General features: G+C 71.2%; 51 protein-coding genes and 1 riboswitch (1 of these 52 cut by a window edge). Of the genes, 26 read left to right on the top strand and 25 right to left on the bottom strand.

Features of this window, described 5'->3' with window-relative positions:
• A protein-coding gene (locus J7I98_RS05475; protein WP_214919380.1) for an HAD-IC family P-type ATPase crosses the window boundary here: on the top strand, positions 1–1,439 show its 3' portion. 985 nt of this gene lie to the left of the window's left edge; the window shows 1,439 of its 2,424 coding nt (coding positions 986–2,424); the start codon falls outside the window, past its left edge; its stop codon occupies positions 1,437–1,439.
• Between the two features lie 21 nt (positions 1,440–1,460).
• Here the strand turns inward: J7I98_RS05475 and J7I98_RS05470 are convergent, their stop codons facing one another.
• From J7I98_RS05470 to J7I98_RS05455, 4 genes are all read right to left on the bottom strand, one after another.
• Entirely contained in the window at positions 1,461–2,204 is a 744-nt protein-coding gene (locus tag J7I98_RS05470) for a calcium-binding protein (RefSeq protein ID WP_214919378.1), read from the bottom strand.
• A gap of 163 nt (positions 2,205–2,367) precedes the next feature.
• Positions 2,368–3,201, bottom strand: coding sequence for a DUF5707 domain-containing protein (locus J7I98_RS05465; RefSeq protein ID WP_214919376.1), 834 nt, complete (start codon positions 3,199–3,201; stop codon positions 2,368–2,370).
• Between the two features lie 106 nt (positions 3,202–3,307).
• Positions 3,308–6,421: a sacsin N-terminal ATP-binding-like domain-containing protein gene (locus J7I98_RS05460; protein WP_214919368.1), complete on the bottom strand. Its 3,114-nt coding sequence runs from the start codon at positions 6,419–6,421 to the stop codon at positions 3,308–3,310.
• Between the two features lie 256 nt (positions 6,422–6,677).
• Positions 6,678–7,604 carry a DUF3027 domain-containing protein gene (locus J7I98_RS05455; RefSeq protein ID WP_214919366.1) on the bottom strand — a complete coding sequence of 309 codons (927 nt, stop codon included), beginning with the start codon at positions 7,602–7,604 and terminating at the stop codon, positions 6,678–6,680.
• Positions 7,605–8,079: 475 nt separating this feature from the next.
• Here J7I98_RS05455 and J7I98_RS05450 point away from each other — a divergent pair, with 475 nt between their 5' ends.
• From J7I98_RS05450 to J7I98_RS05435, 4 genes are read left to right on the top strand one after another with little or no spacing between them, the layout of a single operon-like run.
• Positions 8,080–9,447, top strand: coding sequence for an MFS transporter (locus tag J7I98_RS05450; protein ID WP_308377678.1), 1,368 nt, complete (start codon positions 8,080–8,082; stop codon positions 9,445–9,447).
• A gap of 27 nt (positions 9,448–9,474) precedes the next feature.
• Positions 9,475–9,972 carry a DUF2771 domain-containing protein gene (locus J7I98_RS05445; protein ID WP_214919365.1) on the top strand — a complete coding sequence of 166 codons (498 nt, stop codon included), beginning with the start codon at positions 9,475–9,477 and terminating at the stop codon, positions 9,970–9,972.
• A gap of 28 nt (positions 9,973–10,000) precedes the next feature.
• Positions 10,001–10,636 carry a futalosine hydrolase gene (locus J7I98_RS05440; protein WP_214919358.1) on the top strand — a complete coding sequence of 212 codons (636 nt, stop codon included), beginning with the start codon at positions 10,001–10,003 and terminating at the stop codon, positions 10,634–10,636.
• A gap of 1 nt (position 10,637) precedes the next feature.
• Positions 10,638–11,501, top strand: coding sequence for a 1,4-dihydroxy-6-naphthoate synthase (locus tag J7I98_RS05435; protein ID WP_214919356.1), 864 nt, complete (start codon positions 10,638–10,640; stop codon positions 11,499–11,501).
• A 44-nt stretch (positions 11,502–11,545) separates the two neighbouring features.
• Here J7I98_RS05435 and J7I98_RS42180 read toward each other — a convergent pair whose 3' ends face one another.
• Positions 11,546–11,929 carry a cold-shock protein gene (locus J7I98_RS42180; RefSeq protein WP_214919354.1) on the bottom strand — a complete coding sequence of 128 codons (384 nt, stop codon included), beginning with the start codon at positions 11,927–11,929 and terminating at the stop codon, positions 11,546–11,548.
• Positions 11,930–12,090: 161 nt separating this feature from the next.
• On the opposite strand from J7I98_RS42180, the gene J7I98_RS05425 reads away from it, so the two are divergent.
• Entirely contained in the window at positions 12,091–12,339 is a 249-nt protein-coding gene (locus J7I98_RS05425) for a hypothetical protein (RefSeq protein WP_214919341.1), read from the top strand.
• Here the strand turns inward: J7I98_RS05425 and J7I98_RS05420 are convergent.
• Positions 12,318–12,941 carry an HAD family hydrolase gene (locus tag J7I98_RS05420; RefSeq protein ID WP_214919339.1) on the bottom strand — a complete coding sequence of 208 codons (624 nt, stop codon included), beginning with the start codon at positions 12,939–12,941 and terminating at the stop codon, positions 12,318–12,320. The genes J7I98_RS05425 and J7I98_RS05420 overlap by 22 nt on opposite strands.
• Positions 12,942–13,053: 112 nt before the next feature.
• Between J7I98_RS05420 and J7I98_RS05415 the strand changes: the two genes are divergently transcribed.
• The 4 genes from J7I98_RS05415 to J7I98_RS05400 are packed head-to-tail and all read left to right on the top strand — an operon-like array spanning position 13,054 to position 17,037.
• The gene (locus J7I98_RS05415) at positions 13,054–14,079 is read left to right on the top strand and encodes an iron ABC transporter permease (protein ID WP_214919676.1); all 1,026 of its coding nucleotides are present in this window, start codon (positions 13,054–13,056) and stop codon (positions 14,077–14,079) included.
• Positions 14,076–15,164: an iron chelate uptake ABC transporter family permease subunit gene (locus J7I98_RS05410; protein WP_214919337.1), complete on the top strand. Its 1,089-nt coding sequence runs from the start codon at positions 14,076–14,078 to the stop codon at positions 15,162–15,164. The genes J7I98_RS05415 and J7I98_RS05410 overlap by 4 nt, the downstream gene beginning before the upstream one ends.
• Positions 15,161–16,066: an ABC transporter ATP-binding protein gene (locus tag J7I98_RS05405; protein WP_214919336.1), complete on the top strand. Its 906-nt coding sequence runs from the start codon at positions 15,161–15,163 to the stop codon at positions 16,064–16,066. The genes J7I98_RS05410 and J7I98_RS05405 overlap by 4 nt, the downstream gene beginning before the upstream one ends.
• Entirely contained in the window at positions 16,063–17,037 is a 975-nt protein-coding gene (locus J7I98_RS05400; RefSeq protein WP_214919334.1) for an ABC transporter substrate-binding protein, read from the top strand. Before J7I98_RS05405 ends, J7I98_RS05400 begins: the two co-directional genes overlap by 4 nt.
• 51 nt (positions 17,038–17,088) lie before the next feature.
• On the opposite strand, the gene J7I98_RS05395 is transcribed toward J7I98_RS05400, so the two are convergent.
• The gene (locus tag J7I98_RS05395) at positions 17,089–18,141 is read right to left on the bottom strand and encodes a hypothetical protein (RefSeq protein ID WP_214919322.1); all 1,053 of its coding nucleotides are present in this window, start codon (positions 18,139–18,141) and stop codon (positions 17,089–17,091) included.
• Positions 18,142–18,234: 93 nt separating this feature from the next.
• Between J7I98_RS05395 and J7I98_RS05390 the strand changes: the two genes are divergently transcribed.
• Positions 18,235–20,856: a helicase C-terminal domain-containing protein gene (locus tag J7I98_RS05390; RefSeq protein WP_214919320.1), complete on the top strand. Its 2,622-nt coding sequence runs from the start codon at positions 18,235–18,237 to the stop codon at positions 20,854–20,856.
• Between the two features lie 86 nt (positions 20,857–20,942).
• Positions 20,943–21,755, top strand: coding sequence for a transposase (locus J7I98_RS05385; protein WP_214919318.1), 813 nt, complete (start codon positions 20,943–20,945; stop codon positions 21,753–21,755).
• A gap of 75 nt (positions 21,756–21,830) precedes the next feature.
• Here the strand turns inward: J7I98_RS05385 and J7I98_RS05380 are convergent, their stop codons facing one another.
• Positions 21,831–22,277, bottom strand: a complete 447-nt coding sequence (locus J7I98_RS05380; protein ID WP_214919316.1) for a hypothetical protein — start codon at positions 22,275–22,277, stop codon at positions 21,831–21,833.
• A gap of 147 nt (positions 22,278–22,424) precedes the next feature.
• Here J7I98_RS05380 and J7I98_RS05375 point away from each other — a divergent pair, with 147 nt between their 5' ends.
• Positions 22,425–24,062, top strand: a complete 1,638-nt coding sequence (locus J7I98_RS05375; protein WP_214919314.1) for a DNA repair helicase XPB — start codon at positions 22,425–22,427, stop codon at positions 24,060–24,062.
• A gap of 34 nt (positions 24,063–24,096) precedes the next feature.
• Here the strand turns inward: J7I98_RS05375 and J7I98_RS05370 are convergent, their stop codons facing one another.
• From J7I98_RS05370 to J7I98_RS05360, 3 genes are all read right to left on the bottom strand, one after another.
• Positions 24,097–24,435, bottom strand: coding sequence for a hypothetical protein (locus J7I98_RS05370; RefSeq protein WP_214919312.1), 339 nt, complete (start codon positions 24,433–24,435; stop codon positions 24,097–24,099).
• A 71-nt stretch (positions 24,436–24,506) separates the two neighbouring features.
• The gene (locus tag J7I98_RS05365) at positions 24,507–25,667 is read right to left on the bottom strand and encodes a glycosyltransferase 87 family protein (RefSeq protein WP_374225081.1); all 1,161 of its coding nucleotides are present in this window, start codon (positions 25,665–25,667) and stop codon (positions 24,507–24,509) included.
• Positions 25,668–25,772: 105 nt separating this feature from the next.
• A complete protein-coding gene (locus tag J7I98_RS05360) occupies positions 25,773–25,976 on the bottom strand; it encodes a hypothetical protein (RefSeq protein ID WP_214919310.1) in 204 nt (67 codons plus the stop codon).
• A gap of 288 nt (positions 25,977–26,264) precedes the next feature.
• On the opposite strand from J7I98_RS05360, the gene J7I98_RS05355 reads away from it, so the two are divergent.
• Complete coding sequence (locus J7I98_RS05355; RefSeq protein WP_214919308.1) at positions 26,265–28,370, top strand: UvrD-helicase domain-containing protein; 2,106 nt, start codon at positions 26,265–26,267, stop codon at positions 28,368–28,370.
• Between the two features lie 57 nt (positions 28,371–28,427).
• On the opposite strand, the gene J7I98_RS05350 is transcribed toward J7I98_RS05355, so the two are convergent.
• Positions 28,428–29,138: a copper homeostasis protein CutC gene (locus tag J7I98_RS05350; RefSeq protein ID WP_214919306.1), complete on the bottom strand. Its 711-nt coding sequence runs from the start codon at positions 29,136–29,138 to the stop codon at positions 28,428–28,430.
• A 92-nt stretch (positions 29,139–29,230) separates the two neighbouring features.
• On the bottom strand, positions 29,231–30,127 hold the full coding sequence (locus J7I98_RS05345; RefSeq protein WP_214919294.1) for a hypothetical protein: 897 nt from the start codon (positions 30,125–30,127) through the stop codon (positions 29,231–29,233).
• A 190-nt stretch (positions 30,128–30,317) separates the two neighbouring features.
• Here J7I98_RS05345 and J7I98_RS05340 point away from each other — a divergent pair, with 190 nt between their 5' ends.
• The 3 genes from J7I98_RS05340 to J7I98_RS05330 all read left to right on the top strand — a co-directional run bounded on the left by J7I98_RS05340 (position 30,318) and on the right by J7I98_RS05330 (position 35,423).
• Positions 30,318–32,582: a cation-translocating P-type ATPase gene (locus J7I98_RS05340; protein ID WP_214919292.1), complete on the top strand. Its 2,265-nt coding sequence runs from the start codon at positions 30,318–30,320 to the stop codon at positions 32,580–32,582.
• A 177-nt stretch (positions 32,583–32,759) separates the two neighbouring features.
• A complete protein-coding gene (locus J7I98_RS05335; protein WP_214919289.1) occupies positions 32,760–34,712 on the top strand; it encodes a nitrate- and nitrite sensing domain-containing protein in 1,953 nt (650 codons plus the stop codon).
• Positions 34,713–34,766: 54 nt separating this feature from the next.
• Complete coding sequence (locus J7I98_RS05330) at positions 34,767–35,423, top strand: hypothetical protein (protein WP_214919287.1); 657 nt, start codon at positions 34,767–34,769, stop codon at positions 35,421–35,423.
• Here J7I98_RS05330 and J7I98_RS05325 read toward each other — a convergent pair.
• Both J7I98_RS05325 and J7I98_RS05320 read right to left on the bottom strand, forming a co-directional pair.
• Positions 35,412–35,708: a DUF4031 domain-containing protein gene (locus J7I98_RS05325; protein WP_214919285.1), complete on the bottom strand. Its 297-nt coding sequence runs from the start codon at positions 35,706–35,708 to the stop codon at positions 35,412–35,414. The two genes, J7I98_RS05330 and J7I98_RS05325, sit on opposite strands and share 12 nt — an antisense overlap.
• Positions 35,705–36,064, bottom strand: a complete 360-nt coding sequence (locus J7I98_RS05320; protein WP_214919283.1) for a hypothetical protein — start codon at positions 36,062–36,064, stop codon at positions 35,705–35,707. The genes J7I98_RS05325 and J7I98_RS05320 overlap by 4 nt, the downstream gene beginning before the upstream one ends.
• A gap of 76 nt (positions 36,065–36,140) precedes the next feature.
• On the opposite strand from J7I98_RS05320, the gene J7I98_RS05315 reads away from it, so the two are divergent.
• On the top strand, positions 36,141–37,100 hold the full coding sequence (locus J7I98_RS05315; RefSeq protein ID WP_374225074.1) for a MurR/RpiR family transcriptional regulator: 960 nt from the start codon (positions 36,141–36,143) through the stop codon (positions 37,098–37,100).
• A gap of 45 nt (positions 37,101–37,145) precedes the next feature.
• Positions 37,146–38,108 (top strand): N-acetylmuramic acid 6-phosphate etherase, encoded by a 963-nt coding sequence (murQ, locus tag J7I98_RS05310; RefSeq protein ID WP_214919281.1) that lies wholly within the window; start codon positions 37,146–37,148, stop codon positions 38,106–38,108.
• 78 nt (positions 38,109–38,186) lie between these two features.
• Here murQ and J7I98_RS05305 read toward each other — a convergent pair whose 3' ends face one another.
• Positions 38,187–39,368, bottom strand: a complete 1,182-nt coding sequence (locus J7I98_RS05305) for a S8 family peptidase (protein WP_251020187.1) — start codon at positions 39,366–39,368, stop codon at positions 38,187–38,189.
• A 180-nt stretch (positions 39,369–39,548) separates the two neighbouring features.
• On the opposite strand from J7I98_RS05305, the gene J7I98_RS05300 reads away from it, so the two are divergent.
• Positions 39,549–40,046: a peptidylprolyl isomerase gene (locus J7I98_RS05300; RefSeq protein WP_214919275.1), complete on the top strand. Its 498-nt coding sequence runs from the start codon at positions 39,549–39,551 to the stop codon at positions 40,044–40,046.
• 127 nt (positions 40,047–40,173) lie between these two features.
• On the opposite strand, the gene groL is transcribed toward J7I98_RS05300, so the two are convergent.
• The 4 genes from groL to thrC all read right to left on the bottom strand — a co-directional run bounded on the left by groL (position 40,174) and on the right by thrC (position 44,403).
• Entirely contained in the window at positions 40,174–41,796 is a 1,623-nt protein-coding gene (gene groL, locus J7I98_RS05295; protein ID WP_214919274.1) for a chaperonin GroEL, read from the bottom strand.
• 398 nt (positions 41,797–42,194) lie between these two features.
• A complete protein-coding gene (locus J7I98_RS05290) occupies positions 42,195–42,398 on the bottom strand; it encodes a cold-shock protein (RefSeq protein WP_005315736.1) in 204 nt (67 codons plus the stop codon).
• Positions 42,399–42,820: 422 nt separating this feature from the next.
• Positions 42,821–43,096 carry a MoaD/ThiS family protein gene (locus J7I98_RS05285; RefSeq protein ID WP_214919272.1) on the bottom strand — a complete coding sequence of 92 codons (276 nt, stop codon included), beginning with the start codon at positions 43,094–43,096 and terminating at the stop codon, positions 42,821–42,823.
• Positions 43,093–44,403, bottom strand: coding sequence for a threonine synthase (gene thrC / locus J7I98_RS05280; RefSeq protein WP_214919270.1), 1,311 nt, complete (start codon positions 44,401–44,403; stop codon positions 43,093–43,095). The genes J7I98_RS05285 and thrC overlap by 4 nt, the downstream gene beginning before the upstream one ends.
• Before the next feature lie 17 nt (positions 44,404–44,420).
• Positions 44,421–44,548, bottom strand: a riboswitch (SAM riboswitch).
• Between the two features lie 155 nt (positions 44,549–44,703).
• On the opposite strand from thrC, the gene J7I98_RS05275 reads away from it, so the two are divergent.
• Together J7I98_RS05275 and J7I98_RS05270 are read left to right on the top strand one after the other, a co-directional pair.
• The gene (locus tag J7I98_RS05275; RefSeq protein WP_214919268.1) at positions 44,704–45,648 is read left to right on the top strand and encodes a glucosyl-3-phosphoglycerate synthase; all 945 of its coding nucleotides are present in this window, start codon (positions 44,704–44,706) and stop codon (positions 45,646–45,648) included.
• A gap of 71 nt (positions 45,649–45,719) precedes the next feature.
• Positions 45,720–47,141, top strand: coding sequence for a trehalose-6-phosphate synthase (locus J7I98_RS05270; RefSeq protein WP_214919261.1), 1,422 nt, complete (start codon positions 45,720–45,722; stop codon positions 47,139–47,141).
• Positions 47,142–47,495: 354 nt separating this feature from the next.
• Here J7I98_RS05270 and otsB read toward each other — a convergent pair whose 3' ends face one another.
• From otsB to J7I98_RS05255, 3 genes are all read right to left on the bottom strand, one after another.
• Positions 47,496–48,341: a trehalose-phosphatase gene (gene otsB / locus J7I98_RS05265; protein ID WP_214919248.1), complete on the bottom strand. Its 846-nt coding sequence runs from the start codon at positions 48,339–48,341 to the stop codon at positions 47,496–47,498.
• 40 nt (positions 48,342–48,381) lie between these two features.
• The gene (locus tag J7I98_RS05260; RefSeq protein WP_214919246.1) at positions 48,382–48,630 is read right to left on the bottom strand and encodes a DUF3263 domain-containing protein; all 249 of its coding nucleotides are present in this window, start codon (positions 48,628–48,630) and stop codon (positions 48,382–48,384) included.
• A gap of 67 nt (positions 48,631–48,697) precedes the next feature.
• A complete protein-coding gene (locus tag J7I98_RS05255) occupies positions 48,698–49,951 on the bottom strand; it encodes an ABC transporter substrate-binding protein (protein ID WP_251020186.1) in 1,254 nt (417 codons plus the stop codon).
• A gap of 238 nt (positions 49,952–50,189) precedes the next feature.
• Between J7I98_RS05255 and J7I98_RS05250 the strand changes: the two genes are divergently transcribed.
• The 3 genes from J7I98_RS05250 to J7I98_RS05240 all read left to right on the top strand — a co-directional run bounded on the left by J7I98_RS05250 (position 50,190) and on the right by J7I98_RS05240 (position 53,352).
• Complete coding sequence (locus J7I98_RS05250) at positions 50,190–51,149, top strand: ROK family protein (protein WP_214919244.1); 960 nt, start codon at positions 50,190–50,192, stop codon at positions 51,147–51,149.
• Positions 51,149–52,303, top strand: a complete 1,155-nt coding sequence (nagA, locus tag J7I98_RS05245; protein WP_214919242.1) for an N-acetylglucosamine-6-phosphate deacetylase — start codon at positions 51,149–51,151, stop codon at positions 52,301–52,303. The genes J7I98_RS05250 and nagA overlap by 1 nt, the downstream gene beginning before the upstream one ends.
• Positions 52,304–52,425: 122 nt before the next feature.
• The gene (locus J7I98_RS05240; protein WP_214919229.1) at positions 52,426–53,352 is read left to right on the top strand and encodes a 1-phosphofructokinase family hexose kinase; all 927 of its coding nucleotides are present in this window, start codon (positions 52,426–52,428) and stop codon (positions 53,350–53,352) included.
• Between the two features lie 10 nt (positions 53,353–53,362).
• Here the strand turns inward: J7I98_RS05240 and J7I98_RS05235 are convergent, their stop codons facing one another.
• Both J7I98_RS05235 and cdgB read right to left on the bottom strand, forming a co-directional pair.
• Complete coding sequence (locus J7I98_RS05235; RefSeq protein WP_214919227.1) at positions 53,363–54,331, bottom strand: carbohydrate-binding protein; 969 nt, start codon at positions 54,329–54,331, stop codon at positions 53,363–53,365.
• Positions 54,332–54,615: 284 nt separating this feature from the next.
• Positions 54,616–56,277 (bottom strand): diguanylate cyclase CdgB, encoded by a 1,662-nt coding sequence (cdgB, locus tag J7I98_RS05230; protein ID WP_214919217.1) that lies wholly within the window; start codon positions 56,275–56,277, stop codon positions 54,616–54,618.
• Positions 56,278–56,629: 352 nt separating this feature from the next.
• Here cdgB and J7I98_RS05225 point away from each other — a divergent pair, with 352 nt between their 5' ends.
• A complete protein-coding gene (locus tag J7I98_RS05225) occupies positions 56,630–57,130 on the top strand; it encodes a flavin reductase family protein (protein WP_308377677.1) in 501 nt (166 codons plus the stop codon).
• Positions 57,131–57,184 lie beyond the last annotated feature (54 nt).

Below are 57,184 nucleotides of genomic sequence, written 5' to 3'. Positions count from 1 at the left end.
GCGGCATGGACGTCACCGAGGTGCGGCTGCTGAACGCCTCGGGAGCCGACGACGCGTACGTACGCACCGTGCTCGGCGCGCTGGGCGAGTCCGACCCGCGGCCCAACGCCAGCCTCCTGGCAATCAAGGAGGCCTACCCGGACGGCGCCTCCTGGCACTGCACCGAGGCGCTGCCCTTCTCCTCCGCCCGCAAGTACAGCGGCGCCAGCTTCAGCGAGGGCGGAGGCCGCAGCAGCAGCTGGCTGCTCGGGGCGCCCGATGTGCTGCTGCCGCACGGTGATCCGTACCTCGACGAGATCGACCTGTTCAACCGGCAGGGCCTGCGCGTCCTGCTGCTCACCCGTATCTGCAAGGACCTGGACGACCCGCAGATCACGGACGGCTCCAGCGCCACCGCCCTGGTCGTCCTCGAACAGCGGCTGCGTCCCGATGCCGCCGACACCCTCCAGTACTTCGCCGACCAGAACGTCGCCACGAAGGTCCTCTCCGGCGACAACGCGGTGTCGGTCGGCGCGGTGGCGGCCAAGCTCGACATGCCGGGCGCCACCGCCACCGTCGACGCCCGCACCCTGCCCTCCGACCGGGCCGAGATGGCGGACGCGATGGACGAGGGCGCGGTCTTCGGGCGGGTCACCCCGCATCAGAAGCGCGAAATGGTCGCGGCGCTCCAGTCGAAGGGCCATACGGTCGCGATGACGGGCGACGGCGTCAACGACGTACTCGCGCTCAAGGACGCGGACATCGGCGTCGCGATGGGCTCGGGGTCGGAGGCGACGCGGGCCGTGGCGCAGATCGTCCTGCTCAACAACAGCTTCGCGACGCTGCCGTCGGTGGTCGCCGAGGGCCGCCGGGTCATCGGCAACATCACCCGGGTCGCCACCCTCTTCCTCACGAAGACGGTGTACTCCGTGCTGCTGGCCATTCTGGTGGTCTGCTCGCAGGTCGAGTACCCGTTCCTGCCACGCCACTTGACGCTGCTGTCCACGCTGACGATCGGTGTCCCGGCGTTCTTCCTGGCGCTGGCGCCCAACAAGGAGCGTGCCCAGCCGCACTTCGTACGCAGGGTGATGCGGTACTCGATCCCGAGCGGCATCATCGCCGCATCCGCGACCTTCTGTACGTACCTGCTGGCCCGGTCGCACTACACGGGCCCGGACGCCCTGTCCTCCGAGACGAGCGTGGCGACGCTCACGCTCTTCCTGGTGTCCCTCTGGGTCCTGGCGATCATCGCCCGCCCGTACACCTGGTGGCGTGTCGGCCTGGTGGCCGTGATGAGCCTCTGCTTCGTGCTCGTGCTCGTCGTGCCGTGGCTGCAGGACTTCTTCGCGCTGAGGCTGATGGGCACGATGCTGCCGTGGACGGCGGTGGGGGTGGCGGCGGTGGCGGCGGCCGCCCTGGAGCTGGTGTGGCGCTGGGTCGGCCGCCGCTTCCCCGCGTAGCGGGAGTCCTGCTTCCGGTGCTCAGCGCACGTCGACGTAGTCACCGCTCGCGGTGATCGCGGGGGTGGTGGTCGTACCCGAGAACGCGTAGCGCCAGTAGCCGTCGGACGCGGCGGTGACGGTCGACTTCAGGTCGCCGGTGCCGTTCGACGTCACCGTCTTGAGGGTGGTGTACGTGGTGGTCCCGGCCTTGCGGAACTGGAGCTTCACCGGCTGGCCGGTGTAGCCCGCGTACTTGTACGTCTCCCAGTTGGCGCGGGCCAGCTTGCCCGTGACCGTGATGGTGTTGCCCCTCACGACCGGCTCCGGGGAGGCGTTGGCCGACAGCGTGGACTGGCGCTGGAGCTTGAAGGAAGCGGACTTCTGCTTCCAGACGTAGTCACCGTCGGCCGCATCGACCCAGGCGTCGACGTACCAAGTGCCGGCCTTCTCGTTGGAGTACGCCAGGTCGACGCGGGGGTCGACCGAGAAGGTGCCGGTGCAGGTGTTGTCCACGCAGTCGACATCGGTGGGCTCCAGCGAGCCGAAGCCCGGGCCGTTCAGGGTGAGGTCGGCCCCGATGATCCCGGAATCGTCCGCAGCGGTGACCGTGACGGTGAACGTCCTGACCTCGGTGGTGCCGACCACGACGTTCTTGCCGCCGTTGACGACGACCTCGGTAATGGCGGTGTCACCGTGGCCACCGTCCGCCTGGGCGGCCGGGACGGCGAGAGCGGACAGAGCCAGGGCGCCGGAAACGGCGGCCACAGTGGTGCGAATGCGCATGAATTTCCCCACGATTGATGCGATCGGTCCCACGCCGCGTCTCCCCCCGGCGGAAACCTTGGTGTGTTGAGCGAAATGCGACGGCGGCCGCCTTGAGCCGGTGTGGCTCCGGGCGGCCGCCGCGCTGCCCCCGCGGACGGGGGCTCAGTGCCTGTGTCAGTGCTTAGCGCACGTCGAGGTAGTCACCGGCCGCGGAGACCGCGGGGGTGGTGGACGTACCCGCGAAGCTCCAGCGCCAGTAGCCGTCCGAGACGGCGGTGGAGGTGGTCGACAGGTTGCCGGTGCTGTTCGTGTTCACCGTCTTGAGGGTGCTGTACGTGGTGGTGCCGGCCTTGCGGAACTGAAGCTTCACCGGCTGGGCGGTGTAGCCCGCGTAGGTGGACGTCTCCCAGTTGGCGCGGGACAGCTTGCCCGTGATCGTGACGGGCTTGCCCTTCACGACCGGCTCGGGGGACGCGTTGGCCGTCAGCTTCGAGGCGCGCTGGACGAGACCGGTGCCGGCCACTTCCTTGGACACGTAGTCACCGTCATTGGCGCGGGTGAGCGCCCACACCTTCCAGGTGCCGGCCAGGGCGTTCTTGTAGAGGTCGATCTGGGGGTCGACCGTCACGCTCACGGTGCAGGTGGAGGTCGTGGCGTTGACCTTGACGCAGTCCGCGTCTTCCTGCTCCGGGGTGAGCGCGCCGTCGATCCCGGTCTCGTTGAAGGAGGTGCCGTGCCAGAGGAACTGGTCACTGCCCGCGATGCCGGACGGGTCGGTGGCCGTGACGGCGATCGTGAACGTCTTCGCGGCGGTGGTGCCGACCACGATGCCCTTGCCGCCGTTGACGACGACCTTCGTGATCTGGGTGTCCCCGACAACCTCGTCCTGCTGCGCGGCTGCCACGAAGGGCGAGCTGCGGAAGTCCGGGCGCTCGTCGGCCTGAGCGGCCGGGACGGCGAGAGCGGACAGAGCCAGGGCGCCCGAAACGGCAGCCACAGTGGCACGAATGCGCATGTATGTACGTCCCCACATGAATGCGAGCCCGCCGCGTTTCCCCCGGCGGGATCTTTGAGTGTCGAACGAAGTGTAAGGAGACTGCAGAGATTTCGTAAACAAGAAATCAGTCGAACCAGCGGTCCCGTGCCAATTCTTCCGTCCGCGACGGGCCTTCGATCAGCGCCGCCACCTCGAAGCGGCGCGGCCACTGGCCCGCCGACCAGGCAAGACCCGCCGCCACACCCTCCAGGGTGGCCGCGTGGACCACGCCGTCGGGGGTGCGGCGCCAGTCGAGTTCGACGCCGCCCGCGAGGAGCTCTTCGTGTTCGATGTACGTGTCGGGGGTTTCGGCGCCGAGCAGGACGCGTACCGCTTCCGGAACCTCCCGCTCCACGCCCTCCGACGTCACCGCCGCCTCGGCCGACTCGCTCAGGCGGCGCACCTGGAAGAGCTCCGCAAGGAAGCCGGCCCTGGAGGGGGCCACCGGCAGCAGCGGCAGGCCCGCCGTGAGCGGCAGCAGGTCGGGGGCGTCGGCGATCACCGCGTCCGAGGCGTCGACGACCCGTACCTCGCCGTCCACGACCGCGCGCAGCTCGTCGGGGAGGGTCACCTGGTCGGGGTCGAGGAACGCCAAAGCGCCGTACAAGCCGTGCAGTTGACGTGCGCTGACCGTGCGGCCGGGGTCCGCGAGGCGGCCCAGGAGCTCGGCCGCGCCGCCCGGCTCGTCGAGGAGTGCGGCCACTGAGGTCCGTACGCCCAGGGCCCGCAGGACCTGCTCGTCCTCGAATCCGGTCGCGTCCACGGACGCGTACAGCCCGTCGAGCAGCGGATCGCCGCCCGCCGACCTGAGGCCCGCGGGGCGGCGCCCGTCGAGGACGGGGTGGTCGCGCAGCCACCATGCGGTGTACGGGCGTACGGACTGCGTCGTGCCGTCCGGCAGCAGCACGCGCACGGGCTGGGTCAGCGCGTCCCGCAGCGGCGGCTGGGCGAGCAGCGCGAGGGCCTGCGGCCAGGCGTCGTCGTCGACCAGGTCCAGGTCGCGTACGGCGACGATCTCGGTGGCGACCGGCGGCACGGGCGTTTCCGGCAGCTGGTCGAGGATGTCCTCGCACCACACGTCCACGGCGTCCAGCAGGCCGACGTCGTCGGGCTCGGCGAAGTCGCCCTCGCGCGGCTCCAGTTCGTCGGGGTCGAGTACGACGTCCGTCGTCCGTACGAGCGCGAAGTTGGCCAGGACACCGCAGGCGGTGAGCGGCTGCTCGCCCCAGCGGGCGGCCAGATCCGCGTCGCACAGCGCGAGCTCGTCCTGGCGCATGATGTGCGCGAACGGGCTGTGGGGCAGGACGAGTTCACCGGCGGGCGAGAGCTCGCCGTCCTCGTCGGGGAGGGCGAGCGCGCCCAGCCAGGGCTCGTCGCCCGGCGAGAGCTCGGCGTCCCGCACGAGCGCCAGAACCGTTTCCGCCAGCTCCTCGGCGTCCGGCGCGTCCTCGTCCCACATCCCGCCGTCGTCCATCGAGGCGGCGACCGCGAGCCGCACCTGCGGGGTGGTCAGCACGGCGCGCGGGGTGGCGGGCAGCGCGCCGAGCTTTTCGAGGAGGGGGTGGGCGGCGTCGGGGTGGGCCACCTTCAGGCCGAGGCGGGCGAGCTGGGCCGGGTCGCCGCCGTCCTCCGCGAGCGGCAGCAGCACCTGCCGGGGGCCGATTGCCGTACGGCCACTGGCGAGCGGCACGGGCAGCCCTGACAGGCGGTCCGGGTCCACGCCGGCCAGCGACTCGTAGAGCCGGTGCCACCAGGCGGGGTCGCGCTCGGCGCCCGCGAGGCGCTCGATGGCGTCGCCCAGCGGCAGCCGGCCCACGCCGAGGGTGCGCAGCTCGGCGCGGCGCTCCAGCCCTGCGGGCAGCAGCGTCGGCAGAACCTCGGCCATGACGCGCACCGTGTCGGCGCCCGCGCCCTCCACGACCTCCGCCTCGAACGGGCGCAGGGCGGTGAGCTCCTCGGACGGCGCGGCGGGGGCGAGGAACGCGACGCGCGGCAGCCGGTCGGTGATCGCGCGGCGCAGCGCCCCGTCCAGCTCGCTCTTGCCGAGCGGGCCGGGGACGAGGTCGACGGTGGCGGTGGAAACGGGCTCCCAGTCGCCGAGCAGTTCGGCGTACGCATCGGCCGCGCGCTGCACGAGGAAATCGGTCAGCGGGCCCGGCGCCGGGTGGCGGCGGGTGGTGTCCAGCGGCAGCGACGCGATCAACAGGGCGGGTACGCCGAGGGGTTCGTCGGTCGGCGTGGGCGCGTGCACGACGGGAGCCGTGCGGGGCTGCTGCGGTGCGCCTTCCGTGTCCACGGGGACGGCCCAGGTGACCGCCCAGTGGGGGCGCAGGCGCTCCTCGACGGGGCGGTCGGCGAGGAGTGCGGGCTTGAGGTTGCCCGTGTGGGTGACGGTGCGCCAGCGGGTGGTGCCGCGGGCGGTGTCGTCGATGTGCACGTAGTCCTCGTGCACGGTCCGGGTCAAGATCCGTGCGGCGTCGGGCGTTTCGACGACGACCTCGGTCAGGCCCGGCAGGGTCAGCAGCAGGGCGTCGTCGATGCCGTCGAGGAGGTGCTGGACGAGGTCGACGGCGCCGCCGTCGCGCAGCGGGAGGACGACGACGGTGTCGTACCCGTTGGGCGCGGTGCCCTCGGCGGGCAGCGGCAGCCGGAGCAGGGGTACGTGCCCGTCGCGGCGGCGCAGCTCGTCGGCGAGCCCGCCGCTCTGCGCGACCTGGGCGGCGTGCTCCGCCAGGCCCCGGGCTTCGGCCAGGGACCAGCGGACGCCGCCGTGCAGGCCGAGGACGGCGGGCTCGTCGCTGACCGCCAGCACGGCGGCGAACCCGACGCCGAAGCGGCCGACCGCGCTGTCCGTGTCCTCGCGCTTGGCGGAGGCGCGCAGGGTGCTGAGCGATTCGACGCCGGCGGCGTCGAGGGGGGCGCCGGTGTTGGCCGCGGCGAGGACGGCGGGGGCGTCGGCGGTGGCCGCGTGCAGGGTGAGCCGGAGCCGGCCGGTCACGCCGGCGCGGGCGGCGGCGTCGGCGGCGTTCTGCGCCAGCTCCACGACGAGGCGGTCGCGGTAGCCGCCGAGGGCGAGGTCCTCCTCGGCGTTGGCGTCCTCACGGAAGCGGGCGGAGCTCGCGGTCCACGCGTCGAGCACCCCACGCCGCAGCCGCGCTGTCCCGAACGGATCGGCCTCGTCGGTCGCCCTGACGCTCACGCTTGTCTCCGCTCTGCTCTGTCACGATGTGCGGCCCGAACGTACCGCGCGCCGATGGATGCTCGACGCCAGGCCGGACCGGACGTCCGCGACTCGCGACTTCCCTCTCCCAGCCCCTGCCCGATTTCAGCCACGCAAGCGCCCCACCCCGACAAAAAACGCCCTGATCGGGCAGCTCCGCTGGGCGACGGGCGGGGAGGGGAGAGCGCCGCAGGCAACCTGCACCGCACCGCCCAGAGGCCGTCAGGCCACCGTCTCAGGAGTGGCCGAGTTCCTCCGTCGGCTCGTCCGTCGTCGTCGGCACCGAGCCGCCTTCCGGATCCGGACGCAGCGGAAACGCGTCCGTCCCCATCGAATCCAGCACCGGCGGCGCCGGCCGCAGCGGCTTCGGCATGACCGCGGCCTCGGAGTGGCCCCCGCAGCCGTACGCCAGGGACACCACATGCCCGTCCGCGGGCGAGAATTCGTTGGCGCACACACCGAACGCCTGCCGCAGCGACCCCGCCAACGGCACCAGGAAGGCGCACGTGACGCATGTGGCGGGCGCAGCCTGCGCCATGGGGGTCTTCGCGCCGTACGACTCGTCCCAGCGGTCGGCCGCGATGTGCAGCCCGTACCGCGACAGGACCCGCGCACGCCGCATCCCCAGCTCTTCGGCGACCGCCGCGATCGAGCCGCGCGATGGCACCAGCGGCAGCGCGGCCGGCGGGCCGTCCGTGACTTCCGCGTCCTCCGCCTCGACGAGGTCGGCCATCTCCTCCGAGACCGCGGAGTCCGGCGGCGGGGCGTCCTCGCCCGTGTAGCCGGGCTCCAGGCGCAGATCGTCCGCCTCGGTGGGGAGGAGGTCGCCCGGCCCCATGTCGCCGGGGCGCAACCGCTCGCTCCACGGCACCCATTCGGGCGCCAGCAGCGAATCGGGTCCCGGCAGCAGAACCGTCTCGTCGACGGTGACCAGCTTGGCCCGCGACGCGCGGGCGACCGTCACCGCCCAGCGCCAGCCCCGGTAACCGGGTTCCTTGCACTCGAAAAGGTGTGTGACGACCCGGTCACCCTCCGCAAAGAGGGAGACATGCTCGCCGACCACCCCGGGGAAGGCGGCCTCCTCGGCCGCCTCGCGGGCAAGGTCTACCGCCTCGGCGCACAGGCGGTCAGGGGTTCGGCTTCGCGTCGTCGCAGCACTCACAGGTCTCGCTTCTCTCCTACGCCGTCTCACGGGTGCGCCAACGGATGCCCGTACGAGTACGAGATACGAGGTGCGAGCTGCGGGCGGAGCGGACCGGAGGGCCGCGTCGACGTCCGCGCCCGACCTGTCTCGGTCTCGGGCGCACTTTCTGTCACCCATTCTGCGGGATGACGGAGAGGCGCGCGGCCGAGGACAACCGCCGGTGGCGCGCTACGCACGCTACCCCCTCTGCCGCCCCGGGCCCACCTGCACGCCTCCTTTGCCGGACTTCGGACGTGAGGAAGGGGCGCGCAAGCCCGCGTGAGGCCCCGTAAAGCAGGGAAAGCGGGCGGAAAGTGCGCTGAAAGATCGAGAGCGACCGGAATGCCCCGGCGAAGAGGACGAACGCCGGACGTACGGAAAAACGACTCGCCGACCGGCCCCGCCGGGCCCCGTTTCCGGTTCGCTTCCGGGGGGCGTGGGGCACTATGACGACGTGGTTGCCGAAAAGCCGTCCGACGGATCCGGTCCACTCCGCAGAGCGGGCCGTGCGGTCGGCCGCGCCCTGCACATGCCGTTCACCGGTACGGCCAAGGGCATCCGCCGCGCCACCCACGCCCACGGAGCGGGCGAGTCCGGTCTCGGCAAGCTGATCGAGCTGCACGCCGTGAACGGCGCCGGCGACATGATGATCACCGTCGCGCTCGCCTCCACGGTCTTCTTCTCCGTCCCCACGGACGAGGCACGCGGCCGCGTAGCGCTCTATCTCGCGGTCACCATGGCCCCCTTCACCCTCCTCGCCCCGGTGATCGGCCCGCTGTTCGACCGCATCCCGCACGGCCGCCGGGCGGCCATGGCGGGCGCGATGCTGGCCCGCGCGATGCTGGCGGTCGCGATGTCCGGCGCGGTGGCGACGGGCGATCTGGAGCTGTATCCGGCGGCGCTGGGCGTACTGGTGTCGTCGAAGGCGTACGGAGTCGTACGCAGCGCCGTCGTCCCACGGCTCCTCCCGCCCAATTTCTCCCTCGTAAAGGCGAACTCGCGGGTGACGCTGGCCGGTCTGCTGGCGACGGGCCTGGCCGCTCCGGTAGGGGCTGGGCTGCAGGCGATCGGGCCTCAGTGGCCGCTGTACGGGGCGTCCGCGCTGTTCACCGTCGGCGGGTTCCTGGCGTTCACGCTGCCGCACAAGGTCGACTCCGCGAAGGGCGAGCGGAAGGCCATGCTGCTGGAGCACGGTCTGGAGCACGGCCACCTGCAGCACCGCAAGCCCGGCCTGCGGACCGTCGGGCCTTCCGTACTGCACGGCCTCCAGGCCAATGCGGCGCTGCGCTGCCTGTCCGGCTTCCTGATCTTCTTCCTGGCGTTCCTGCTGCGCGAGGACCCGCTCGGCGGGCAGAGCGCCGCCGTGTCGCTGGGGATCGTCGCCGTTGCGGCGGGGGTGGGCAACGCCCTCGGTACGGCCGTGGGGGCGTGGCTCAAGTCCCGCGGCCCCGAGAAGATCATCGCGACGGTGCTGGGGCTGACGCTGTGCGTGGCCATCGGCGCGGCGGTGCTCTTCGGCGGGCTGATGGTGGCGGTGCTCGGCGCGACCGCCGGCCTGGCCCAGGCGCTGGCCAAGCTGTCCCTGGACGCGCTGATCCAGCGGGACGTGCCCGAGCAGGTACGGACGTCCGCGTTCGCCAGGTCGGAGACGCTGCTCCAAATGGCGTGGGTGGCGGGCGGAGCCATCGGAATCGCTCTGCCGCTCAACGGCTCGCTCGGCATGGCCGTCGCCGCGGGCCTTCTCGCGACGGGCGCGGCGCTGTCCGTACGGGGCCTCCTGCACGCTGCCCGGCGCGGCACGCCGCACCCCCGCGTGGCGTGAGGTGCGTCGGGCGATAGCCTTCGCCCCATGACCGTTGCGCTCCTCTCTGGTAAGGCCCGCCGCACCACCGCTGTCATCGGCGCCGTGTCGGCCGGGCTCCTCGTCCTGTCCGCCTGCGGCGACAAGCCGACGCCGCTCGCGACCGTGACGGTCGGCAAGGACTCGGTGCACACCGAGGCCTCGTGCTACAACGACGGCTCCGCGATCAAGGAATCCCTGCTCCAGGGCTGCCTGAACAAGAAGGCCGAAAAGACCATCAAGGTCTCCATGGACGACAAGGTCCGCTTCGGCGTCGACCCCGAGATCGCCGACGAGGGCTGGACGCTCTTCATCAACGGCCAGCAGGCCGAGCAGGAGCCGTACAAGAAGTCGTACCGCTCCATCCCGGGCAGCGCCTTCTTCGCCGCCCAGCAACAGCAGGTGCCGGGCACGCCGAGCCCCGACGAGGCGCAGGTCAGCATCGTCGAGACCAAGGGCAAGAAGCTCACCGGCATCTGGCACTTCAAGCTGGAGAAGACCTCCTGACCACCCTCCTGACCAGGAGGAACACCTGATGCGTGTTCTCGTCGTGACCGCGGTACCCGCCGAGCGGGACGCGGTCACGCGCGCGTTCGGCCCCGGTTTCGCGGCCGATGTCATCGCTGCCGGAGTGGGCCCTGCGGCCGCCGCCGCAGGAGCCGCGACCGCGCTGGCCACTCGCCCGTACGGCCTGGTGATCTCGGCCGGGATCGGCGGCGGGTTCCGGCTCGTCGCCCCGCCCGAGTCCGTGGTCGTCGCCGACGCGATCGTCGCCGCCGATCTGGGCGCCGAGACGCCCGACGGCTACGTCCCGGTGACCGCCCTCGGCTTCGGCACCGTGGAGCACCGGCCGCCCGCCGCTCTCGTACGGGCCGTCGCGGACGCCACCGGCGCGGTGACCGGCACCGTGCTGACCGTCTCCACCGTGACCGGTTCCGCCGCCCGGGCCGACGAACTGCGCGCCCGCCATCCGCAGGCCGCCGCCGAGGCGATGGAGGGCTTCGGCGTCGCCGAGGCGGCCGCGCTGCACGGCGTGCCGGTGCTGGAGATCCGCGCCGTGTCCAACGCGGTGGGGCCCCGCGACCGGGCGGCCTGGCGCATCGGCGAGGCACTGGATGCGCTCAGCGCGGCATTCGGGAAGCTCGCGCCCGTACTCGAAGGTTGGGAATGACATGACTGACAGGTTGCGGATCGCCTATTCGCCTTGCCCGAACGACACCTTCGTCTTCGACGCGTGGGCGCACGGCCGGGTGCCGGGCGCGCCCGAGCTCGATGTGACGTTCGCGGACATCGACATCACCAACGGGATGGCGGAGCGCGGGGAATTCGACGTGCTCAAGGTGTCGTACGCCGTGCTGCCGTGGGTCCTTGAGGAGTACGCGCTGCTGCCCTGCGGCGGGGCGCTGGGGCGTGGCTGCGGCCCACTGGTGCTTGTGAATAAGCACAGCTTGACGCGGGAGGCCGGTATCGATCTGACGGGGAAGACCGTCGCCGTGCCGAGCGAACGCTCGACGGCGTATCTGCTGTTCCGGCTGTGGACCGCGGATGTTCTGCCGGGCGGGGTCGGCGAGGTCGTCGTCATGCCGTTCCACGAGATCATGCCGGCGGTGCGCGACGGCAAGGTCGACGCGGGGCTCGTCATCCACGAGGCGCGCTTCACCTATCAGGATTACGGGCTGCACTGCCTCGCCGACATGGGCGAGCACTGGGAACTGACGACCGGCCTGCCGATCCCGCTGGGCGCGATCATCGCCAAGCGCTCGCTGGGCACGGAGCGGCTGCACGAAATCGCGGCGGCGGCGCGGACGTCGGTGCTGATGGCGTGGGACGACCCGCAGACGTCGCGGCCGTACGTGCTGGAGCACGCGCAGGAGATGAATCCGGCGGTGGCGGATCAGCACATTGGGCTGTACGTGAATGAGTTCACGGCGGATCTGGGTGTGGACGGATACGCGGCGGTACGGGGGTTGCTCACGCGAGCGGCGGCGGAGGGCCTGGTTCCGGCGTTGGGCCCGGATGCGCTGACGTTCGCGTGATTTCCCCGTAACTGGGGCTCAGCCCAGTTACGGGAAAGTCCCACCTACACGTCCAGTTGGTCCGCCACCGCACGCAGCAGGCCCGCGATCTTCTTGCCCGCCGCCTTGTCCGGGTAACGCCCGCGCTCCAGCACCGGCGTAATGCTCTCCAGCAACGTAGTCAGGTCCTGCACGATCGAGGCCAGTTCGTCCGGTTTGCGCCGCTGCGCGGCCGCCACCGACGGGGTCGGGTCGAGGATCGTCACCGTCAGCGCCTGGTCACCGCGTTGACCTGCTACGACGCCGAACTCGACACGCTGGCCGGGCTTCAGGGCGTCGACTCCGGCAGGGAGCACCGACGAGTGAACGAAGACGTCGCCGCCGTCGTCGCGGGAGAGAAAGCCGAAGCCCTTCTCGCTGTTGAACCACTTGACCTTGCCGGTAGGCACGTCTGTCCTCGTCCTCGTACTCGTCGTTGTTGAAGTGGAAAACGGCTCTGGATAGCACTGCAGCGGGTCGTAGGACCCGCCACCACCAAGGCTAATGGTCCAGGGGCTGGTGACAAGACGGCACCGGGTGGTTCCTCCGGGCAGGGAACTACCCTGGCCGGGTGAGTACTGAAACCCAATCAACCCAGGCCGGGGCCGGGGACCGACTGGTTCGCGTCGGTGCCGTCGTCTTCTTCGTCGGCGCGGTGGCCACACTGGTCACGGTCGCCCCGCTGTTCCTCGGTACCGAGCCGTTCCCCTCAGTCGCGTACGCCGTGTGCATGCTGATGGGCGCCGGCTTCGTGATCGCCGCCGCCGGGGTTCTCCGGTCGATCGCCGCGCAGCGGCGTCAGGCGCGTTCCGCGCAGTAGGCGTTCAGCCAGGCCGGGAACGCGGTGAGGTCGGCCAGGACCACGTCCGCGCCGGCCTCGCGCAGTGCGTCCGCGCCGCAGGGACCGGTGGGTACGGCGACGGAAAACGCGTCCGCCGCCCGCGCCCCGCGGACGTCCCCGGTGTGGTCGCCGACGTACACCGACGCGCCGTGCTCGCGCAGAGCCTCCGCCTTGGCCTCCGCCCAGAGCCGGCCGATGACCGCGTCCGGCTCGATGCCGAGGTGCGCGAGGTGGAGCTTGGCGTTCCGCTCGTGCTTCGCGGTGACGACGACGGCCCGGCCGCCGACCGCCCGTACCGCCGCGACGGCTTCGCGCGCGCCCGTCATGGCGGGGGACGGCGTGATGGCGTACTCCGGGTAGATCGCGCGGTAGCGGTCGCCCATCTCCTGGATATGGGCGGCGGGGAACCAGTGCGCCAACTCCAGCTCCAGGGGCGGGCCGAGCCGGGTGACCGCCAGGTCGGCGTCGATGTATGTCCCGGTCTCGGCGGAAAGCGCCTGATACGCGGCCCTGATGCCGGGCCTGGAGTCGATCAGCGTCATGTCCAGGTCGAAACCGACCGTCAGCGGGTACGTAGCCATGACGGCCATTGTGCCGATGCGCAGTATGCCGACGAGCGCCTCCGGCCCCGGCCCGCCCCAACACCCCACCCGTACACTTAGCCAAGCCTTACCAACTTCCCGATTGGGTCAGATGCGAGCCGCCGCCAGCCACCCCAGACGCACCCTGGTGACCCGCCGCATCGGCTGGACGACGGCGGCCGTCGCGGCTCTCCTGCTCTCCGTCCTGCTGAGCCTCGCGGTCGGTGCCCGGTCCATCGCGCCCTCGGAAGTCTTCGACGTACTCCTCCACGGCGGCCACAGTGACGCCGCCGAGGTCGTACGCACCATGCGGGTGCCGCGCACGCTCATCGGCCTGATGGTCGGCGTCGCGCTGGCGCTCGCCGGAGCCGTGCTGCAGGGCATCACCCGCAATCCGATCGCCGACCCGGGGATCCTCGGGATCAGCCAGGGCGCGTCGGTCGGGGTCGTCCTCGCGATCGCGTTCGCCGGGATCCACTCGCTGACCGGGTACGTGTGGTTCGCGTTCGCAGGCGCGGCGGTCGCGTCGGTCGCGGTGTACGCGATCGCAGCGAGCGGGCGGGGCGGCGCCACGCCGGTCAAACTCGCGCTGGGCGGCGCCGCGATCAACGCACTGCTCGCCTCCGTGACGATGGCGATCCTGACGACGAAGGCGGCGGCGCTCGACGAGTTCCGCTTCTGGCAGGTCGGGTCGGTGGCCGGGCGCGATGCCGAAGTCGTGGGGCAGATCTGGCCGTTCCTGGCGGTGGGGCTGGTGCTGGTGCTGTCGGTGGCGCGCGGCCTCGATGCGCTGGCGCTCGGCGAGGACGTGGCGAAGGGGCTCGGCCAGAACGTCGCGACGGTACGGATCGTGGGCGGCGTGGGCGCGACGATCCTGACCGGCGCGGGGGTCGCGGCGGCGGGCCCGATCGCCTTCGTGGGCCTCGCGGTGCCCCACATCGCCCGGGCGGTCGTGGGCAGCGATCACCGGTGGGTGCTGCCGATGGCGGCGCTGATCGGGCCGGTGATGCTGCTGGTCTCGGACGTGGTGGGCCGGGTGATCTTCCCGCCGAGCGAGGTTCCGGCGGGCGTGATGACGGCGCTGATCGGCGTGCCGTTCCTGGTCGCCCTGGTACGACGAAAGGCGGTACCGGCGTGAGCACGAGCAGCGCTGTTGTCGTCGGGCCCGCTCCGGTGCGGGCCGGAATCCGGCCTGCCGGGTACACGGTTCTGCGGGTCGGGCGGGGGCGGTTCCTGCTGCACCGGCGGGCCGCTGTCGTTGCCGGGGTGCTCGGTCTCGTACTGGCGTCGGTCTGTGTCGCGTACCTCTCCGTCGGCGAGAGCAACGTGGCGCCCGCCGAGGTGGTCAAGGTCGTCCTCGGGCAGCCGTCGGCCGACGAACTGGTTGTGGGGACGCTGCGGCTGCCCCGCATGGTCGTCGGGCTGCTCGTCGGCGCCGCGTTCGGTGTGGCCGGGGCGCTCATCCAGACCGTCGCGCGCAATCCGCTGGCCAGCCCCGACATCATCGGCATCAGCCACGGCGCGGGCGCGCTCACCGTCGGGGCGATGACCTTCGGCGTCACGTCGTACACCGTGCTGCCGTACCTGTCCGTCGCGGGCGGGATCCTGGCCGCCGCCCTCGTGTACGCCTTCGCCTGGCGGGGCGGGCTGCACGCCACGCGCTTCGTGCTCATCGGGATCGGGTTCGCGATCGCTCTGCGGTCCATTACGCATCTGTTCCTGACCAAGGGCGACTACCTCGTAGCCCAGCAGGCCCAGATCTGGATGACCGGCTCGCTCAACGGGCGGGGCTGGGACGAGGCCGGGCCCCTCGGTCTTGTGCTGCTGGTCCTGCTGCCCGCCGTGCTGTGGGCCGCCCGCGCCCAGCGCGCCGTGTCGATGGACGACGACACCGCGACCGCGCTGGGCGTACGGCTGGGGCGGGTGCGGCTCGGGCTCGTCCTCACCGGGGTCGTGCTCGCGTCCGTCGCGACGGGGACGGCCGGGCCCGTCGACTTCGTGGCGCTGCTCGCACCGCAGATCGCCCGCCGCATGACCCGTACCGCGCAGATCCCGCTGCTGTGTTCGGCGCTGATGGGCGCGGTGATCGTGGTGCTGGCGGATCTGCTGGCCCGCAAGCTCCTCTCGCCCACCGAACTGCCGGTGGGCGTCCTGACGGCGGCGGTCGGCGCCCCGTACCTGATCTGGCTCATCGTCAAGGGCCGTACTGGAGGCAAGGCGTGAGCAGGCTCACCGCTCGCGAGCTGACGCTCGCCTACGAGGACCATACGGTCGTGCACGAGCTCGAACTGGCCGTGCCCGACGGGCAGGTGACCGTCATCGTCGGGCCGAACGCGTGCGGAAAGTCCACCACCCTGCGTGCGCTGGGGCGGCTGCTCAAGCCGAAGAGCGGCGCCGTACTGCTCGACGGCGCCGAGCTCGCGAAGACCCCGACCAAGAAGATCGCGCAGTCGATCGGACTGCTGCCGCAGACCCCCGTCGCGCCCGAGGCGATCACCGTCGCCGACCTCGTCGCGCGCGGCCGCCAGCCGCACCAGCACTGGTGGCAGCAGTGGTCGGACGAGGACGAGCGCGCCGTGACCGACGCCATGGAACGTACGGACGTCACCGCGCTCGCCGAGCGGCCGGTCGACGCGCTGTCCGGCGGGCAGCGGCAGCGCGTATGGATCGCGATGGCGCTCGCGCAGGAGACGGATCTGCTGCTGCTGGACGAGCCGACGACGTACCTCGACATCTCCCACCAGGTGGAGGTGCTGGACCTGGTGCGCCGGCTCAACCATGACCGCGGTCGCACCGTCGTCGCCGTCCTCCACGACCTCAACCAGGCGGCCCGGTACGCCGACCACCTCGTCGCGATGAAGGACGGCCGCACAGTCGCTGAGGGCCACCCGAAGGACATCGTCACGGCGGAGCTCGTACGGGAGGTCTTCGGCCTCGCTTCGACAGTGATCCCGGACCCCGTGACCGGTTCGCCTCTGGTGATTCCGGGTATGCCGTGGCGCCCGGCGTCGGCCGAATCCGGCGCGGCCGACGTGACCGACTCCGGCGAACCTGCCGACGCCGTCCCCGCCGAGGACGGCGATTCTCCCAGCGCCCAACCCCTGCGAAAGGCACCCACCTCATGACGACCGGTACCCTCCGCCGCCGTGGCCTCGCCGTCGGCTCGCTCGCCGTGGCCGCCGCCCTCGCGCTCTCCGCCTGCGGTTCGTCGTCCTCGTCCGACGACGGCGCCAAGGGGGGCAAGACCCGTACCGTCAAGACCGCCATGGGGGACGTGAAGGTCGCGGAGCACCCCAAGCGTGTCGTCGTACTCGACACCGCCGAGCTGGACTCCGCGATCACCCTCGGCGTGAAGCCGGTCGGGTCCACCCACGTCGAGGCTTCCTCGGGCTTCCTGAGCTACCTGCCCAAGGACAAGGTCGCGGGCATCAAGGACGTCGGCGAGATGATGAACCCCAACATGGAAGCCATCGCCGCCCTCCGGCCCGACGTGATCCTCACCAGCAAGATCCGGCACGGCGACAAGTACGCCGAGCTGAAGAAGATCGCTCCGACCGTGATGACGGAGACCACCGGCTACCCCTGGAAGGAGAACTTCCGGACGCACGCCGACGCCCTCGGCAAGAAGGCCGAGGCCGAGAAGGTCGTCGCCGACTACCAGGCGCACGCCAAGAAGGTCACCGACGCGGTCGGCGGTCCGGCGAAGGCCAAGGAGACCGAGGTCAACGTCATCCGCTTCATGGAGGGCTCCGACATCCGGCTGTACGGCGACCAGAGCTACATCGCCACCCTCCTCGCCGACGTGGGCGTGGGCCGCCCGGCCATCAGCAAGAAGGCCAAGGACGGATTCTCGTACGACCTGAGCCCCGAGAAGATCGACCTCGCGGACACGGACGTCATCTTCCAGTCGACGTACGGCGACCCGAAGAAGGCCAAGGAGACGCAGACCACCGGCAGCGGCCTGTGGAAGAACATGTCCGCCGTCAAGAACGGCAAGGTCTTCACGGTCGACGACGAGCTGTGGATCCAGGGCATCGGCTACACCGCCGCAGACAAGATCCTGGACGAGATGCAGGGCTTCCTGACCAAGAAGTAGCAGGAAGCAGCAAGAGGCAGACGGCTGACAGCTGACGGAATCGGACGGCTGTCAGCGCCTCCGCGCCCGCCACACCAGGTACAGCGCGGAGGCGACGGCCGCCGCCTGTACGACCTCGGGCCACATGCCCGAGACCGCCTCGCCCATCGCGCCCTGCGCTATCGGCTCTCCCCAGCGCCCGTCCGTCCGGCCCCACAGCCAGACGACGCCGCCCGTCGCGACCAGCCCCGGCAGGCCGAGCACCGCCCACTTCGCCTGGGCGCGGCTGATGCGCTGGGAGGCGTACGCAAGGAGCCAGCCGCCGCCCAGCGCGAGCCAGTTGCGGAATACGGCGCCGCCGACGAGCAGCGCGGCGGCGAGCAGCAGGACGAGGTTGGGGGGCGGGCGTGATGCGGCAGTCGGCGCCGGTTCCGGCTCGGTTTCTGTGGCCGTACGGCGCCGGAGCCTCGGACGCCACCGGCGCGGGGCGTCGTCGGCCGCCTTCTCGACCGCCTCGGCTTCCGCCTCCGCCTCCGCCTCCGCTGTCTCCGCCTCCGCCTTGGTGGGCTCCGTGGACGGCGGGGGCTTCAGTATTTCGGGGATCTCGACCCCGCCGACGAAACCGGGCACTGTCGCGCCCATGCCGAAAGGCCCCGGCTCCACGCGCCACCAGTCGGGTTCGCTGCCCTGCGGGCCGAGTTCGTCCGTGCCCGCGAGGTGCGGCGGGGACGCGGCGTGGGAGGACTCGGCGACGGGCTCGCGGGGCGACTCGAAGGCCTTGTCGCGGGTGCGCGGGCGCGGAATCCGGAGCGAACGCCCCTTCGGCTCCGCCGACTTGTCGCGCTGCCCCGGCAGTACGGCCGACCGCCCCGCCCGCTCCGCAAGCCCCGGCAGCGACCCGCCCGACGCCGCCTGCACCAGCTCGGCCGGAGAACCGATCCTGCCCAGGATGCGGCGTACAGCGGCCGGGCTGTCCGGGCCCGGCTTCGCGCGCTGACGGTCGATCTCCTCGCGCAGCGCCGACACCAGCCGCATCCGGGCCGCCGAGGGCAGCTGGTGCTGCTGAGCCAGGTCTCCGACCCGGCTCAGATAGTCGTAGACGAGCTGATCGCTCTCGATCCCCACTCGACGGTCCGTCCCCTCGCCCTCCGGCTGCCCTGCGGCCGCCCTGCGACTGCCTGCACCGACGGTAGCGCCACACCGGCTACCGTGGGGCGGATGGGGACCGGCGAGCGCAACCAGGAGGCGCACGTGTCCGAAGGATCAGGCGCAACGCCACCACGCACGCTCGCGGAAGCCCTGCGCACCCGCGACGACGCGTCGCTGGCCGCGCTGCTGCGCGCCCGCCCCGACCTGCTCTCGCCCGTCCCGAGCGACCTCTCGCAGCTCGCCACCCGTGCGGCGACCCGCGCCTCCGTCGTGCGGGCCCTGGAGCACCTGGACCGGTTCACGCTCCAGACCGCCGAGGCCCTCGCGGTGGCGCCCGACCCGGCTCTGTACGAGGCGCTGCGCTCGCTGATGACCGGCGACGACGGCGACCGGGCGATCGAGGCCGCGCTGCCCGGGGCCGTCGCCACCCTGCGCGAGCAGGCGCTGCTGTGGGGCGGCAACGACCGGCTGCGGCTGGTGCGTACCGCTCGCGAGCTGCTCGCCCCCTCCCCCGGGCACCCGTCCCCCACCGGCCTCGGCCCGACAGTCGCCGAGGCGACCGCCGGGATGTCGCCGGGGCGGTGGCAGGAGATCCTGGCCGCTGCCGGGCTGCCCACCACGCACGATCCTGTGTCCGCCGGCGCCGCGCTGACCTCGCTGTTCACCGACCGCGCCCGCATGTCGGCGCTGCTCGACACGGCGCCGCCCGAGGCCCTGATGGTGCTGGAGCGGCTGGTGTGGGGGCCGCCGTACGGCGAGGTGACCGCCGACCCCACGCGGCCCGTGCGCTGGCTGCGCGACCGCGGCCTCCTGCTGCCCACGAGCCTGCGTACGGTCGTGCTGCCGCGCGAGGCGGCCCTGCATCTGCGCGCCGGGCGCGCGCACCGCACGCCGGAGCCCGTGCCGCCCGCCGTCACGCCCGCCGCTGAATACAGTCCCCAGGTTGTGGACCGTACGGCCGCGGGCCAGGCGTACATGGCACTGTCCACCATCGAGGAGCTGCTCAAGGACTGGAACGAGGGCGGCCCGGCCGTCATGCGCTCCGGCGGCCTGAGCGTCCGCGACCTCAAGCGGACGGCCACCGCCCTCGACCTGCCGGAGCCCACCGCCGCCTTCTGGGTTGAACTGGCTTATGCGGCAGGGCTGTTGGCGCCGGACGGCGAGCCCTCCGAGCGGTACGCCGCCACGCCCGCGTACGACGACTGGCTCGGCCTCGCGCCGCAGGACCGCTGGGCCCGCCTCGCCACCGCCTGGCTCAACGCCACCCGGACGGCGGGCCTCATCGGAGGCCAGGACGCCAAGGGCCGCGCCCTTTCCACCCTCGGCCCCGACCTCGACCGCTCGGCGGCCCCCGAGGTACGCCGCCGCGTCCTCGACCTCCTCGCCGAACTCCCCGAGGGCGCCGCGCCCGCCCCGGAGAACGTGCTGGCCCGGCTGCGCTGGGAGCGCCCGCTGCGCGGCGCCGCCGCTTCCGCTCCCGACGGCGGCGGCGGTGACCTGCGCTCCCGTATCGCCCTGTGGACCCTGAACGAGGCCGAACTCCTCGGCGTCACAGGCCGCGGCGCACTCTCCGCCCACGGCCGCGCACTGCTGGGTGCGGGCCGGGCGGGTGCGGGCCGGGCGGCTGCCGACCGGGCCGAGACGGGCCGGGCGGGTGCGGGCCGGGCGGCTGCCGACCGGGCCGAGACGGGCCGGGCGGGCGCGGCCCGGCCGAGTGACGCCGAGGCCGCCGCGTCCGCCGTGCGCGCCGCCGTACTGCTCGCACCGCTCATCCCCGAGCCCCTCGACCACGTACTCCTCCAGGCCGACCTCACCGCCGTGGCACCCGGCCCGCTCCAGCGCCCGCTCGCCGACACGCTGGGCGTCCTGGCCGACGTCGAGTCGAAGGGCGGGGCGACCGTGTACCGCTTCACGCCCGCCTCCGTACGCCGCGCACTCGACGCCGGGCACGCCGCCTCCGACCTCCACACCTTCCTCGCCGCCCACAGCCGCACGCCCGTACCGCAGCCGCTGAGCTACCTCATCGACGACGTCGCCCGGAAACACGGCCACCTCAGGGTCGGCGCCGCTTCCGCCTATGTGCGCTGCGACGACGACGCGATGCTGGGCGAGATCCTCGCCGACAAGCGGTCGCAGCCGCTGGGCCTGCGACGCCTCGCCCCCACGGTGCTGGCCGCGCAGACCGACCCGGCGACGCTCCTCGAAGGCCTGCGCGGGATGGGCTTCGCGCCCGCCGCCGAGTCCGCGGCCGGAGACGTACTGATCACCCGGACCGACGCCTACCGCACGCCGCCCCGCACCGCGCCCGCCCCGGTCCCGGAGGGGCCGCCGACGCCGGACGACACACTGCTGGGCGCTGCGTTGCGCGCGATCCGGGCCGGGGACATGGCGTCGACCGCGGTACACAAGGACGCTCCGGCAGACCGGTCCGCGGGGCACGCGAAGTCCCCCGGGCAACTGCCCCGCACCACCTCCGCCGAGACCCTCGCCACCGTCCAGGCAGCGGCCCTCACCGGCTCGGCCGTCTGGATCGGGTACGTCAACGCGGAAGGCGCGGCCAGCCAGCGCGTGATCGCGCCGGTGCGTGTCGAGGGCGGTTTCGTAACGGCGTACGACCACACGGCCGACGAGGTACGGACGTACCCGCTGCACCGCATCACGGGCGTCGCGGAGCTGGCCGACAGTCCGTAGGACGTAGGACGTGTCCGGCGGATCATGCCTGGGCCGCGGGACACGCCCTAAGACCGTCAGACGGTAAACCGCCGTACCGTTGAGGAATGAAGCGTCCGGGACGAAGGCTCGAACCGCTCGACGTGACCGACGAAGAGCGCAGGACGCTGGAGAGCTGGGTCCGGCGGCGCAGGACCGCCCAGTCCCACGAAGCCAAGGACATGGCCCTGCGCGCCCAGATCGTGCTGGCCTCGACCCGCCCGGGCGACGACGGCCACCCCGTGACGCCGGGTGTCGTGGCGAACCGGCTGGGGATCTCCTACGAGACCGCGGCGAAGTGGCGCAGCCGGTTCGTGGAGGACCGGCTGGACGGGCTGGCCGGCCCCGACGTGCCCTTCGTCCCCGACGTACCGGCCGACAAGGCGGCGCACCGTCCCGCACCGCCGGGGCCGTTCGCCGAGCCGTTCGACCCGGACGAGGTGTATGACGTCGTAGGGCTGTATCTGGCCCCGCCCGAGCGGGCCGTGGCCCTGTGCACGGCCGAAAAGCCGTCGCACACCGCACCCCCGGCCGAGGCCGCCGCGCTCCTCAGCGCACTGGACGCGACCACGGGCGAGGTCCTCGGCTCGCTGCACCGCAGGCACCGGGCGGTCGAGTTCCGCAGGTTCCTGTCCAGGGTCGACGGGGACGTCCCCGAGGACCTCCAGGTCCACGTGGTCTGCGACAACTACGCCACCCACCGGTCGCCGACCGTAAAGACCTGGCTGCTGGCACACCCCCGCTTCCACCCGCACTTCACGCCCGCGGACTCGCCGTGGCCGACGCTGCGGCTGGGGTCCGTACCCGCCGTGGAGGAGGACGTCCGCCTGTGGTCCGCCGCGTGGGACGCCGCGCCGAAGCCGTACGTCTGGACGGCCTGAGAGGGCCGGCTCGGCGGGCGACCTCAGCGAGTGACCTCAGCGAGTGACCTCAGCGGGCGGCCTCGGTGGGCGGCCTCAGCGGGCGACGAGACCGGTGCCGGGCGCCGCCGTCAGCGACGCCTGCCAGGTCCCCTCCTTGTCGCACGCCTTGCCGTTGGGCCAGTGCTCGGTCATCCGGACCTTCGCGCTGTCGTCCATGACCACGCGGCCGCCCTCGACCGTGGTGACCTTGAACCGCACGTCCAGCTCCTTGTCCCGTACGTCATCGGGCACCAGCACCCGCATCGTGGCGAAGGCCTCCCCGGCACCCTGAGCCCGCTCCTCGCACCGCCCGTCGGCGCACAGGCGCAGGACGACGGGCCCGGGATCCTTCGCTTCGGCGCCCGGTTCGTAGCTGACGCTGATCCCGGGCACGCCGCCGATCAGCGTGCACTTACGGGTGTTGTCGCCGAGACCGCAGCCCGCGAGGGTCAGGGTGAGCAGCGCGAAGGGCAAGGCTGCGGTGCGGATGCGGATGGTCACGAGGCTCCCGGGTCGTTGTGAGCAGAACCGTATCCGCAGGTGATCCGCACGGGATCCGTACGGGCCACGACCTGTATCGCGCTCAGTACGGCACACTGGACGTTTGGCCGTACGAGCCGACATTCCGCAGAAAGGGCCGAAGCACGCGTGAACGGACCCCTCATCGTCCAGAGCGACAAGACCCTGCTCCTGGAAGTCGATCACGACAGGGCCGACGCCTGCCGCCGTGCCATCGCGCCCTTCGCCGAGCTGGAGCGCGCCCCCGAGCACATCCACACCTACCGGGTGACGCCGCTCGGCCTGTGGAACGCGCGGGCCGCCGGTCACGACGCCGAGCAGGTCGTCGACGCCCTCGTCGAGTTCTCCCGCTACCCCGTCCCGCACGCGCTGCTGGTCGACGTCGCCGAGACGATGGCCCGCTACGGCCGCCTCACCCTCTCCAAGCACCCCGTACACGGTCTCGTCCTGACGTCCACGGACCGCCCCGTACTGGAAGAGATCCTCCGCTCGAAGAAGGTCCAGCCGCTGGTCGGGGCCCGTATCGACGCGGACACGGTCGCCGTCCACCCCTCGGAGCGCGGCCAGATCAAGCAGACGCTGCTCAAGTTGGGCTGGCCCGCGGAGGACCTCGCGGGTTACGTCGACGGCGAGGCGCACGCGATCGAGCTCGCGGAGAACGGCTGGGCACTGCGCCCGTACCAGAAGCAGGCCGTCGAGGGCTTCTGGCACGGCGGCTCCGGCGTCGTGGTCCTCCCCTGCGGCGCGGGCAAGACGCTGGTCGGCGCGGGCGCGATGGCCCAGGCCAAGGCGACCACCCTGATCCTCGTCACGAATACGGTCTCCGCGCGCCAGTGGAAGCACGAGCTGGTGAAGCGGACGTCGCTGACCGAGGAGGAGATCGGTGAGTACAGCGGTACGCGGAAGGAAATCCGCCCCGTCACCATCGCGACGTACCAGGTCCTGACGACGAAGCGGAAGGGCATCTACCCGCACCTGGAGCTCTTCGACTCCCGTGACTGGGGCCTGATCGTGTACGACGAGGTGCACCTGCTGCCCGCACCCGTCTTCAAGTTCACCGCGGACCTCCAGGCGCGGCGCCGGCTGGGGCTCACGGCGACGCTCGTGCGCGAGGACGGCCGCGAGTCGGACGTCTTCTCGCTGATCGGGCCGAAGCGTTTCGACGCGCCCTGGAAGGAGATCGAGGCGCAGGGTTACATCGCCCCGGCGGACTGTGTGGAGGTCCGGGTCAACCTGACCGACAGCGAGCGTCTCGCCTACGCGACGGCCGAGACGGAGGAGAAGTACCGCTTCTGCGCGACGACCGCGACCAAGCGGAAGGTGACGGAGGCGCTGGTACGGAGGTTCGCGGGCCAGCAGATCCTGGTCATCGGCCAGTACATCGACCAGCTGGACGAGCTGGGCGAGCACCTGGACGCGCCGGTCATCAAGGGCGAGACGTCCAACGCGCAGCGCGAGAAGCTCTTCGAGGCATTCCGGCAGGGCGAGATCAGTGTGCTGGTCGTGTCGAAGGTCGCGAACTTCTCGATCGACCTGCCGGAGGCGACGGTCGCCATCCAGGTGTCGGGCACGTTCGGCTCCCGGCAGGAGGAGGCGCAGCGCCTCGGCCGCGTGCTGCGCCCGAAGGCGGACGGGCACAAGGCGCACTTCTACTCGGTGGTCGCACGCGACACGATCGACCAGGACTTCGCGGCCCACCGCCAGCGGTTCCTGGCGGAACAGGGTTACGCGTACCGGATCGTGGACGCGGACGAGCTGATGGCGTAGCGCTGCTCCGCCCAGAAGGTCCGGGCAGCAGCCGCTAGGAGCTGCCGTCGAGAAGGATGAGCAGAGGCGCCAGGACCAGCAGAACGTACTGCGCCTTTACGAGCCAGCTCTTCGGCGCGAAAAGGGCAGCCAGGCCCGCGACCCCCGCCGGGTAGAGCACCGCGAAACCGGCGTCGATGAGCGGGCCGCCGATCCCCTTGCCCTGCATGGCGTCGGCCAGCGTGAGCACCAGGCACAGCACCAGGTCGGCCACCAGCAGCACAAGTCCGATGCCCGCCGCCACACGGACGTCCTTCGCGGACCGGACGGAGGGGGCGGCGGGCGTGGGCGCGGCGGCCGGGGCGTCGGTCGTGATCGCGTCGTTCGTCGTCATAGGCCCACTCAAGCGCGCCGTGGCTGCGGAGTCCTGAGTACGGATGCTCATCAATCCGGGAACGCCGCCACTCACCCCCGCCGCGACCGCCCCGCGACACCCGCCACGTACTCACCACGCGGCCCCGGCAGTTCCACACGAGGCCCGTCATCTCCCGCACGGCCCCGCATCGCCACCCACGCCACCAGCCCCACCCCCAGCAGCGGATAAGGCGAAGCCAGCGCCTGCTGCCACCACGCAAACCGCAGGTCGAGATCGCCCTCGTGCGGCAGCAGCCACATGGTGCGCGCCGCGAAGGCCACGCCCACCACCGCCGCAAGCCGCACCCGCTTCTCCGCGATCAGCACCGCCACCACCGGCACGCACCACACCCAGTGGTGGGACCAGCTGATCGGCGAGACCAGCAGCGCGGTGAGCGCGGTGACCAGTACGCCCCACACCGGGCCGGAGCGGCGTGCCACCCAGAGCCCGGCGAGGCCGACCAGCGCCGCAGGCACCATCCACATGAGCCCGGGCTCCGCATCGTGCAGTACGCGCGCGAAGAGGCCCTGCAGCGACTGGTTGTCGACGATCCACGCCTTGCCGACCCGCCCGGTCTCGAAGATCCGCCGGGTCCAGAAGTCGATGCTGGCGTGCGGGAGTACGAGCGCGCCGAGCAGCACCGTGCCGACGAGGGAGGCGAGTGCGGTGAGGCCGGCCCGTACGCGGCCGGTGATCAGCAGGTAGACGATGAAGATGGCCGGTGTGATCTTGATGCCGGCCGCGATGCCGACAGCGAAGCCCTTGCCGACGGCGTCGTCCCTGCGGGAGAGGTCCCACAGGACGAGGCAGACCAGAGCCAGGTTGATCTGTCCGAAAAGGATCGTCTGGAAGACGGGTTCGAGCCAGAGGCCGACGGCGGTGCCCGCGAGGACGAGAGCGGGCCGGGCGCGCCCGGCGGGGATCCCGGCGAACCGGCAGGAGAGGTGCACCAGCAGGGCGAGGAGCGCCGCGTTGCCCACGGCGAAGGCGACCTTGAGGGCGCCGAGGGGCAGCCAGGTCGTCGGCACGAAGAGGATCGCGGCGAACGGCGGATAGGTGGCGGGCAGCTTCCACTCGGTGACGGTGAAGCCGTACAGATCGGTGCCGTTGGCGACGGCCGCACCTTCCGCCCGGTAGACGAGCGTGTCGGCCATGGGGATGTGCTGGACCAGGCAGAGCGAGGCCAGCGCGGCCAGCGATACGGCGAGCAAAATGCCCGAGGCGATCAGTGAACGAGGGGTCGCGCTCCGGTTTTCCACGGCCGCGACCCTAGTGGATCGACACGCCGCGCATCAGAACGGGACCTCAAACGGACGTCAACGGAGCTTTACGCCCGCTTCCTCCCCGTACTCCCGGTACTCCCCGAGGACGGCCACGCTGAACGCCGCGCCCGTGAAAACCCTGACGGCGCGCAGCGCGGAGCCGATGACGTGGACGGGGTGACCGGCGCCGAGGGCGGTCGCCCCGAGGGGCCGGGTGCGGTGGACGGACGGGCCTGGGGCGAAGGTTGCTGAACTCATGTCTCCATGATGGATTTCGGACATTCCCTGCACATCGGCCCACGGTCTGAACTTCCGCGCCACCCGCCTATGTCTGGGGGGTGACACCAACCCTGAGTCCCTCCCCGAGGCGGACCGGGCGCCCGTACTCGCGCCCGTACTCCCCCCACAAAAACCATTCGCCCGCGCCACATCCGCGCAACTACAATCCCCGGTCTCCCCGCCTCCCCCTGTGGAGCGCCGCCGCCCGGACGGAAACCGGCCGGCAGCCACCCCCGTGATCGCCCGCGTACAGCCGGAGGCAACACCGTGCCCGCGCACACCCCTGACCCCAGATCCGCCCCCTCGACCGACCCACTGGCCCGTGAGCGCGACCACCTCACCTCCTCGCGCGCCGCGCTCCGCGCCATGCGCGAGGACGTGCAGTCCCTCGACATCCGCGATGTCACCGCGAACTGGGTGAACGCCGTCGTCCTCACCGCGCAGATCGAGGACCGCATCAAGGCGCTGGCCGATCTGGCCCACACCCCGCTCTTCTTCGGCCGTCTCGACTACCTGCAGCGCGTCGGCGCGGACCGGGCGGAGGGCGCGGAGGGGGAGCAGTTCTACATCGGCCGGCGGCACGTCCACAACGCCGACGGCGACCCCATGGTCATCGACTGGCGCGCGCCCGTCTCGCAGCCCTTCTACCGGGCGTCCAAGAAGGACCCCATGGACGTCGGGCTGCGCCGCCGCTTCGGGTACACGGGCGGAGAGCTCACGGCGTACGAGGACGAGCACCTCACCGATCCGCGGGAGTCCGAGCAGACCAGCAAGCTGCTCCAGGCCGAGATCGAGCGACCGCGCGTGGGTCCGATGCGCGACATCGTCGCGACGATCCAGCCCGAGCAGGACGAGATCGTACGGTCCGGCCTCACCGGTTCCGTGTGTGTGCAGGGCGGCCCCGGCACCGGCAAGACCGCCGTCGGCCTGCACCGCGTCGCGTACCTCCTCTACGCGCACCGCGAGCGGCTTGCCCGCACCGGCACGCTCGTCATCGGGCCGAACAAGTCCTTCCTGCACTACATCGAGCAGGTCCTGCCCGCCCTCGGCGAGCTGGAGGTCAAGCAGGCGACGGTCGACGACCTGGTCGCGCACGTCGAGGTACGGGGCGAGGACGAAGCGGCGGCCGCGGTCGTCAAGGGCGACGCCCGCATGGCGGAGGTGCTGCGCCGCGCACTGCGTTCGCACGTCACGATGCCGGCCGAGCCGCTGGTGGTGGTCCGCGGGTCGCGGCGGTGGCGCGTACCGGCGTACGAACTGGAGGAAATGGTCCAGGAGTTGCTGGACCGCGACATCCGTTACGGCGCCGCCCGCGAGGCGCTTCCGCAGCGCATCGCGCACGCCGTTCTCGTACGGATGGAGCAGGCGGGGGAGGCGCCGGACGACCGGGTGCAGGACGCGGTGGCCCGGAATGCGGCCGTCAAGGCTGTGGTCAAGGCGGTCTGGCCGCCCGTCGAGCCCGCAAAGCTGGTGCTGCGGCTGCTCGCGGACGCGGAGTTCCTGGCCGCGCACGCGGACGGCATCCTCACGGGGGACGAGCAGAAGACGATCCTGTGGGCCAAGCCCGCGCGGAGCGTCAAGTCCGCGAAGTGGTCGGCCGCGGACGCGGTGCTGATCGACGAGGCGACCGACCTGGTATCCCGTACGCACTCCCTCGGCCATGTGGTCCTCGACGAGGCGCAGGACCTGTCCCCCATGCAGTACCGCGCGGTGGGCCGCCGCTGTACGACGGGTTCGGCGACGGTGCTGGGCGACCTGGCGCAGGGCACGACGCCGTGGGCGACGGCGAGCTGGGCGGACGCGCTGACGCACCTGGGCAAGCCGGACGCGCTGCTGGAGGAACTGACGGCGGGCTTCCGCGTACCGCGCGAGGTGATCGCCTACGCGTCGCGGCTGCTGCCGCACATGTCGCCGGGCCTGGCGGAGGTGCGGTCGGTACGTGAGTCACCGGGGTCGCTGGAGATCCGGGCAGTGGGCCGCGACGCTACGCCCGGCGACGCCGCCGCCACCTCCGAGGCGCTGGACGCGGCGGCGGTGGCGGCCTGCGCGGAATCCCTCGCCCACGAGGGCTCCATCGGCCTGATCGCGGCCGACGCCCGCATCCCGGCACTCGCCGAGGCCCTGGCCGCGGCGGGGATGCCGTACCTCGCGCCCGGCGAGGAGACGACCGCCGAGTCCCGGCTGACGCTGGTCCCGGCATCGCTCGCCAAGGGGCTGGAGTACGACTACGTGGTGCTGGACGAGCCGGCGGCGGTCGTCGACGGCGAACCGGACGAACGGACCGGGTTGCGCCGGCTGTACGTCGCCCTGACACGCGCGGTATCGGGCCTGACGGTGCTGCACGCGGCACCGCTGCCGACTCAGTTGGGCTAGGCGGGCGCCTGCGGCGGGCGTGTCCTTCGGGAAGGGTCGGGGTGGGGAAAGAAACCCCTACCCCGCGTCCAGCACCGCCCGCCACTCCCGCACTGCCCCCGCATCGACCCCCGCCGACCATCCCCCCGGCCGCGCCGCCCCGCCGATGTGGAACGCGTCGATACCGGCGGCAAGCAGGCGCGGCAGGTGGTCGAGGCGCAAGCCTCCGCCCACCAGCATCTGCGGTTCGTACCCGGGCTCACCCTTGCGCGCCGCCTCCGCCACAAGCGTCGTCATGCCGTCGTCGACCCCGTCCGCCGAGCCCGCCGTGAGGTACGTGTCCAGCCCCGGCAGATCCGCGAGCTGCTTCCGCAGCGCGTCGCGGTCGGCGGCGCGGTCGATCGCCCGGTGGAAGGTCCAGTGGCAACCGTTCAGTTCCGCGACCAGCCGCTCTACGGCGACGAGATCCGGGCTGCCGTCCGCGTCCAGGAAGCCGAGCACGAACTCCTCCGCGCCCTCGCCCCGCAGCTCCCGCGCCTTCCGTACGAGCACATCGACATCTCCCGCCGCGCTGCGTTCATTCGTAAGGCTGGCGTCGGCAACCCTGAGCATCACGCGCAGCGGGATGTCCACGGAGGCGCGGATCCGGCGGAAGGTCTCACGGGACGGGGTGAGACCGTCCGCCGCGATGTCCGTGACCAGTTCGAGCCGGTCCGCCCCTCCGGTCTGGGCGGCGATCGCGTCCTCCGCGTCGAGGGCGATCACCTCCAGGACTGCACGCTTGCTCATGTGACCCCATTCCTTCGGGCGGCGACTACTACAGGTCTAGTCCAATAGTCACCCTACGGGCAACAACCGGCCCCGCGCATCAGCGCATCGCATCAGTGCGCGTGGCCACCCACAGAGACAGTGAAGGCCGCGGTACGGACCTTGCCCTCGTGCCGGAAGTCGAGGAACAGCCGGTACGCACCGGAGCTGGGCGCAGTAGCGGTGAAGGACACCTCGGGCCCCGGCCCCCCGTCGTTCGGGTGGACGTGCAGATACGCGAGGTCGCCGGAGCGCAGGGCGACCAGGTGTCCGTACGCACCGAGGTACGGCTGGAGGTCGGTGACGGGCTTGCCACCCTTGGCAACGGTCAGCCTGAGCTCGCGCGCCACGCCGGGACGCAGCCCGCCGGCGAGGGTGACCTCGTAGCCGTCGACTTCGGCGGTCGCCTCGACCGGCGGCAGCGCGGCAGGCGCGTACTCGCCGGAGACGGCGAGGTCGGCGCCGAGCGTCACCCCCTCCGCGCCCTTCCCCGCGGGCCTGAAGTCGGCGAAGGCGCGGTAGCCACCCGCCTTGGGCAGCTCGACGGGGACGGACCACGTGCCGTCGGCTGCGCGGACCGGATGCAGGTGCCGGTAGGCGATGAGATCGCGCGAGGCGACGATGAAGTGCAGCTCCTTGCCGTGCTCGCGCTGGTACGCGGTGACCTTGCGCCCGCTCCCGTCCCGGACGGAGAAGCGCACCTCGCTACGTTCACCGGCCTTGATACGCGGAGTCTCCAGATCGAGGGCGTAGCCGCGCTCGGAGATCTGGAGCCCGCCGGGGGCGGTGGCGGCCGCCCCGCGCTCACCCTTCCCGCCATGCCCGCCGCCCCCACCGTGCTCGCCGTGCGGCGAAGCGACCTCGCGCTCGTCCGCGACGACGGGGCCGACGCCCTTTCCCACTCCGTACGCCGTGCCGAAGGTGGCGGCGAGCGCGGCGGCGAAGGCGGTGATCTTCAGTCCGGTGTTCATGACGGTCTCCTCGGAGCGATGGGGCGACGACCCACGTGGTCGACCCGACTCGTACGACAATACCCCCAGGGGGTATCTCGTCAACCCGATTCAACACCTTGCATCAAATAGGCCCGGGGGGTATACATGAGCCGAGGTAAATACCCCCTAGGGGTATTTCATCCGCCCACCGCCCCGCCGAGGAGCAGACATGCCCACCACCACAACCACCACACCGCACACCGAGGTCGAACTGGCCATCGGAGGCATGACCTGCGCCTCGTGCGCCGCCCGTATCGAGAAGAAGCTCAACCGCATGGACGGCGTCGAAGCCACCGTCAACTACGCCACCGAGAAGGCAAAGGTCAGCTACCGGGGCGAGGACGTCTCCGTACAGGACCTGATCGCCACCGTGGAGGCCACCGGCTACACCGCGAAGGAGCCCGCCCCGCCACCCACGGAGCCCCAGGAGGGGCGGCCGTCGGACACGGAGAGCGCGCACGACGAACTGCGGCCGCTCCGCCAGCGGTTGATCGCCGCGACCCTCCTCGCCGTGCCCGTCATCGCGATGGCGATGGTCCCGGCGCTCCAGATCCAGTACTGGCAGTGGCTGTCCCTCACCCTCGCCGCGCCCGTCGTCACGTACGCCGCCTGGCCCTTCCACCGCGCCGCCTGGACCAACGCCAAGCACGGCGCGGCCACCATGGACACGCTGATCTCGGTCGGGACATCGGCGGCGTTCCTCTGGTCCCTCTGGGCACTGTTCTTCGGGACGGCCGGAACGCCCGGCATGACCCACCCCTTCGAGCTGACGATCTCGCGCAGCGACGGCGCCGGGAACATCTATCTCGAAGCCGCCGCCGGAGTCACCGCGTTCATCCTGGCCGGGCGCTACTTCGAGGCCCGCTCGAAGCGGAAGGCGGGCGCCGCCCTCAAGGCGCTCCTCGAACTCGGCGCCAAGAGTGTCACCGTCGTGCGGGACGGCCGCGAGGAGACCATCCCCACCGCGGACCTGGCGGTCGGGGACCATTTCCTCGTACGCCCGGGAGAAAAGATCGCCACCGACGGCACGGTCGTCGAAGGCACCTCCGCTGTCGACGCCGCCATGCTCACCGGCGAGTCCGTCCCGGTCGAGGTCGGCCCCGGCGACTCCGTCACCGGAGCGACCCTGAACGCCGGCGGCCGCCTGGTCGTCGAGGCCACCCGGGTCGGCGCCGACACCCAACTGGCCAGGATGGCCAAGCTGGTCGAGGACGCCCAGAACGGCAAGGCCGCCGCCCAGCGCCTCGCCGACAAGATCTCCGCCGTCTTCGTGCCCGTCGTCATCACCCTCGCGCTCGGCACGCTCGGCTTCTGGCTCGGCAACGGATCCGGTCTGACCGCCGCCTTCACGGCCGCCGTGGCCGTACTGATCATCGCCTGCCCGTGCGCCCTGGGCCTGGCCACTCCGACCGCCCTCATGGTCGGTACGGGCCGTGGCGCGCAGCTCGGCATCCTGATCAAGGGCCCGGAAGTCCTGGAGAACACCCGCAAGGCCGACACGATCGTCCTCGACAAGACCGGCACGGTCACCACGGGCCGTATGACCCTGCTCGCCGTCCACACCGCCGACAGCACGGACCGCGCCGAAGTCCTGCGCCTGGCAGGTGCGTTGGAGCACGCGTCCGAGCACCCGGTCGCCCGGGCGGTGGCGGCCGGCGCCACGGCCGAGCTGGGCGGCCTGCCCGCCCCCGAGGACTTCGCGAACGTCCCGGGCCTCGGTGTCCAGGGCATCGTCGAGGGGCACGCCGTCCTGGTCGGGCGCTCGAAGCTGCTAACGGAGTGGGCGATGGAGCTGCCGGCCGAGCTGGAGCGCACCAGGGCCGAGGCCGAAGCAGCCGGACGTACAGCCATCGCGGTGGCCTGGGACGGCGAGGCGCGCGCGGTCCTGGAGGTCGCCGACGCGGTGAAGGAGACCAGCGCGGAGGCGGTACGCAGGCTGCGCGCCCTGGGCCTCACCCCGATCCTCCTGACGGGCGACAACAAGGCCGTCGCCCAGTCGGTGGCCCGCGAGGTCGGCATCGACGAGGTCGTCGCGGAGGTCATGCCGCAGGACAAGGTCGACGTGGTCAAGAAGCTCCAGGCGGAGGGCCGCAGCGTCGCGATGGTCGGCGACGGCGTCAACGACGCGGCGGCGCTCGCGCAGGCCGACCTGGGCCTGGCCATGGGCACGGGGACGGACGCCGCGATCGAGGCGGGCGACCTGACGCTCGTACGGGGCGACCTGCTGGCCGCCGCCGACGCGATCCGCCTCTCCCGCAAGACGCTCGGCACCATCAAGTCGAACCTCTTCTGGGCCTTCGCCTACAACGTGGCGGCGCTGCCGCTCGCGGCATCCGGCCTGCTCAACCCGATGATCGCGGGGGCGGCGATGGCGTTCTCGTCGGTCTTCGTCGTCGGCAACTCCCTGCGGCTGCGCGGCTTCAAGGCGGCGTGATGGCTCCGGCGCCCGCCCGGCGGGCGGATGCGGCGGCGGTGCGGGAAAGTCCCGCAGTGTTACGGCGCCGTCGCATCCGGTGCCCGGCGGGACCCGGGCCCTCCGTGAGCCGGGAGCAACCCGCCTCTTACCGCCGCGAAACCGCGCCGGTCATGCCGGTTCGTACCGTCGTCGGGTGTGACGCGTAATCAACGGCACCGCCTGCCGCACCTGCCCGCCCTGCCCGGTTGGGGCACGATCCGGGGACGGGTGGCCGTCGTGCTCGCCGTCCCCACCTGCCTGCTGCTGGTCGTGACCGGCCTCGGGGTCGCCGACCGGGCGGCCGACTGGTCGGCCGCCCGGGAGAGCGCCGGGCGCGTCGAACTCGTCCTGAAATCACAGGATTTGGTGCGCGAGCTGCAGCGTGAGCGCGGCCTCACCAACGGCCTGCTCGGCGGCGCCGACGAGTACCGCGACGACGTCGACGCCCAGCGCACCCGCACCGACAGCGCCCGCAGCGAATTCGACGCCCTGCTCTCGGCGGGCGACGCCGGAGCGGACACCGGCAACGCCGTACGCAAGGCACTCACCCCGGTCACGGCACTGACTTCCTTACGCGGTCAGGTCGACGACGGGACGGCCCGGCGCGGCACGACCCTGACCGCGTACACCGAGGCGATCGACGCACTGATCAGCGCCGCGGCGACAGAACCGGACCGTGGGGACCGGGCCCTCGCCGATTCGTTGGGCGCCTTGGAGGCTCTCGCCAGGGCCACCGAGGCGGTCGCCCTGGAGCGCGGCTCCCTCAACGGGGTTTTCGCGGCGGGGCGCTTCAAGGGCCGTGAGTTCCTCGACTTCACCGAGGTGCGGGCGGACCGTCTTGCCTCCCTGCGTCAGTACGCCGAACTCGCCACGCCTGCCCAGCAGTCCGCACTCAGCTCCGCCTTCGACACCCCCGAAGCCCGACGCGCCACCGGCTACGAGAAGCAGGCAGAGGGCGGCGCCGACGGTTCCGAACTCACTGTCGCGCCCGCCAAGTGGTGGTCGTCGATGACCGCGCTCGTCGACAAACTCCACGGCGTACAGCGGCAGACAGGCTCCGACGTACGAAGCCACGCGGACCGGCTCGGCGACGAGGCCACCGCCGAACTGGGCGGATTCATCGGCCTCGGTGTGCTGATCCTCGCGGTGGCCACCGCGCTCGCCCTGCTCTCCGCGCGCTCGATCACCCGGCCGCTCGGTGCGCTCGCCGATGAGGCGGACGCGGTGGCCCGCACGGGACTTCCGGCCGCCGTCGCCCGGATCCAGGAGGCCGAGGCGGGCGACGAGCTTCTTCCCGCGCCGACCCGCGAAGCCCCCGACGGCGCACGGGAGTTCATCCAGCTCGCCGCCGCTCTGCGCAACGTGGAGCACACCGCGATCGGCCTCGCGTCCGAACAGGCGGTCCTGCGCCGCAACAGCTCCGAGTCGCTCGCCAGCCTCGGCCGCCGCAACCAGGTGCTTCTCTCCCGCCAGCTCGGCCTGATCACCACCCTGGAGAGCCAGGAGGTCGACCCGGACGCCCTCGGTGAGCTCTTCGAACTCGACCACCTCGCCACCCGGATGCGCCGCAACGCGGAGTCGCTGCTCGTGCTCGCGGGGGAGGAGTCACCGCCGCGCACCTGGGCGGGCCTGGTGACGGCGTCCGAGGTGGTGCAGTCGGCGATCGCCGAGGTCGAGCAGTACCAGCGCGTCGCCGTCGTCGACGTCCAGGACGGCCGGATCCGCGGCCGGGCCGTCGCCGAGCTCTCCCATCTGCTCGCCGAGCTCATCGAGAACGCCCTGATCTTCTCGCCGCCCTCGCGCCCGGTCGAGATCTACGGCTGGCGCGACGGCGGCGAGTACTGCATCGCGGTCGTCGACCGCGGAACCGGCATGAGCACCGAGGACCTGGCCCGCTCCAACGCCCGCCTGGCGGGCCGGGAATCCTTCCTGATCGCCCCCAGCCGCTACCTCGGCCACTACGTCGTCGGAACTCTCGCTGCCCGACTCGGCGCCCAGGTCGAACTGCGCCCCACTCAGGGGCAGGACGGGGCGTGCGGGGTCACGGCATACATCGGTCTGCCGAGCAGCCTCGTCGAGGCGCCGGAGATCCAAGCAGTGACGACCTGACCACCCAGAAACGGATGCTACCCCCAGGGGGTATACAGGACCTAGACTCTGCCCATGCCCGACCACCGCGCCGCTCACGCCGATCTCCGCACCCGCTGGCACCACACCGTCCTCGCCGCCCGCGACGGAATCCCCGAGCCGGACCCGATGCCCTACGCCGAGAACCTCCTCGCCCGCTGGGCCGAGCCGCAGCGGCGGTACCACACCACCGACCACCTGATCGCGGTCCTGGACCACATCGACACCCTGGCCGCCCACGCCGAAGACCCGGCCGCGGTCCGCCTCGCCGCCTGGTTCCACGACGCGGTCTACCGCCCCGACCGCTCCGAGAACGAGGAGCGCAGCGCCGCCCTCGCCGAGCTCGCCCTCCCCGAACTCGGCATCGACGACGCCCGCACCGCCGAAGTCGCCCGCCTGGTCCGCCTCACCGTCACGCACGCCCCCGAGCCCGGCGACACCAACGGCGAGGCCCTCTGCGACGCGGACCTGGCGATCCTGGCGGCGGGCCCGGAGGCGTACGCCGCCTACGCGGCCTCGGTACGGGAGGAGTACGGCTTCGTACCCGACGAGGCGTTTCGCGAGGGCCGGGCGGCGGTCCTGCGCCAGCTGCTCGACCTCCCGAGGCTGTTCCGTACGCCGCACGGACAGGCGGAATGGGAGGCGCGGGCGCGGCAGAACCTGGCGACGGAGCTCGATCTGCTACGCGTCTGAGCTTTTCCCCACCCGGTCTGAGCCCACTCGCCCCTTACGCCGCCGTAGCCCCGCCTCCGTAAGCCTCCGCACGAGCTCCTTCGAGCCCACCTCGACCGCGCCCGCCGCCACCGCATCCGCATACCGTGATTCCGGGATGTCGTAGTGGTCCCGCTCGAACGCCCGCGCCGGCGCCCCGATCGACGCCGCGAAGGCGTGCAGCTCGTCGTACGACACGTCGCTGACCAGGTGCGACCACATCCGCCCGTGTCCCGGCCACGTCGGCGGGTCGATGTACAGGGTCACTGCAGCGCACCCACGCGCGCGACGATCACAGCCGCCTTGGAGCACACCCAGTGCGGGTCGGGCCCCAGCTCCGGTTCGACCTCCAGAGCGTGCGGGTCCGAGTCCACGCAGACCGGGCAGAGCGGCCAGCGCCCGTACCTCTCAAGGAGCGCGTCCTGCACGTCCTGGGCGACCAGACCGACGACGTACTCCACGCCCTCGGGCCACTGCTCCACCCACCAACGGCGGTGCGCGACCGCGTCCTCGACCAGCGACACGACGTCCGCCACGGCCACCTCGCGGGCCGTCAGGTCGGCCATGACGAGCGCGCGGGCGGCGTGCAAGGCCTGTTCCAGGGCAGAGGTCGTGGGGTCCATGAAGCCATTGTCACTCGGCGGCCGGGAGGCCAGGAGAGGGGTTGACGCTCAAGGGCGCTGAAAATATCTTTCACTAGTGACCAACAAAGTGAAGGAAATTTTTAGCGGCGGTTCCGGCGGCAATGCCGGCACCGGCGGTACGGGCAGCGCCCCGCCCGCCCCCGCCGCTCTCGCAGCCAAGGTACGGACCCTCGCCCCCTCCATGACCCGCTCCATGCAGCGCGTCGCCGAAGCCGTGGCCGCCGACCCCGCCGGCTGCGCAGCCCTCACGGTCACCGGTCTCGCCGAACTCACCGGCACCAGCGAGGCCACCGTCGTCCGCACCGCCCGCCTCCTCGGCTACCCCGGCTACCGCGACCTGCGCCTCGCGCTCGCCGGGCTCGCCGCCCAGCAGCAGTCGGGCCGGGCCCCCGCCGTGACCGCCGACATCGCGGTCGACGACCCGATCGCGGACGTCGTCACCAAGCTCGCGTACGACGAACAGCAGACCCTCGCCGACACCGCCGCCGGACTCGACACCGTGCAGCTGGGCGCGGCCGTCACCGCGCTCGCGACCGCCCGCCGTATCGACATCTACGGCGTCGGTGCCTCCTCCCTCGTCGGCATGGACCTCGCCCAGAAGCTGCTGCGCATCGGCCTGATCGCGCACGCGCACACCGACCCGCACCTCGCCGTCACCAACGCCGTGCAGCTCCGCTCCGGCGACGTCGCCATCGCGATCACGCACTCCGGTTCGACGGGCGACGTGATCGAGCCGCTGCGGGTCGCGTTCGACCACGGGGCGACGACGGTCGCGATCACGGGCCGCCCGGACGGTGCGGTGTCGCAGTACGCGGACCACATCCTCACCACCTCGACGGCCCGCGAGAGCGAACTGCGCCCGGCCGCGATGTCGTCCCGTACCAGTCAACTGCTCGTCGTGGACTGCCTGTTCATAGGTGTCATGCAGCGTACGTACGAGACGGCCGCCCCCGCGCTGGCCGCCTCCTACGAGGCGCTCGCGCACCGCCACAGCCCCCGCAGCAGCAACCGCTGACGTGCCCTGACCTGGCCTGACCAGCACCCGAAAGAGCCGCTCCTCATGACCTCCACCTCCTCCACCTCCACGTACTCCGAACTGCGCGCCGAGCTCGCCACGCTCACCACCGAGGCGTTCCGTCCCGAACTCGCCGACATCGACCAGCAGCCGACGCTCGACATCGCCCGCGTCATGAACGGCGAGGACCGCACCGTCCCCGAAGCCGTCGCCGCACAGCTCCCGCGCATCGCCGCCGCGATCGACGCCACCGCCGGGCGCATGGCCCGCGGCGGCCGCCTGATCTACGCGGGCGCGGGCACGGCGGGCCGCCTCGGCGTACTGGACGCGAGCGAGTGCCCGCCCACCTTCAACACCGACCCCTCCGAGGTCGTGGGCCTGATCGCGGGCGGCCCTTCGGCGATGGTCGAGGCCGTCGAGGGCGCGGAGGACAGCAAGGAACTCGCGGCGGCGGACCTGGACGCGCTGGCCCTCACGGCGCACGACACGGTCGTCGGCATCTCGGCCTCGGGCCGCACCCCGTACGCGATCGGCGCGGTCGAACACGCCCGCAGCATCGGGGCGCTGACCATCGGCCTGTCCTGCAACGCCGACAGCGCGCTGGGATCCGCCGCCGAGCACGGCATCGAAGTCGTCGTAGGCCCGGAACTCCTCACCGGCTCCACCCGCCTCAAGGCGGGCACGGCCCAGAAGCTCGTACTCAACATGATCTCGACGATCACGATGATCCGCCTCGGCAAGACGTACGGAAACCTGATGGTCGACGTACGGGCCTCCAACGAGAAACTGCGCGCCCGCTCACGCCGCATCGTCGCCCTGGCGACGGGCGCGTCGGACGAAGACATCGAGGCCGCGCTGACCGCGACGGACGGCGAGGTGAAGCCCGCGATCCTCGCGATCCTCGCCGGAGTCGACGGCCGGACGGCCGTACAGCTCCTGGCGGAAAACGACGGCCACCTGCGCGCCGCGCTCGCCGCCGCCCCGGTCAGTGCGGGAAAGAAGCCGTAGCGAGCTCGATGCCGAGGGGCAGCGCCCGCCTGCCCTCCACCCCGCACTGGGGTGGAGGGCAGGCGCCGTGGTGTGGTGTCAGATGCCGTCGGTGAACAGAAGGCGGTTGGGTGAGCCCGGGGTGACGCCGGTCAGCACGTCCTCGGTGGAGTTGGTGTCGATCCAGACCGCGGTTTCCGCCGGGTCCGCCCACGGGTGGGTCGCCTCGTACAGCAGTGCCGCCCCGGCGACGTGGGGCGAAGCCATGGAGGTGCCGTTCAGCGCGACGCTGCCGCCGCCGAGCCTGGCCGAGACGATGGCGACGCCGGGGGCGTAAAGCTCCAGGCATGCGCCGTGGTTGGAGAAGAAGGCCTGCTCGTCGTCGCGGTTGCTCGCGCCGACCGTAACCACGCCCTCCGCAGACGCCGGGGAGACGTTGCAGGCGTCAACCGCGTCGTTGCCCGCCGCGACGACCGGCAGGACGCCGCTCTCGGAGAGGGCAGTGGCGGCAGCGTTGACCAGGGCGGACTTCGGCCCGCCGAGCGAACCGTTGAGTACGGCCGGCTTGGTGGGGTTCAACGCGGCGTGCGTCGCTGTCCATTCGAACCCGGCGACCATGCCGGAGTAGGTTCCCTTGCCCTCGCAGTTGAGGACCCGAACGCTGATGAGACTCGCCTTGCGCGCCACGCCGTACGTCTTACCGCCGACCGTGCCTGCGACGTGCGTGCCGTGGCCATTGCAGTCCGCCCCGTAGCGTCCATCCCCGATGGCGTCGAATCCGGGCTTGGCACGCCCTTCGAACTCGGAGTGGAGGTAGTCGATCCCGGTGTCGAGGATGTACGCGTTGGCTCCGGCGCCGGTCGCGTTGGCGGTGAACTCGCCGTCGAGCGGCAGGGAGCGCTGATCGATCCGGTCCAGGCCCCAGGACGCGGCGGGTCCCATGGCGGTGACCTCGGTGTCCTGCTCCACGGCCTCGACGTTCGGGAGGGCCCGGACCTTGGCCAGTTGAGCGTCGGTGAGCTTGGCGGCGTAGCCCCGCATCACCTTCTTGAAGCTGAACAGGGGGGTGACGTCCACGTTGCGCGCGGCCACGGCGACATCGGCCGTGGGCTTGAGAGAGACGAGGTACTGGCCGGGGACGGGGTTGTCCGAGAGCCGGAGCGGAGCGGGATCGGAACGCTCCGCCGGTGCGGCGGACTGTGCGGAGGCGGACAGGGGACCTGTGACCGCCAGGACAGCGGTGATGGCAGCCGCGAGGGCAAGCCTCATCGAGGTTGACATGCCCACGAGAGAACCATGCAGAAACGATCACGCACAATAACTCTGCGCACCTATCTGGATACTTTCGGTAGCGAAACCGGAATGCGCCCCCTGCACGTCCGGCTCAAGTTACGAGACCCGAGACCACTGAACGGGGCCTGCGCCGCGCCCCCGAATGCCAGGGATGTCAGGATGGGGACCATGACAACCAAGGTCTACTTCGACATCACGATCAACGACAAGCCCGCTGGGCGGATCTCGTTCAACCTGTACGACGACGTGGTCCCCAAGACCACGGAGAACTTCCGCGCCCTCGCCACCGGCGAGAAGGGCTTCGGCTACGCCGGCTCGTCCTTCCACCGGGTCATCCCGGAGTTCATGCTCCAGGGCGGCGACTTCACCCGCGGCGACGGCACGGGCGGCAAGAGCATCTACGGCGAGAAGTTCGCGGACGAGAACTTCCAGCTGAAGCACACCAAGCCGGGCCTGCTCTCGATGGCCAACGCCGGCCGCAACACCAACGGCTCGCAGTTCTTCATCACGACCATCGCCACCCCGTGGCTGGACGGCAAGCACGTGGTGTTCGGCGAGGTCGCCGACGAGGACAGCATGAAGCTGGTCAAGAAGATCGAGGGCTACGGCTCGCAGAGCGGCCGCACCAGCGCCAAGGTCACCATCTCCGAGAGCGGCGTCCTGTAACCAGTACGGAGTACCGCATACGCCGGTAACGCCCGAAGGCGGCACCCCTGCGAGGGGGTGCCGCCTTCGGTTGCGTGCGTAACTCTGTGCGTAACCGCGCGCGTAACAGGGCCTACCGAGCCGAGGCTCAGAAGTCCATGTCACCGCCGGGCATGCCGCCCGGAGCAGCCGCGCCAGCCTTCTCCGGCTTGTCCGCGATGACGGCCTCAGTGGTGAGGAACAGCGCCGCGATGGAGGCCGCGTTCTGCAGGGCAGAGCGCGTGACCTTCGCCGGATCGATGATGCCCTCGGCGATCATGTCGACGTACTCGCCGGTCGCGGCGTTCAGGCCGTGGCCGAGCGGCAGGTTGCGCACCTTCTCGACGATGACGCCACCCTCGAGACCACCGTTGACGGCGATCTGCTTGAGCGGAGCCTCCAGCGCGAGCTTCACGGCGTTGGCGCCGGTCGCCTCGTCGCCCTGGAGCTCAAGCTTCTCGAAGACGGCCGTGGCCTGCAGCAGCGCCACGCCACCACCGGCGACAATGCCCTCTTCGACGGCCGCCTTCGCGTTGCGAACGGCGTCCTCGATGCGGTGCTTGCGCTCCTTGAGCTCGACCTCGGTCGCGGCACCGGCCTTGATGACCGCAACACCGCCGGCGAGCTTCGCCAGGCGCTCCTGCAGCTTCTCGCGGTCGTAGTCGCTGTCCGAGTTCTCGATCTCGGCACGGATCTGGTTGACGCGACCCTGGACCTGGTCGCTCTCACCGGAGCCGTCGACGATCGTGGTCTCGTCCTTGGTGATGACGACCTTGCGCGCACGGCCGAGCAGGTCGAGACCGGCGTTCTCCAGCTTGAGGCCGACCTCCTCGGAGATGACGGTGCCACCGGTGAGGATGGCGATGTCGCCGAGCATGGCCTTGCGGCGGTCACCGAAGCCCGGAGCCTTGACGGCGACGGACTTGAAGGTGCCACGGATCTTGTTGACGACGAGCGTGGACAGCGCCTCGCCCTCGACGTCCTCCGCGATGATCAGCAGCGGCTTGCCCGACTGCATGACCTTCTCCAGCAGCGGAAGGAGGTCCTTCACGTTGGAGATCTTGGAGTTGACGATCAGGATGTACGGGTCGTCGAGCGACGACTCCATACGCTCCATGTCGGTGGCGAAGTACGCCGAGATGTAGCCCTTGTCGAAGCGCATGCCCTCGGTGAGCTCAAGCTCCAGACCGAAGGTCTGCGACTCCTCGACGGTGATGACGCCTTCCTTGCCGACCTTGTCCATCGCCTCGGCGATGAGCTCGCCGATCTGGGTGTCGGCGGCGGAGATGGAGGCGGTCGAAGCGATCTGCTCCTTGGTCTCCACGTCCTTGGCCTGCTCCAGCAGAGCGGCGGAGACGGCCTCGACGGCCTTCTCGATGCCACGCTTGAGGGCCATCGGGTTGGCGCCGGCGGCGACGTTGCGCAGGCCCTCGCGGACCAGTGCCTGGGCGAGGACAGTCGCGGTCGTCGTGCCGTCACCGGCTACGTCGTCGGTCTTCTTCGCGACTTCCTTGACCAGCTCGGCGCCGATCTTCTCGTACGGGTCCTCGAGCTCGATCTCCTTGGCGATGGAAACACCATCGTTGGTGATCGTGGGGGCGCCCCACTTCTTCTCGAGGACGACGTTGCGGCCCTTGGGGCCGAGGGTGACCTTGACGGCGTCGGCGAGCTGGTTCATCCCGCGCTCGAGACCGCGCCGTGCCTCCTCGTCGAACGCGATGATCTTGGCCATGTGAAGTGGTCCTCCCGGACTGGGGTGGATAGCGACGGACTGCGTGGCGCCCGCGACGGACGGCCTGCGTGCCTGCGTGGTTCCTTGCCCCACCCGGCCTGCGGGCCTCGCCGACCCAGTCCTTCTGTCACTCTCACTGGGAGAGTGCTAACGCCAATGATTAGCACTCGACCCCGGAGAGTGCAAGGCCGCTCCGGAGGAGTGTCGATGAGGGGTGGTGGTCGGGCGACGGGCGGGCGCAAGGCCGTCCCAGCGGGACACGCGCACCGGCAACGCACGCGGGCACGCCCGGCGACGCACACGGGCACGTACACAGCACGCATGAAGGGCCCGTACCCGACCGGGTACAGGCCCTTCATACGTGAGTGCGTCGGTGGCCGATCGCGCCGCGCCGAAAGTCAGACGGCGAGCTTGACCATGTCCGCCTGCGGACCCTTCTGGCCCTGCGAGATCTCGAATTCGACTCGCTGACCCTCTTCAAGGGTGCGGTACCCGTCCATCTGGATCGCGCTGTAGTGGACGAAAACATCCGCACCACCGTCGACCGCGATGAAGCCGTACCCCTTCTCCGCGTTGAACCACTTGACGGTGCCCTGAGCCATGCCTAACTCCCCTATTACTGGCCCTTGCACAGGACCGCACTTCGCGGACCCGGGTCAGACCTGCACCCCAACCAGCCCTCCGACAGGAGAGGGTGTGCGCCGGAACGCGTCGACCGCGGCTGAATGTATCTGCCCAACTGCCCTCTGCAACAGGTCAATCGGACGAGAATTCTGGGCGCGGGGGAATGCGCGAATACGAAGAATTCCCCGGATTCCAGGGCAAGTCGGGCCGGACAAAGCGCGCATGAGCGGCAATTGGCTCGCAGACTTTGGCTGCTTCTTGACGTGCGCGGACGCATTCTCATATGCGTGGGGCACAAGCAGTGGAGGGGACTGCCCCAACTGTACCGCGCTCAACCATGCAGAATTGCCCCCTCCGCTTCTATCGCGGAGAGGGCAATTGCAGTGACTTTAAGCGTCGGTCAGCCGCCTGCGACGGCCGGAATGATCGAAACGCCGGCGCCGTCCGGAGTGGGCGTGTCCAGCCCCTCCTCGAAGCGCACGTCGTTGTCGTTGACGTACACATTCACGAAGCGGCGCAGCTTGCCCTGGTCGTCCAGAACGCGGGCCGCGATGCCCGTGTGGTTCTTCTCCAGGTCGGCGATGACCTCGGCGAGGGTCGCGCCCTCGGCCGTCACCTCGGCCGCGCTGTTCGTGTACGTACGGAGAATCGTCGGGATGCGGACGTTGACGCTCATGCGAGGCCAGCCTCTCGGAAAGAGTCCAGGTTGGGGCGGATGACGGCGGACTGGCCCGTGGTCGGGGCGACCGCCTCAAGAGTCTTCAGGCCGTCGCCCGTGTTGAGCACGACGGTGGTGAGCGTCGGGTCCAGCAGCCCGGCTTCGATGAGCTTCTTCGTCACGCCGACGGTCACGCCGCCCGCGGTCTCCGCGAAGATGCCCTCGGTCTCGGCGAGCAGCTTGATCGCGTCCACGACCTGCTCGTCGTTGACGTCCTCGACCGCTCCGCCCGTGCGGCGGGCGATGTCCAGGACGTACGGGCCGTCGGCCGGGTTGCCGATCGCGAGCGACTTGGCAATCGTGTTCGGCTTCTGCGGCCGTACGACGTCGTGCCCGGCCTTGAAGGCCGTCGACACCGGCGAGCAGCCCTCCGCCTGGGCGCCGAAGATCTTGTACGGCTTGTCCTCGACGAGGCCGAGCGCGACGAGCTCCTTCAGGCCCTTGTCGATCTTCGTGAGCTGCGAGCCCGAGGCGATCGGGATGACGATCTGGTCCGGCAGCTGCCAGCCGAGCTGCTCGCAGATCTCGTACGCCAGGGTCTTGGAGCCCTCGCCGTAGTACGGGCGCAGGTTGACGTTGACGAAGCCCCAGCCCTCGCCCAGCGGGTCGCCGATGAGCTCCGAGCAGAAGCGGTTGACGTCGTCGTAGTTGCCCTCGATGCCGACCAGCTCGCCACCGTAGATGGAGGCCATGACGACCTTGCCCTGCTCCAGGTCGTGCGGGATGAACACACACGAACGGAAACCGGCCCGCGCGGCGGCGGCGCCGACCGCGCCGGCCAGGTTGCCGGTGGAGGAGCAGGAGAGCGTGGTGAAACCGAACGCGCGGGCGGCCTCGACGGCGATCGCGACGACACGGTCCTTGAAGGAGTGCGTCGGGTTGCCGGAGTCGTCCTTGACATACAGGCCGCCGGTGACGCCCAGCTCACGGGCGAGGTTGTCGGCCTTGACCAGCTTGGTGAAGCCGGGGTTCAGGCTCGGCTTCGAGGCCACGTCGGCGGGGACGGGAAGCAGCGGGGCGTAACGCCAGATGTTGTCCGGACCGGCCTCGATCTGCTTGCGCAGCGCGTCGGCGTTGCCGAGCGGGAGGTCGTATGCGACTTCGAGCGGACCGAAGCAGGAAGAACAGGCGAAGATCGGGCCGAGTTCGAATTTTTCTCCGCACTCGCGGCAGGAAAGCGCGGTGGCGGGGCCCAGGTCTACGGGCAGGGAATTCGTGGCGCTAGCGTCAGCGTTTGCATCAGTTTCAGCAGTCTGCACAGCCATGGTGGCGAGGCCCTTTCTCCTCATCTTCCCCACGACGCATTTCGCCGTGAGACGGAATTGGCACCGTCCCCACCGTTACCTCGCGGTCGGCGGGATGGTTGCCGGGACTTCAACGGGCCGTTCCCTCTGTCCCTCTGGATGAGCGCTATGGCATCGGAGCTGGAGACCCGATGCATTTGTTCCGCGGCGACCCCCGACATGCGACGGTCATCCGCGTTGTTCAAGACTGTAACCGAAGGCTCGGACGCTTGAGATAGTCGTCCGCACCGCGAGATGGATCTTACGGAGTGGGAGAGGCACGTGCTGGAAGAGGTGGAGCGCTGGCTGGAGCGGCGGTCCTGGTCGGCGGCCGACCGCCCGCTCGACCGGCTGATCGCTGCCAAGGCTGGGCGTGGCACCACCGTCAGTGTCGTGCTGCCGGCCCTCGACGAGGAGGCGACGGTCGGCGAGATCGTCACGGTGATACGCCGCGAGCTGATGGAGGCCGTACCTCTCGTCGACGAGCTGGTGGTCGTCGACTCCGGCTCGAAGGACCGTACGGCCGAGGTGGCGGCGGCGGCGGGCGCGCGGGTCGTGCACCGCGACGACATACTGCCGCGCATTCCGGCCGCGCCCGGCAAGGGCGAGGTGCTGTGGCGCTCACTCCTGGTGACGACCGGTGACATCGTCTGCTTCGTCGACGCGGACCTGAAGGACTTCTCCGCCTCGTTCGTCTCGGGCATCGTCGGGCCGCTGCTCACGGACCCCGATGTGCAGTTCGTGAAGGCGATGTACGACCGCCCGCTCGGCGCGGCCGCAGGTCAGGGCGGCCGGGTGACCGAGCTGGTGGCCAGGCCGCTGCTCAATCTGCACTGGCCGCAGCTGGCCGGGTTCGTCCAGCCCCTGGGCGGCGAGTACGCGGCGCGGCGCTCGCTCCTGGAGCGGCTGCCCTTCCCCGTCGGTTACGGGGTGGAGCTGGCCCTGCTGATCGACTCGCTCCACACGGTGGGCCTGGACGCGCTGGCCCAGGTCGATGTCGGCGTACGCAAGCACCGTCACCAGGACGGCCAGGCACTCGGCCGGATGGCCGCCGCGATATACCGGACGGCTCAACTGCGCCTGTCGCGCGGCCACTTGGTGCGTCCTTCGCTGACCCAGTTCGAGCGGGGCGACGAGGGGTTCGTTCCGCGTACGCATGTGGTGGACACGGAGGAGCGGCCGCCGATGCGCGAGATCGAGGAGTACGAGGAGCGCCGCGCGGCGTGAAGGGGGCGGACACCCCCTAGGTCCGGCCGTACGCACGTTTGAGGGGTTACAGGAAGGGCTAGGTTCGCCACATGGTTTCCGAGGTTTCCTCCGAGCACGCTGCCCAGGTTCTCGTCGCTTCCAACCGCGGCCCGGTGACGTACACGCTCGCCGGGGACGGCTCGCTGGCCGCCAGGCGCGGCGGGGGCGGCCTCGTCTCGGGCCTGTCGGCGATCGGCCAGGGCGCCGAGTCGCTGTGGGTGTGCGCGGCGCTCGGGGACGGCGACCGGGAGGCGGTACGGCGCGGGGTCGGCGAGCCGGGCGTACGGATGCTCGACATCGACGCCGGTGTGCACGCGGACGCCTACAACGGCATCGCGAACTCGGTGCTGTGGTTCGTCCACCACCTGCTTTACCAGACGCCGCTGGAGCCGGTTTTCGACGCGGAGTTCCGGCGCCAGTGGGCGGCGTACGAGACATACAACCGCGCCTTCGCCGAGGCGCTGGCGGCGGAGGCGGCGCCGGGCGCGGCCGTGCTGGTGCAGGACTACCACCTGTGCCTGGTGCCCGGCATGCTGCGCGAGCTGCGCCCCGACCTCAGAATCGGCCACTTCTCGCACACGCCGTGGGCGCCCGTGGACTACTTCCGCCTACTCCCGGACGACATCGCACGTCAGCTGGTGCGCGGGCTGCTGGGCGCGGACAGGGTGGCGTTCCTGACCCGGCGCTGGGCGGACGCTTTCGCGGCGTGCGCGGTGGATGTGCTGGGGGCCGGGGCCCTGGACGGGACGGCGGTCGGGGTGCACGGGCTCGGCGCGGACGGGGACTTCCTGCGGGAGCGGGCGCGTCGGGCGGACGTGGACGAGTGGCTGGTGCGGCTGCGCGAGCGGGTCGGGGGCGGCGGGACCGGGGCGGTGCGGAAGGTGATCGTCCGGGTCGACCGTACGGAACTCTCCAAGAACATCGTGCGCGGACTGCTCGCGTACCGGCAGCTGCTCGCGGACCGGCCGGAGTGGCGCGGGCAGGTGGTGCACATCGCCTTCGCGTACCCGTCGCGGCAGGACCTGGCGGTGTACCGCGACTACACGGCGGCCGTACGGACCCTGGCGGAGGAGATCAACTCCGCGTACGGGACGGCCGATTGGCAGCCGGTGCTGCTGGAGCTGGACGACGATTTCGCCCGGTCGCTGGCGGCGTACCGGATGGCCGATGTGGCGCTGGTCAACCCGATCAGGGACGGCATGAACCTCGTCGCGAAGGAGGTGCCGGTCGTCTCCGACGAGGGGTGCGCGCTGGTGCTGTCGCGGGAGGCGGGGGCGTACGAGGAGCTCGGCGACGACGCGATCGTCGTCAACCCGTACGACGTGACGGCGACGGCGGAGGCGCTGCACGAGGCGCTGACGATGGCGCCGGAGGAACGGGCGGCACGAACGAAGCGGCTGGCCGCGGCGGCGACGGCGCTGCCGCCGGCGGCGTGGTTCCTGGACCAGTTGAACGCGCTGGTTTCGGATTAGCCCCCGCCCCGCCCCTTGCCGGCTGTGACATTTTGCGGCTGCCGCCGCGCGAGGGGCTCCGCCCCTCAAGCTCCCCCAAGGACTGCGTCCAGGGGGGACCCCCAGGGGCTGGATCTGCGCGGCCGGGCTGGGGATTTCAGCCTGCCCGGCGTTTGAGGACACTCCCCCAGACTTCGTCCGGGTGGACCCCCAAGGGCGTCCGGGGGGTCTGGGGGCTTGCCCCCGCACGCGGCGGAGCCGCACATGTCACAGCCGGGAAGAGTGGGTCTCCCCTGCTCGAACGAAGTTGAGAGCTTGGGGAAGGGTGGGGGAATGCGCCGCAGGCAACCCGCACCGGCGCACCGCACCCGCGCCCTAACCCGACGCCAGCGCCGCCAGCAGCCGGACCACTCCCACCGGGCCCTCGACCACCACATCCGCCCGCTCCGCGAGCTCCCGCACCTCGCTGCCGCTGCACACCAGCAGCCCCGGCACGCCCTCCGTGCGCAGCTTCTCCACTGCCGAGAACGCCGCCATGTCGCCGAGGTCGTCGCCCGCGTACAGAACGCACCCCGCGTCGACCTCCCGTACGTACTCCGCCAGCGCCAGGCCCTTGTCCATGCCCGGTGGGCGCAACTCCAGTACCAGGCGGCCGGGTTCGACGATCAGGCCGTGGCGGGCGGCCAGTTCGGCCAGTGGGGCGCGCAGCGCTTCGAAGGCCGCCTGCGGGTCGGCGGCGCGGCGCGTGTGGACGGCGACGGCCTGGCCCTTCTCCTCTATCCAGGAGCCTCGCCAGGCACCGATGCCGTCGAGGAAGCCGGGAACTTCGGCGCGCGCGGCCTGTACGCCGGGGTGCGGGGCGGGGGCGTGGACCGTGCCGCTCACGGCGTCCCAGCGCTCGGCGCCGTAATGGCCCAGGACGACCAGGTGTTCGAGGCCGGGGACTCCGGCGAAGCCGCCGTAGCGGACGGCGACGCCCGCCGGGCGGCCCGTGATCACGGCGACCGATCCGACGCGTGGGGCAAGTGCGGCGAGAGCGGGAACGGCGCCGGGGTGGGCGCGGGACTGTTCGGGGTCGGGGACGATCTCGGCAAGCGTGCCGTCGAAGTCGAGTGCGACGACCGCCCGTTCCGGCGCCGCCAGCAGCGCGGCGAGGCCGTCGCGGCCGGCCTGCGTGACAGGCGTGAAGTCGCTCGGCAGGGGGTGCGGTTGACTGCCCATGCCCAGACACTACCGGCGTACGGCGCCCCCGGCACGGGGGTCAGCGACGCTCGCGGCGGGCTTCTCGCACGCGGCGGAGGCGGTTGACCGTAACGGGGTCGTGGGCGAGTGCACGCGGGTCGTCGAGGAGGGCGTTGAGGAGCTGGTAGTAGCGGGTCGGCGAGATGCCGAGCTGCTCGCGTACGGCACGCTCCTTGGCGCCGGGGCCGGACCAGGACCGGCGCTCGACGGCGAGAACGGCACGGTCCCGGTCGGAGAGCTCGGGACCGTGCGCGTCGTCGTCAGGCATACAGGCAGTCTAGGACGGAGTACTTCAGGACGGCGTACGTCCCGACGGTGTACGTCCGCTACCCGCGCTAGTCCGCGTTCTCCGTCGCCGCGGCCTCGCGCCCGATCGCCCCCAGCGTGCTCGCCGGGTTGCCGTTCGGCCCCACCGTCCCGCCGATCTGCAGCTTGATGTTCTCGCTGACCTTCGCCCAGGACGTCTTGCCCACCGGGTAGAGCGTCGACTCGGGCAGCGCCTCGAGGAACGGCCACAGGTCCTTGTTGGCGGGGTCCTCGCCCATCCGCTCGGAGGCGGAGACCGTGACCGGCAGCAGGTCGTACTGATCCGCGAATTCGAGGACGTTCTCGTCGCTGTAGGCGAAGTCGAGGAACGCGCCGATCTCCTTGCGGTGGCCGTTCTGCTTGAAGCCCATCATCCAGTCGGCCACGCCCATCGCGGACTTGGCCTTGCCGTCGGGGCCGGGCAGCGGGACCATGCCGACCTTCACGCCGTTCTTCTCGGCCTGCTGCATGAGGGAGGGGTGGCCGTTGAGCATGCCGACCTCGCCCTTGGCGAAGGCCGTGAAGGCGGGCTTGCGGTTGAGCTTGCCGGGGGCGACGGGGCCCGTGAGGTTCTCGGCGACGAGGTTGTTCTTCAGCCAGTCGAACGTCTTGATGTTCTGCTCGGAGTCGATGGTGTACGTACCGACCGTGTCGGTGTAACCGCCGCCGCCGCTGAGGATCCACATCATGGTCTCGGCCTGCGCCTCCTCGCCTCCCAGCGGCAGCGCGAACGGGTACTTCACGCCGCGCTGCTTGAGCGTCCTGGCCGCGCTCTCGATGCCGGCCCACGTCTTGGGGGGCTTGAGGCCGGCCTGGGTGAAGAGCGACTCGTTGTAGAACAGCAGCCGGGTGCTCGCTACGAACGGGATGCCGTACTGCACCCGGCTGACCTCGCCCGCATCGGCGAGCGGTGCGAGGAGATTGGCCTGTACGGGGATGGAGAGCAGACTGTCGGCCGAGTAGAGCTTGTCCTGGGCCGCGTAGTCGGCGTACGCGCCGATCTGGGCGATGTCGGGGGCCTTGCCGGCCGCGACCATCTCGGCGACCTTGCGGTCGACGTCTTTCCAGTCGTAGACCTGTACGTCGACCTTGATGTTCTTGTTCTTGGACTCGAAGGCGGTGGCGACGCCGTCCCAGTACTGCTTGGTGCTGTCGCCGCCTTCCAGGTCGTAGTCCGCCGCAACGAAGGTGAGGGTGACATCACCCTCGTCGGAGCCGCTGCTCCCGCATCCGGCCAGCGCCACTGTCATACCCAGTGCGGCCACTGTCGCGGTCAAACCCAAGAAGCGCCGGTGCACAGCTCTTTCCCACCCTCATTCGTTGTCCCAGACGACCCCCGTGACGCCCGACATGTCTACGAGCAGCAATTTTCACCTACTGCCCACATGAGGTCTACACCACCCCAGTCTCACTTGCGCAACACCTTCCCTCCCCCTCCCGTTCCCCGTCCCGTTCCCTCTTCCGCCACACAAGAGCGAAGTGGACTAGACCTTTCGCGGGTCGACGCGCGAGACTGTTCCCGTGAAACACGTCATCGCCCTCGATGTGGGCGGCACCGGGATGAAGGCCGCGCTCGTCGGGGCGGACGGCGCACTGCTGCACGAGGCACGCCGGGCAACCGGCCGTGAGCGGGGGCCCGACGCCGTCGTCGAGTCCATCGCCGGCTTCGCCGCCGAGCTCCGCGCGTACGGCGAGGAGCGGTACGGCGAGAGCGCCTCCGCCGCCGGCGTCGCCGTCCCCGGCATCGTCGACGCCGAGAACGGCATCGCCGTCTACGCCGCCAACCTCGGCTGGCGCGACGTACCCATGCGCGATCTGCTGAGCCGCAGACTGCACGGCGTGCCCGTCGCCCTCGGCCACGACGTCCGTACGGGCGGCCTCGCCGAGGGCCGTATCGGCGCCGGCAGGGGCGCGGACCGGTTCCTGTTCGTACCGCTGGGGACCGGGATCGCCGGGGCCATCGGGATCGACGGGAAGATCGAGGCCGGCGCCCACGGGTGCGCCGGCGAGATCGGGCACATCGTCGTACGCCCCGGCGGCCCCCCGTGCGGCTGCGGCCAGCGCGGCTGCCTGGAACGCCTCGCCTCCGCCTCCGCCGTGTCCGCCGCCTGGGCAGCCGCGTCCGGCGACCCGGACGCCGACGCCGCCGACTGCGCCAAGGCCGTCGAGTCCGGGGACGCGCGGGCCCAGGACGTGTGGCGGGAGGCCGTCGGCGCGCTCGCCGACGGGCTCGTCACCGCGCTCACCCTGCTGGACCCCCGCACTCTGATCATCGGTGGCGGTCTCGCCGAGGCGGGGGAAACCTTGTTCACACCACTGAGGGCCGCCGTCGCGGAACGCGTCACGTTCCAGAAACTGCCCGACATCGTTCCGGCGGCCCTCGGGGACACCGCCGGATGCCTGGGCGCGGGGCTGCTCGCCTGGGATCTTCTCGCCACGGCATCCACGAAGTCCACGGAATCCCAGGAGGTATCCGCCTGATGGCCGGACGCGCTGCAACCAAGGTTCTCTCCGGTGCCCGGGTGGTGCTGCCGACCGGGACCGTCGAGAACGGGCGGGTCATCGTCGAGGGCGGCCGCATCGCCGGCGCCGCACCGGCCGACGCCCCGGCGCTCGACCTCTCCGGCCACTGGATCGTGCCCGGCTTCGTCGACATGCACGTACACGGCGGCGGCGGCGCGTCCTTCACCTCCGGGACCGCCGAGGACGTACTCACAGGCGTACGCACCCACCGCGAGCACGGCACCACGACCATCACCGGGTCGCTGGTGACCGGCGAGATGGACGTACTCGCCAGGCAGGCCGCGCTGCTCTCCGAGCTCGTCGAGCAGGGCGACCTGGCGGGCATCCACTTCGAGGGCCCGTTCATCTCGCCCTGCCGCAAGGGCGCGCACAGCGAGGACCTGCTGCGCGACCCCGACCCGGCGGAGGTCCGCAAGCTGATCGACGCGGCGCACGGCACGGCGAAAATGGTCACCCTCGCCACCGAACTGCCCGGCGGCATCGAGTCCGTACGGCTGCTTGCCGAGCACGGTGTCGTCGCCGCGATCGGCCACACGGACGCGACGTACGACCAGACCGTCGAGGCCATCGAAGCGGGCGCGACCGTCGCCACCCACCTCTACAACGCGATGCCGGCGCTCGGCCACCGCACCCCGGGCCCGATCGCCGCACTGCTCGAAGACGAGCGGGTGACGGTCGAGCTGATCAACGACGGCACGCATCTGCACCCCGCCGCGCTGGAGCTGGCGTACCACCGCGCGGGCGCGGCCAGGGTCGCGTTCATCACGGACGCGATGGACGCGGCGGGCTTCGGCGACGGCACGTATCTCCTCGGCCCCCTTGAGGTGGAGGTGAAGGACGGGGTCGCGCGCCTCGCGGAGGGCGGCTCGATCGCCGGGTCCACGCTCACGCTCGACACGGCCTTCAAGCGTGCGGTGACGATCGACCGGCTGCCCGTCGAGGACGTCGTACGTTCCATCTCGGCCAATCCGGCCCGCCTGCTCGGCGTCGACGACAGGGTCGGCTCGCTGGAGCCCGGCAAGGACGCGGACCTGGTGGTGCTGGACGCGGAGTTCACGCTGAAAGGCGTGATGCGCAAGGGCGAATGGGTGGTTGAACCCCAGGGGGCTTGATTTTGGACGGCGGTTGGCCCTGAGCCCTGGGCCAACCGCCTTTTCTTTGGCATGATCACCCCGAAGAGAAGGCCAGCAAACGCTTTCTACGGATGCCGACCGACCGCCGACGGGGGCCTCGAGTGATCCTGACGGTCACGCTGAACACCGCACTCGACATCACGTACCGCGTCCCGGCCCTGACCCCGCACGCCTCGCACCGCGTCACCGACGTCGCTGAACGCCCCGGCGGCAAGGGCCTGAACGTCGCCCGCGTACTGGCGGCCCTGGGCCACGACACGGTAGTGACGGGCTTCGCGGGCGGCCCGTCCGGCACCGTGCTCCGCGACCTCCTCGCACCCCTCGCCCCCGTCGACGCACTCGTCCCGGTCGCCGGAACCACCCGCCGCACCATCGCCGTCGTCGACGACACGACCGGCGACACCACCCAGCTCAACGAGCCGGGCCCGGCCGTCACCCCCGAGGAGTGGGCCACGTTCCTCGCCTCGTACGGGAAGCTCCTCCGCGACGCCGAAGCGGTGGCCCTCTGCGGCAGCCTGCCCCCGGGCATCCACGTCGGGGCGTACGCCGAACTCATCCGGCACGCCCGAGCGGCCGGCGTCCCCGTACTCCTCGACACCAGCGGCGAACCCCTGCGCCGGGGCATCGCCGCCCGCCCCGACCTCGTCAAGCCCAACGCCGACGAACTCGCCCAGCTCACCGGCTCCCGCGAGCCCCTGCGCGCCACCCACGACGCCCGCCGCCGAGGCGCGCACACCGTGGTCGCCTCGCTGGGCGCGGACGGGATGCTCGCCGCGACGGCCGAAGGAATGTGGCAGGCGACCCCGCCGACCCGCATGAAGGGCAACCCGACAGGCGCGGGCGATTCGGCGGTGGCCGGAATCCTCTCCGGCCTGGTCGAACAACTCCCCTGGCCGCAGCGCCTCGCAAGAGCGGTCGCACTCTCGGCGGCGACGGTGGCGGCACCTGCGGCGGGCGAGTTCGACCCGGGGACGTACGAAGACCTGCTGTCCAGGGTCGAAGTCACCGCGCACGCGACGGCGGCGTAAAACCGTCAGCTCACTTGTGGCCGGCGATGAGTTCCAGCCGGTCGAGGTTCGCCTCGCACTGGTCGCCGTCGCCGCACGAAATCACGACCGTGTTCTCGCCCTCGGTGAGGTTGATGTAGGCGAAGGTGTTGGTCCAGCCCTTGTCCCACGCACCCTCCGCCGCGTTGGCGAAGTTCTTCATGTTCAGGCCGGTGCCGTGCGGCTTCCCGTTGACCGTCAGCGACGTCTTGGCGTCCTTGCCGGGTACGCCGTAGTCGATCGACAGCGTGTACGCACCCGCCTTCGGCACCTTCACCTTCCAGGTCGCCGAGGCGCCCGGGGTGTTCAGCGGGACGTACGCACCGCTCGACGACTTCGCGCCGGGGATCGTCGTGTCCGTGGAGACGCCGGAGAGCTGGAGCTGCGCCGCGTCCTGCTTCGGCAGCTCCGCGGGCTCCTGTGCCTTGTCCGTCGGGTCCTCGCTCGGCTTGACCGTCTGGCCCGCCGACGAACCGCCGCCGCCCGTTCCGCCCGCCTGCGTGCCCTTGTCGTCGTCCTTTTCGCTGGTCATCAGCGCGACGCCGATGCCTATGACGACGACCGCGACCACCGCGACGGCGCCGATCAGCAGGCCCTTGGTGTTGGGTCCGCCGCTCCGGCCGCCTCCGCCTCCGCCCGTCACCGGGACCTGGCGGGTCGGTGCACCGCCGGGCCGGGTTTCGGGGGCCGCGTAGTGGGCGTTGGGCTGGTGGTACTGCTGCTGCGGGGGGACCTGCTGCGCGTACTGCTGCTGCGGCTGGCCGTACTGCCGCTCGCCGACCGTCCGCACCTGGTTGTACGACGTTCTCGGCACGCCGGGCTGCGAGGGCGAGGCGGGACCCGGGTAGCCGTAGCCGCCCGAGCGGGGCGGCGTGGCGCCTGCCGCCTGGCCGTCCTCGTAGAGGTAGCCGAACGGATCGTCGTCCTCGGGCGTGCTCGTGCCGTTGTTCGCGGCAGTCATCCCTGGTCACTCCTCACCATGTTCGCCAGCCGTCGCCGACCGGGCGAGCCTACCCCGAACGGGCAAGTCGAACGTTTGGTCCGGATCACAGTAATGAGCAGAACGACGAGCGGAGTCCGGTGCTAGGGGGTGTCCGGTCGATCTCCGCGGCGTCGCGGGGCTTGGCACGCACATCTACGGCGTTGTCGTCGGTCGGCGACGCTCCGCGTCGCCTCCCTCCTCCGCCTTGCAGCTGCACGCACCAAGCCCCGCTCCTTCACCCACGGAGATCGACCGGACACCCCCTACCCCGCACGCCTGTGCACCTTGGCACGGGATCGTTTCTCGACGTACATCCGCTGGTCGGCGGATTGCAATACCTCGTCCGCCGACATGCCGCAGCTGGCCCAGCCGATGCCGAAGCTGGCACCGACGCGGACCGCCCGTCCGTCGACGCGGATCGGCGGAATGATGGCATTGCGCAGGCGTACGGCGAGGTCGGCGGCGTCCGCGTTGCCGAGGCCGTCCGCGAGGACGACGAATTCGTCACCCCCGAGGCGGGCGACCGTATCGCCGTCGCGCACACAGGTCGTAAGACGGCGGGCGACCTCGATCAGGACGGCGTCGCCGGTGTGGTGTCCGAAGCGGTCGTTGATCGACTTGAAGCCGTCCAGGTCGCAGAAGAGGACGGCCAGCCCCTTCGTGCCGTCGTCGTCCCCGGCGGGGCCGCCTCCAGCGGGCGCGACCATGTGGACGTGGTGGTCGTAGGAGCCCGCGTCGGCGTGCGGGTCGTAGTCGAAGCCGTGCTCGGGGACGGCGGTCCCGGGGGCGGCCGGTTCGTACGCCGCGTCCAGCGCCTCCACGGCGGTGGCGCGCACGGAGTGCGGGCGGCGGCACAGCCGGGAGCTGAGGCGGGAGCGCAGCTCGGCGCTGTTGGGCAGGCCGGTGAGTGCGTCGTGCGAGGCGCGGTGGGCGAGGTGCAACTCGTGCCGCTTGCGCTCCTCGATGTCCTCGACGTGGGTGAGGAGGAAACGGGGGCCGTCGGTGGTGTCGGCGACGACGGAGTTGCGCAGGGACACCCAGACGTACGTCCCGTCGCGCCGCCCCAGTCTCAGCTCGGCGCGGCCGCCCTCGGCGGAGGTGCGCAGCAGCGTGCCGATGTCCTCTGGGTGGACGAGGTCGGCGAAGGAGTAGCGGCGCATCGCGGAGGCGGGGCGGCCGAGCAGCCGGCACAGGGCGTCGTTGGTACGGAGCAGGCGGCCGTGCTGGTCGCCGCCCATCTCGGCGATGGCCATGCCGCTGGGGGCGTACTCGAAGGCCTGCCGGAAGGACTCCTCGCTGGCGCGCAGGGCCTGCTGCTCACGTTCGAGACGGACCAGGGCGCGCTGCATGTTTGCGCGGAGCCGGGCGTTACTGATCGCAATCGCCGCCTGGGACGCGTACATCTGGAGCGCCTCCTGGCCCCACGCGCCGGGGTGCCTGCCGTTGCGCGGGCGGTCGACGGAGATGACGCCGAGGAGCTCGCGCCCGCCGCCGGACGCGTACATGGGCGCGTAGAGGCGGTCCATCGGGTGCCACTCGTCGGCGAAGCGCGGTTCGGGGCCTTCGGTGTGCCACTGGGGCACGTCGTCCTCGACGAGGACCCAGCCCTCGGTGTGCGGGATGAAGCGCAGGTCGCCCCACACCTCGCCCATGGACAGCCGGCGTTCCCAGGAGGCGCGGGAGCCGACGCGGCCCATGATCAGGGCTTCGGCGGCGGAGTTGCCGGCGAAGGCCGCTATGACCAGGTCACCGTCCGGCTGTACGAGGTTTACGCAGGCCAGCTCGTAACCGAGGCCGGCGACGATTCCGTCGGCCACGGCCTGCAAGGTGTCAGCCAGGCTGCGGGCCGTGTTGAGGTCCGCGACCACCTGGTGCAGCTGCCGCAGCGTCGCAAGGCGCACGTACGGCTCCGACTCGGCCTCCATTGTTCGCTCTCCCCGAGACCTCGACAGCAACTCCAGGATTCTCATCGCCGTACTTTTGTTGCACTATCACGCCACTGAATCACAGCGAGCTGCCCACCCGGTACACAGGGTCAGCAATTACTCGGCTCTGTGAGTCAAGTCACATCAGGGGGAGGGGAGTGGCGTGAGGAGGGTGGAGCGCTCCCGATGATTTTTGAACGCAAATACGGACACACGGCGACGCGTAAACCGGTCCTAGGACCAGCCTGGTCCCAACGCCCGATGCGGCGGCGAGAGGGCCGGGCATAGCGTTCCGGGTGTGTTCCAGACGACCTCCCCCCAGCCACCTGTCTCCATCCCCCATCCTGAGGGGGTGAGCAACGAGAAGTTCCGCGCCGCGATGTCCCGTTTCACCGCGGGCGTCACTCTGGTGACCGCACACGATCCGGACAGCGGTGCGAGCGGTGAGGACGTCGGCATGACGGCGACGGCCTTCATGTCGGTGTCGCTGGACCCGCCGCTGGTGCTGGTGAGCGTGAGAAACGGCTCACGCATGGACGATCTGCTCGCCGAGCAGCCGCTGTGGGCGGTCTCGCTGCTCTCGGAGAACCAGCGGCAGATCGCGGGACGGTTCGCGATGAAGGGCCGGCTCAGCGACCGCCTGCTCTTCCAGGACGTCCCCTATACGCGGGGCGCAGTCTCCGGGGCTCCGCTGATCGGCGGGGCGCTCGCGGTGGTGGAGTGCAGGACCGAGAAGCGGGTGGAGGCGGGGGACCACACGCTGGTGATCGGCCGGGTGCTCGAAGTGGGCCTGCCGAACGCGGACGGCGGTCCTCTGACGTACTTCAAGGGCCACTACCGGCACTTGGGCTAGTCCCGGCCCGGGGCTTGTCCGCCCTCCCCCCCCCCCCCCCCCCCTCCCCCCCGC

Origin of the sequence: Streptomyces sp. ISL-98, from assembly GCF_018614055.1 — a bacterium.
Taxonomy (GTDB): Bacteria; Actinomycetota; Actinomycetes; order Streptomycetales; family Streptomycetaceae; genus Streptomyces; species Streptomyces spiramyceticus.
Note: the sequence above shows the minus strand (reverse complement) of the source record. Positions and strands in the feature narration are given on the sequence as shown.

Coding starts and splice junctions, on each gene's coding strand:
- J7I98_RS05470 (WP_214919378.1), bottom strand. CDS start 2,204: ATGCGCATTCGCACCACTGTGGCCGCCGTTTCCGGCGCCCTGGCTCTG.
- J7I98_RS05465 (WP_214919376.1), bottom strand. CDS start 3,201: ATGCGCATTCGTGCCACTGTGGCTGCCGTTTCGGGCGCCCTGGCTCTG.
- J7I98_RS05445 (WP_214919365.1), top strand. CDS start 9,475: ATGACCGTTGCGCTCCTCTCTGGTAAGGCCCGCCGCACCACCGCTGTC.
- J7I98_RS05440 (WP_214919358.1), top strand. CDS start 10,001: ATGCGTGTTCTCGTCGTGACCGCGGTACCCGCCGAGCGGGACGCGGTC.
- J7I98_RS05435 (WP_214919356.1), top strand. CDS start 10,638: ATGACTGACAGGTTGCGGATCGCCTATTCGCCTTGCCCGAACGACACC.
- J7I98_RS05420 (WP_214919339.1), bottom strand. CDS start 12,941: ATGGCTACGTACCCGCTGACGGTCGGTTTCGACCTGGACATGACGCTG.
- J7I98_RS05415 (WP_214919676.1), top strand. CDS start 13,054: ATGCGAGCCGCCGCCAGCCACCCCAGACGCACCCTGGTGACCCGCCGC.
- J7I98_RS05400 (WP_214919334.1), top strand. CDS start 16,063: ATGACGACCGGTACCCTCCGCCGCCGTGGCCTCGCCGTCGGCTCGCTC.
- J7I98_RS05390 (WP_214919320.1), top strand. CDS start 18,235: ATGGGGACCGGCGAGCGCAACCAGGAGGCGCACGTGTCCGAAGGATCA.
- J7I98_RS05385 (WP_214919318.1), top strand. CDS start 20,943: ATGAAGCGTCCGGGACGAAGGCTCGAACCGCTCGACGTGACCGACGAA.
- J7I98_RS05370 (WP_214919312.1), bottom strand. CDS start 24,435: ATGACGACGAACGACGCGATCACGACCGACGCCCCGGCCGCCGCGCCC.
- J7I98_RS05360 (WP_214919310.1), bottom strand. CDS start 25,976: ATGAGTTCAGCAACCTTCGCCCCAGGCCCGTCCGTCCACCGCACCCGG.
- J7I98_RS05350 (WP_214919306.1), bottom strand. CDS start 29,138: ATGAGCAAGCGTGCAGTCCTGGAGGTGATCGCCCTCGACGCGGAGGAC.
- J7I98_RS05345 (WP_214919294.1), bottom strand. CDS start 30,127: ATGAACACCGGACTGAAGATCACCGCCTTCGCCGCCGCGCTCGCCGCC.
- J7I98_RS05340 (WP_214919292.1), top strand. CDS start 30,318: ATGCCCACCACCACAACCACCACACCGCACACCGAGGTCGAACTGGCC.
- J7I98_RS05330 (WP_214919287.1), top strand. CDS start 34,767: ATGCCCGACCACCGCGCCGCTCACGCCGATCTCCGCACCCGCTGGCAC.
- J7I98_RS05320 (WP_214919283.1), bottom strand. CDS start 36,064: ATGGACCCCACGACCTCTGCCCTGGAACAGGCCTTGCACGCCGCCCGC.
- murQ (WP_214919281.1), top strand. CDS start 37,146: ATGACCTCCACCTCCTCCACCTCCACGTACTCCGAACTGCGCGCCGAG.
- J7I98_RS05305 (WP_251020187.1), bottom strand. CDS start 39,368: ATGTCAACCTCGATGAGGCTTGCCCTCGCGGCTGCCATCACCGCTGTC.
- J7I98_RS05300 (WP_214919275.1), top strand. CDS start 39,549: ATGACAACCAAGGTCTACTTCGACATCACGATCAACGACAAGCCCGCT.
- groL (WP_214919274.1), bottom strand. CDS start 41,796: ATGGCCAAGATCATCGCGTTCGACGAGGAGGCACGGCGCGGTCTCGAG.
- J7I98_RS05290 (WP_005315736.1), bottom strand. CDS start 42,398: ATGGCTCAGGGCACCGTCAAGTGGTTCAACGCGGAGAAGGGGTACGGC.
- J7I98_RS05285 (WP_214919272.1), bottom strand. CDS start 43,096: ATGAGCGTCAACGTCCGCATCCCGACGATTCTCCGTACGTACACGAAC.
- thrC (WP_214919270.1), bottom strand. CDS start 44,403: ATGGCTGTGCAGACTGCTGAAACTGATGCAAACGCTGACGCTAGCGCC.
- J7I98_RS05270 (WP_214919261.1), top strand. CDS start 45,720: ATGGTTTCCGAGGTTTCCTCCGAGCACGCTGCCCAGGTTCTCGTCGCT.
- otsB (WP_214919248.1), bottom strand. CDS start 48,341: ATGGGCAGTCAACCGCACCCCCTGCCGAGCGACTTCACGCCTGTCACG.
- J7I98_RS05260 (WP_214919246.1), bottom strand. CDS start 48,630: ATGCCTGACGACGACGCGCACGGTCCCGAGCTCTCCGACCGGGACCGT.
- nagA (WP_214919242.1), top strand. CDS start 51,149: ATGGCCGGACGCGCTGCAACCAAGGTTCTCTCCGGTGCCCGGGTGGTG.
- J7I98_RS05235 (WP_214919227.1), bottom strand. CDS start 54,331: ATGACTGCCGCGAACAACGGCACGAGCACGCCCGAGGACGACGATCCG.
- cdgB (WP_214919217.1), bottom strand. CDS start 56,277: ATGGAGGCCGAGTCGGAGCCGTACGTGCGCCTTGCGACGCTGCGGCAG.